The 56,535-nt window shown below is 61.2% G+C and carries 51 protein-coding genes and 1 pseudogene (1 of these 52 only partly in view); 20 read left to right on the top strand and 32 right to left on the bottom strand.

Going from position 1 to position 56,535, the window contains the following annotated elements:
• Positions 1-938: 938 nt before the first annotated feature.
• Complete coding sequence (locus ACP7D9_RS22630; protein ID WP_426159657.1) at positions 939-1,634, bottom strand: B3/B4 domain-containing protein; 696 nt, start codon at positions 1,632-1,634, stop codon at positions 939-941.
• 46 nt (positions 1,635-1,680) lie between these two features.
• Here ACP7D9_RS22630 and ACP7D9_RS22635 point away from each other — a divergent pair, with 46 nt between their 5' ends.
• Positions 1,681-2,307: an XRE family transcriptional regulator gene (locus ACP7D9_RS22635; protein ID WP_426159658.1), complete on the top strand. Its 627-nt coding sequence runs from the start codon at positions 1,681-1,683 to the stop codon at positions 2,305-2,307.
• 62 nt (positions 2,308-2,369) lie between these two features.
• Here ACP7D9_RS22635 and ACP7D9_RS22640 read toward each other — a convergent pair whose 3' ends face one another.
• The 13 genes from ACP7D9_RS22640 to ACP7D9_RS22700 all read right to left on the bottom strand — a co-directional run bounded on the left by ACP7D9_RS22640 (position 2,370) and on the right by ACP7D9_RS22700 (position 18,004).
• On the bottom strand, positions 2,370-4,016 hold the full coding sequence (locus ACP7D9_RS22640; protein ID WP_426159659.1) for an arylsulfatase: 1,647 nt from the start codon (positions 4,014-4,016) through the stop codon (positions 2,370-2,372).
• Between the two features lie 20 nt (positions 4,017-4,036).
• Positions 4,037-4,831, bottom strand: a complete 795-nt coding sequence (locus ACP7D9_RS22645) for a cyclase family protein (protein ID WP_397478899.1) — start codon at positions 4,829-4,831, stop codon at positions 4,037-4,039.
• Positions 4,809-5,810, bottom strand: a complete 1,002-nt coding sequence (locus ACP7D9_RS22650) for an NAD-dependent epimerase/dehydratase family protein (protein WP_313006130.1) — start codon at positions 5,808-5,810, stop codon at positions 4,809-4,811. Before ACP7D9_RS22650 ends, ACP7D9_RS22645 begins: the two co-directional genes overlap by 23 nt.
• Before the next feature lie 9 nt (positions 5,811-5,819).
• Positions 5,820-6,803 (bottom strand): fumarylacetoacetate hydrolase family protein, encoded by a 984-nt coding sequence (locus ACP7D9_RS22655; RefSeq protein WP_426159660.1) that lies wholly within the window; start codon positions 6,801-6,803, stop codon positions 5,820-5,822.
• Positions 6,800-7,381, bottom strand: a complete 582-nt coding sequence (locus ACP7D9_RS22660; protein ID WP_426159661.1) for a cupin domain-containing protein — start codon at positions 7,379-7,381, stop codon at positions 6,800-6,802. Before ACP7D9_RS22660 ends, ACP7D9_RS22655 begins: the two co-directional genes overlap by 4 nt.
• 13 nt (positions 7,382-7,394) lie before the next feature.
• A complete protein-coding gene (locus ACP7D9_RS22665; RefSeq protein ID WP_313006126.1) occupies positions 7,395-8,642 on the bottom strand; it encodes an MFS transporter in 1,248 nt (415 codons plus the stop codon).
• A complete protein-coding gene (locus ACP7D9_RS22670; RefSeq protein WP_426159662.1) occupies positions 8,632-11,106 on the bottom strand; it encodes an efflux RND transporter permease subunit in 2,475 nt (824 codons plus the stop codon). The genes ACP7D9_RS22665 and ACP7D9_RS22670 overlap by 11 nt, the downstream gene beginning before the upstream one ends.
• A 4-nt stretch (positions 11,107-11,110) precedes the next feature.
• Positions 11,111-12,208: a WD40/YVTN/BNR-like repeat-containing protein gene (locus ACP7D9_RS22675; protein ID WP_426159663.1), complete on the bottom strand. Its 1,098-nt coding sequence runs from the start codon at positions 12,206-12,208 to the stop codon at positions 11,111-11,113.
• A 59-nt stretch (positions 12,209-12,267) separates the two neighbouring features.
• On the bottom strand, positions 12,268-13,656 hold the full coding sequence (locus ACP7D9_RS22680) for a DUF1329 domain-containing protein (RefSeq protein WP_313006122.1): 1,389 nt from the start codon (positions 13,654-13,656) through the stop codon (positions 12,268-12,270).
• Between the two features lie 12 nt (positions 13,657-13,668).
• Positions 13,669-15,366, bottom strand: coding sequence for a DUF1302 domain-containing protein (locus tag ACP7D9_RS22685; protein ID WP_426159664.1), 1,698 nt, complete (start codon positions 15,364-15,366; stop codon positions 13,669-13,671).
• 56 nt (positions 15,367-15,422) lie between these two features.
• The gene (locus ACP7D9_RS22690; RefSeq protein ID WP_313006117.1) at positions 15,423-16,556 is read right to left on the bottom strand and encodes an FAD-dependent oxidoreductase; all 1,134 of its coding nucleotides are present in this window, start codon (positions 16,554-16,556) and stop codon (positions 15,423-15,425) included.
• Positions 16,557-16,690: 134 nt separating this feature from the next.
• Positions 16,691-17,053 carry a Rieske (2Fe-2S) protein gene (locus ACP7D9_RS22695; RefSeq protein WP_313006115.1) on the bottom strand — a complete coding sequence of 121 codons (363 nt, stop codon included), beginning with the start codon at positions 17,051-17,053 and terminating at the stop codon, positions 16,691-16,693.
• Between the two features lie 9 nt (positions 17,054-17,062).
• On the bottom strand, positions 17,063-18,004 hold the full coding sequence (locus tag ACP7D9_RS22700) for a VOC family protein (RefSeq protein WP_397478906.1): 942 nt from the start codon (positions 18,002-18,004) through the stop codon (positions 17,063-17,065).
• A gap of 258 nt (positions 18,005-18,262) precedes the next feature.
• On the opposite strand from ACP7D9_RS22700, the gene ACP7D9_RS22705 reads away from it, so the two are divergent.
• From ACP7D9_RS22705 to ACP7D9_RS22720, 4 genes are all read left to right on the top strand, one after another.
• Positions 18,263-19,225 (top strand): LysR family transcriptional regulator, encoded by a 963-nt coding sequence (locus ACP7D9_RS22705; protein ID WP_101155367.1) that lies wholly within the window; start codon positions 18,263-18,265, stop codon positions 19,223-19,225.
• A gap of 59 nt (positions 19,226-19,284) precedes the next feature.
• Positions 19,285-20,442 (top strand): alpha/beta hydrolase family protein, encoded by a 1,158-nt coding sequence (locus ACP7D9_RS22710; RefSeq protein WP_101155369.1) that lies wholly within the window; start codon positions 19,285-19,287, stop codon positions 20,440-20,442.
• Positions 20,443-20,693: 251 nt separating this feature from the next.
• The gene (locus ACP7D9_RS22715) at positions 20,694-22,043 is read left to right on the top strand and encodes an amidohydrolase family protein (protein ID WP_426159665.1); all 1,350 of its coding nucleotides are present in this window, start codon (positions 20,694-20,696) and stop codon (positions 22,041-22,043) included.
• 11 nt (positions 22,044-22,054) lie between these two features.
• Complete coding sequence (locus ACP7D9_RS22720; protein ID WP_426159666.1) at positions 22,055-22,501, top strand: GlcG/HbpS family heme-binding protein; 447 nt, start codon at positions 22,055-22,057, stop codon at positions 22,499-22,501.
• On the opposite strand, the gene ACP7D9_RS22725 is transcribed toward ACP7D9_RS22720, so the two are convergent.
• Positions 22,456-23,421, bottom strand: a complete 966-nt coding sequence (locus ACP7D9_RS22725; protein ID WP_426159667.1) for a LysR family transcriptional regulator — start codon at positions 23,419-23,421, stop codon at positions 22,456-22,458. The genes ACP7D9_RS22720 and ACP7D9_RS22725 overlap by 46 nt on opposite strands.
• 115 nt (positions 23,422-23,536) lie before the next feature.
• Entirely contained in the window at positions 23,537-23,737 is a 201-nt protein-coding gene (locus ACP7D9_RS22730; protein ID WP_426159668.1) for a hypothetical protein, read from the bottom strand.
• A 167-nt stretch (positions 23,738-23,904) separates the two neighbouring features.
• Between ACP7D9_RS22730 and ACP7D9_RS22735 the strand changes: the two genes are divergently transcribed.
• On the top strand, positions 23,905-25,206 hold the full coding sequence (locus ACP7D9_RS22735; RefSeq protein ID WP_426159669.1) for an erythromycin esterase family protein: 1,302 nt from the start codon (positions 23,905-23,907) through the stop codon (positions 25,204-25,206).
• A gap of 62 nt (positions 25,207-25,268) precedes the next feature.
• Here ACP7D9_RS22735 and ycaC read toward each other — a convergent pair whose 3' ends face one another.
• A complete protein-coding gene (gene ycaC, locus ACP7D9_RS22740; protein ID WP_016774235.1) occupies positions 25,269-25,898 on the bottom strand; it encodes an isochorismate family cysteine hydrolase YcaC in 630 nt (209 codons plus the stop codon).
• A gap of 128 nt (positions 25,899-26,026) precedes the next feature.
• Positions 26,027-26,953, bottom strand: a complete 927-nt coding sequence (locus ACP7D9_RS22745) for a Gfo/Idh/MocA family protein (RefSeq protein WP_426159670.1) — start codon at positions 26,951-26,953, stop codon at positions 26,027-26,029.
• A 255-nt stretch (positions 26,954-27,208) separates the two neighbouring features.
• On the opposite strand from ACP7D9_RS22745, the gene ACP7D9_RS22750 reads away from it, so the two are divergent.
• Both ACP7D9_RS22750 and ACP7D9_RS22755 read left to right on the top strand, forming a co-directional pair.
• Complete coding sequence (locus ACP7D9_RS22750; protein ID WP_101159034.1) at positions 27,209-27,814, top strand: SCO family protein; 606 nt, start codon at positions 27,209-27,211, stop codon at positions 27,812-27,814.
• Positions 27,814-28,293: a copper chaperone PCu(A)C gene (locus ACP7D9_RS22755; RefSeq protein ID WP_426159671.1), complete on the top strand. Its 480-nt coding sequence runs from the start codon at positions 27,814-27,816 to the stop codon at positions 28,291-28,293. Before ACP7D9_RS22750 ends, ACP7D9_RS22755 begins: the two co-directional genes overlap by 1 nt.
• 88 nt (positions 28,294-28,381) lie before the next feature.
• Here the strand turns inward: ACP7D9_RS22755 and ACP7D9_RS22760 are convergent, their stop codons facing one another.
• Positions 28,382-28,873 carry a hypothetical protein gene (locus tag ACP7D9_RS22760; protein ID WP_426159672.1) on the bottom strand — a complete coding sequence of 164 codons (492 nt, stop codon included), beginning with the start codon at positions 28,871-28,873 and terminating at the stop codon, positions 28,382-28,384.
• Between the two features lie 219 nt (positions 28,874-29,092).
• Between ACP7D9_RS22760 and ACP7D9_RS22765 the strand changes: the two genes are divergently transcribed.
• Positions 29,093-29,467, top strand: coding sequence for a hypothetical protein (locus tag ACP7D9_RS22765; protein ID WP_426159673.1), 375 nt, complete (start codon positions 29,093-29,095; stop codon positions 29,465-29,467).
• Entirely contained in the window at positions 29,464-29,661 is a 198-nt protein-coding gene (locus ACP7D9_RS22770) for a helix-turn-helix transcriptional regulator (RefSeq protein ID WP_101159038.1), read from the top strand. The genes ACP7D9_RS22765 and ACP7D9_RS22770 overlap by 4 nt, the downstream gene beginning before the upstream one ends.
• Positions 29,662-29,697: 36 nt before the next feature.
• Here ACP7D9_RS22770 and ACP7D9_RS22775 read toward each other — a convergent pair whose 3' ends face one another.
• Entirely contained in the window at positions 29,698-30,714 is a 1,017-nt protein-coding gene (locus ACP7D9_RS22775; protein ID WP_101159039.1) for an ABC transporter substrate-binding protein, read from the bottom strand.
• Between the two features lie 328 nt (positions 30,715-31,042).
• Between ACP7D9_RS22775 and ACP7D9_RS22780 the strand changes: the two genes are divergently transcribed.
• Positions 31,043-33,253 carry an LTA synthase family protein gene (locus ACP7D9_RS22780; RefSeq protein WP_426159674.1) on the top strand — a complete coding sequence of 737 codons (2,211 nt, stop codon included), beginning with the start codon at positions 31,043-31,045 and terminating at the stop codon, positions 33,251-33,253.
• 223 nt (positions 33,254-33,476) lie between these two features.
• Positions 33,477-35,750 (top strand): catalase/peroxidase HPI, encoded by a 2,274-nt coding sequence (gene katG, locus ACP7D9_RS22785; protein WP_426159675.1) that lies wholly within the window; start codon positions 33,477-33,479, stop codon positions 35,748-35,750.
• A gap of 111 nt (positions 35,751-35,861) precedes the next feature.
• On the opposite strand, the gene pepN is transcribed toward katG, so the two are convergent.
• Genes pepN through ACP7D9_RS22815 form a run of 6 tightly spaced genes read right to left on the bottom strand, consistent with a single transcriptional unit; the run spans position 35,862 to position 42,379 of the window.
• The gene (gene pepN, locus ACP7D9_RS22790) at positions 35,862-38,519 is read right to left on the bottom strand and encodes an aminopeptidase N (protein ID WP_426159676.1); all 2,658 of its coding nucleotides are present in this window, start codon (positions 38,517-38,519) and stop codon (positions 35,862-35,864) included.
• Between the two features lie 10 nt (positions 38,520-38,529).
• A complete protein-coding gene (locus tag ACP7D9_RS22795; RefSeq protein ID WP_426159677.1) occupies positions 38,530-39,360 on the bottom strand; it encodes a DUF2797 domain-containing protein in 831 nt (276 codons plus the stop codon).
• Positions 39,357-39,617: a YeaC family protein gene (locus ACP7D9_RS22800; RefSeq protein WP_426159678.1), complete on the bottom strand. Its 261-nt coding sequence runs from the start codon at positions 39,615-39,617 to the stop codon at positions 39,357-39,359. The genes ACP7D9_RS22795 and ACP7D9_RS22800 overlap by 4 nt, the downstream gene beginning before the upstream one ends.
• A 34-nt stretch (positions 39,618-39,651) precedes the next feature.
• The gene (locus ACP7D9_RS22805; protein ID WP_101159043.1) at positions 39,652-40,521 is read right to left on the bottom strand and encodes a rhomboid family intramembrane serine protease; all 870 of its coding nucleotides are present in this window, start codon (positions 40,519-40,521) and stop codon (positions 39,652-39,654) included.
• Positions 40,518-41,489 carry a metallophosphoesterase gene (locus tag ACP7D9_RS22810; protein ID WP_101159044.1) on the bottom strand — a complete coding sequence of 324 codons (972 nt, stop codon included), beginning with the start codon at positions 41,487-41,489 and terminating at the stop codon, positions 40,518-40,520. Before ACP7D9_RS22810 ends, ACP7D9_RS22805 begins: the two co-directional genes overlap by 4 nt.
• Positions 41,489-42,379: an NAD(+) kinase gene (locus tag ACP7D9_RS22815; RefSeq protein ID WP_016774212.1), complete on the bottom strand. Its 891-nt coding sequence runs from the start codon at positions 42,377-42,379 to the stop codon at positions 41,489-41,491. Before ACP7D9_RS22815 ends, ACP7D9_RS22810 begins: the two co-directional genes overlap by 1 nt.
• A 114-nt stretch (positions 42,380-42,493) precedes the next feature.
• Between ACP7D9_RS22815 and ACP7D9_RS22820 the strand changes: the two are divergent.
• Positions 42,494-43,443: pseudogene (locus ACP7D9_RS22820) on the top strand (DUF1853 family protein).
• An 86-nt stretch (positions 43,444-43,529) separates the two neighbouring features.
• On the opposite strand, the gene ACP7D9_RS22825 reads toward ACP7D9_RS22820, so the two are convergent.
• Both ACP7D9_RS22825 and ACP7D9_RS22830 read right to left on the bottom strand, forming a co-directional pair.
• Positions 43,530-44,813 (bottom strand): arsenic transporter, encoded by a 1,284-nt coding sequence (locus ACP7D9_RS22825; RefSeq protein ID WP_426159679.1) that lies wholly within the window; start codon positions 44,811-44,813, stop codon positions 43,530-43,532.
• A gap of 149 nt (positions 44,814-44,962) precedes the next feature.
• A complete protein-coding gene (locus ACP7D9_RS22830) occupies positions 44,963-45,520 on the bottom strand; it encodes an NADPH-dependent FMN reductase (RefSeq protein ID WP_101159047.1) in 558 nt (185 codons plus the stop codon).
• Between the two features lie 183 nt (positions 45,521-45,703).
• Between ACP7D9_RS22830 and ACP7D9_RS22835 the strand changes: the two genes are divergently transcribed.
• Positions 45,704-45,940 carry a hypothetical protein gene (locus ACP7D9_RS22835; protein WP_101159048.1) on the top strand — a complete coding sequence of 79 codons (237 nt, stop codon included), beginning with the start codon at positions 45,704-45,706 and terminating at the stop codon, positions 45,938-45,940.
• Between the two features lie 84 nt (positions 45,941-46,024).
• Positions 46,025-46,918: a LysR family transcriptional regulator gene (locus ACP7D9_RS22840; RefSeq protein WP_426159680.1), complete on the top strand. Its 894-nt coding sequence runs from the start codon at positions 46,025-46,027 to the stop codon at positions 46,916-46,918.
• Here ACP7D9_RS22840 and ACP7D9_RS22845 read toward each other — a convergent pair.
• The 4 genes from ACP7D9_RS22845 to ACP7D9_RS22860 all read right to left on the bottom strand — a co-directional run bounded on the left by ACP7D9_RS22845 (position 46,884) and on the right by ACP7D9_RS22860 (position 50,063).
• Positions 46,884-47,498 carry a GNAT family N-acetyltransferase gene (locus tag ACP7D9_RS22845; protein ID WP_101159050.1) on the bottom strand — a complete coding sequence of 205 codons (615 nt, stop codon included), beginning with the start codon at positions 47,496-47,498 and terminating at the stop codon, positions 46,884-46,886. The genes ACP7D9_RS22840 and ACP7D9_RS22845 overlap by 35 nt on opposite strands.
• A gap of 293 nt (positions 47,499-47,791) precedes the next feature.
• Positions 47,792-48,550 (bottom strand): DNA polymerase III subunit epsilon, encoded by a 759-nt coding sequence (dnaQ, locus tag ACP7D9_RS22850; RefSeq protein ID WP_313002714.1) that lies wholly within the window; start codon positions 48,548-48,550, stop codon positions 47,792-47,794.
• Positions 48,551-48,742: 192 nt separating this feature from the next.
• The gene (gene rnhA, locus ACP7D9_RS22855) at positions 48,743-49,213 is read right to left on the bottom strand and encodes a ribonuclease HI (protein WP_007910572.1); all 471 of its coding nucleotides are present in this window, start codon (positions 49,211-49,213) and stop codon (positions 48,743-48,745) included.
• Between the two features lie 91 nt (positions 49,214-49,304).
• Positions 49,305-50,063, bottom strand: a complete 759-nt coding sequence (locus ACP7D9_RS22860; RefSeq protein WP_101159053.1) for a class I SAM-dependent methyltransferase — start codon at positions 50,061-50,063, stop codon at positions 49,305-49,307.
• Between the two features lie 66 nt (positions 50,064-50,129).
• Between ACP7D9_RS22860 and gloB the strand changes: the two genes are divergently transcribed.
• The 5 genes from gloB to ACP7D9_RS22885 all read left to right on the top strand — a co-directional run.
• Positions 50,130-50,897, top strand: a complete 768-nt coding sequence (gene gloB, locus ACP7D9_RS22865; RefSeq protein WP_426159681.1) for a hydroxyacylglutathione hydrolase — start codon at positions 50,130-50,132, stop codon at positions 50,895-50,897.
• 99 nt (positions 50,898-50,996) lie between these two features.
• Complete coding sequence (locus ACP7D9_RS22870) at positions 50,997-52,460, top strand: transglycosylase SLT domain-containing protein (protein WP_101159054.1); 1,464 nt, start codon at positions 50,997-50,999, stop codon at positions 52,458-52,460.
• 174 nt (positions 52,461-52,634) lie between these two features.
• Positions 52,635-54,467: an extracellular solute-binding protein gene (locus ACP7D9_RS22875; protein WP_426159682.1), complete on the top strand. Its 1,833-nt coding sequence runs from the start codon at positions 52,635-52,637 to the stop codon at positions 54,465-54,467.
• On the top strand, positions 54,464-56,305 hold the full coding sequence (locus ACP7D9_RS22880) for an extracellular solute-binding protein (protein WP_426159683.1): 1,842 nt from the start codon (positions 54,464-54,466) through the stop codon (positions 56,303-56,305). The genes ACP7D9_RS22875 and ACP7D9_RS22880 overlap by 4 nt, the downstream gene beginning before the upstream one ends.
• Before the next feature lie 4 nt (positions 56,306-56,309).
• On the top strand, positions 56,310-56,535 hold the 5' end (the start) of the coding sequence (locus ACP7D9_RS22885; RefSeq protein ID WP_426159684.1) for a microcin C ABC transporter permease YejB. Its footprint extends 848 nt past the window's final position; only the first 226 of its 1,074 coding nucleotides appear in the window; the start codon lies at positions 56,310-56,312; the stop codon falls past the right edge of the window.

Genomic DNA, 56,535 nt, shown 5'->3' on the forward strand with positions numbered 1-56,535 from the left:
GGGCTTGCTCGCGAAAGCGGTGTGTCAGGCAATGATGATCTTGAACGTGCCGCCGCCTTCGCGGGCAAGCCCGCTCCCACAGAGATTCGGGTGGCGCTGAAGATGGTCGATTGGCCGCCGAATCATTGTGGGAGCGGGCTTGCTCGCGAAAGCGGAGTGTCAGGCAAAGATGATGCTGAATCTGCCGTCGCCTTCGCGGGCAAGCCCGCTCCCACAGGGATTCGGGTGGCGCTGAAGATGGTCGATTTGCCGCTGAATCATTGTGGGAGCGGGCTTGCTCGCGAAAGCGCCGGGTCAGGCAAATATGATCTTGAACCTGCCGCCGCCTTCGCGGGCAAGCCCGCTCACACAGAGATTCGGGTGGCGCTGAAGATGGTCGAATTGCCTCCGGATCATTGTGGGAGCGGGCTTGCTCGCGAAAGCGGTGTGTCAGGCAATGATGATCTTGAACGTGCCGCCGCCTTCGCGGGCAAGCCCGCTCCCACAGAGATTCGGGTGGCGCTGAAGATGGTCGATTGGCCGCCAAATCATTGTGGAAGCGGGCTTGCTCGCGAAAGCGGTGTGTCAGGCAATGATGATCTTGAACCTGCCGCCGCCTTCGCGGGCAAGCCCCCTCCCACAGGGATTCGGGTGGCGCTGAAGATGGTCGATTGGCCGCCAAATCATTGTGGGAGCGGGCTTGCTCGCGAAAGCGGAGTGTCAGGCAAAGATGATGCTGAACCTGCCGCCGCCTTCGCGGGCAAGCCCGCTCCCACAGGGAATCGGGTAGCGCTGAAGATGGTCGATTTGCCGCTGAATCATTGTGGGAGCGGGCTTGCTCGCGAAAGCGCCGGGTCAGGCAATGATGATCTTGAACCTGCCGCCGCCTTCGCGGGCAAGCCCGCTCCCACAGGGATTCGCGGTGTTGCTGACCAAGCGGGTTCGCCTTCTCATCCAACCTACCGCGCGCCCGGCCCGATCAACATGCTTTCAATCTCGGCGCCGGGCATCATCTGTTGCAAACCTTCGATGAGCTTGTCGCCCGCCTCGGTCAGCGCTTCCAGCGGCATCGCCGGCAGGCTTTCGAGGATGAACCACATATGCCGGGCCTGCGCATCGAGGCGGGTTCGCACGCCCTGGCGCCAGTTCCAGCGCCGGCAGGTCACGCCTTGGTCATCGCGCCAGACCACTTCACCAGCGTCCGCAAATTCATGCGCGGACACGCCCTCTTTCATCGTGTCGAACGGTTCGCTGCCATCGGCGACGACCAGACGTGGCGAACCAACATAGGCTTCGGCATTTTCGCCACCGACGGGGATTGCGTATTCAAGGCTGATGGCGTTGTACAGGTCGACCACCGGATCGATGCTCGGCAAGTCGCCGTCGCGCAACACACGTTTGCGCAGAGCCTCGGCGGAACAAGGCGTGCGCTGCGGTTTGGCGCCGAACAAACGAAAGACATCGGCCCAGGCCTGCAAATGCGCAGGCGCCCACGCCGGACCACCGGCAGCGACGATTTGACAGGCTTTGGCCAGTGCTTCACCGGCCACGTAAGCCTGAGTAATCGGCGCCGCTCGCACGACAATACTCAGCGCTCTGAAGCCCGGCGCCAGTTGCGCAACAGCCGGATCGATTGACGGCACGACAGACAGCATCCCAGAATCCCCCTCACACCCGAATTTCAGACGATGCTAGCGATCAATGACCAATAAAGTCAATATATCGACCGAGGCCGGGGCCGACGTCCAGACTGTCAGCGCAGCGGTTTCCCGCACGCTCAAACAAGCGCGCAAACAACAGAGCATCACCCTGGACGAACTGTCCCGGCGCTCCGGCGTGAGCAAAGGCATGGTAGTGGAAATCGAGAAAGGCTCGGCCAACCCGAGCATCGCGACCCTGTGCAAGATCGCTGCCGCGCTGGGCTTGTCAGTGGCGGACTTCGTCAACGTCGCAGACACACCAGCGGCGCACCTGATCGACAGCCAGGACATCCCAACGCTGTGGACCGGTGAGCTGGGCGGATCGGCGCGATTGCTGGCCGGCACCAGCGGCCCGAACATGCTCGAATTGTGGCGCTGGGAGTTGTTTCCCGGCGAGTCGTTTTCTTCCGCCGGGCACCCGAACGGCACCACAGAACTTTTTCACGTCGAGAAAGGCACGTTGCATCTGACGGTTGGCAATGTCGAACTGGTCGTCGGGCCTGGGTGTTCGGCGGTAGCGCGTACGGACGTGGCGCATGGGTACGCCAACCATGGGCGGTCGAAACTGGTTTTCACCATGTCGGTGACTGAGCTGCATCAGGGTGCCCGCGAAACTGCCTCGCCCTAGCCTCGGTAAGGCGGGCCAGGGAGGGCACGTTCGCGGCACCATTCAACCCCGCGAAACGTCCATCAATTGCGCGCCGGAAACACCACCCCGACCCGCCGCGCATACGCCATCCACGCGGCCTTCAACCGCTCAACTGTCTGCGGCTGCGCCCCCGCCAGATCAGTCGTCTCCCCGCGATCCCGTGCCAGATCAAACAACTGCCACTGCACCGGTTGCGCAGTGTCGCCCATTCCCACTTGCGGGCGCATCCCCAGCAACTTCAGATCACCCTCACGGTAATAGGCATTGCCAAACAGCTCACCCGCCAGCGCTCCTTCGTCATGCGGGCTGCCCTCGCCCGCCAGCATCGGCATCAATGACCGTCCGGTAATCGGCTGCTTGCCAGCATCATTCGGCACGGCAATGCCGGCGATCTCGAGAAAGGTCGGCGCCAGGTCGTCAACCCGTGCCACGCCGCGCTCGATCCCTTGGCGGCGCAACGCCTTGGGCAGCTGAATGATCGCCGGCACGCTGATGCCGCCCTCGGCCGTGGTGCCTTTGAACAGATGGAACGGCGCGGCGCTGACCTCGGCCCAACGCAAGCCATAGTCGGCTTGTGATCCCACACGTCCCAGGTTGGCCAGGCTGTTATCGGTACGCGGCCCCGGTGGATAGAACTGCGCGTGGTTCTCGCCCGCCGCGCCGTTGTCGGACATGAACACGATCAAGGTGTTGTCGTATTGGCCGCTTTTGCGCAGGTAGTCAAGCAAGCGGCCGATGTTGTCATCAAGGTTGTCGACCATGGCCGCATAGATCTCCATTTTGCGCGCGGCGATCTTGCGCTGTTCCGGACTCAATTGTTCCCAACCGGGCAGTTTCGAGTTGACCGGCAGCGGTTGTGCCGGCTGCGCATCCGCAGCGAGCAGGCCGAGCTTTTTCATGCGCTCGAGCCGTGACAGGCGCACGCTGTCGTAACCGTCGTCGAACCGCCCATGGTATTTGTCCAGATACGCTTGCGGTGCCTGCAACGGCCAATGCGGCGCGGTGTAGGCGGCGTAGGCAAAGAACGGCTTGCCGTCCTGTCTGACGTTCTGCAGATAGCCGATCAGCTTGTCGGTGTAGAAATCCGTGGAGTAAAAATTCTCCGGCACCTGCACGGCCCGACCGTTCTCGCGGTAATGCACCTGCTCGATCTTCGCCGGGTCGTCAGTCGCCGGCTTGAAGTGCGGCGCGCCGCCTTCAAGCAAGCTGAACGACTGGGCGAAACCGCGCTGATCCGGGCCCTGGTTCGCGTCCAGGCCCAAATGCCATTTGCCGGCCATCAGCGTGTGGTAACCGCCACGCTGCAACAGCTCGGCGACCGACCAGGCGCGCTCATTCAGATAACCCTCATATCCTGGTTTGCCGCGCTGGAACGGCTGTAATGCTTCGGCCATGGTACCGAGGCCGACCAGATGATTGTCGGTACCGGACAACAACATGGAGCGGGTGATCGAACAGGTCGGCGTCGCATACAGGCTGGTGAACTGCAAGCCTTCGCGGGCCAGTTGATCGAGGCTTGGCGTCTGGATCTCGCCGCCGTAACTGCCGAGGTCGGAGTACCCCAGATCGTCGGCAACGATCAGCAGAATATTCGGCTTGGCCGCAGCACCGGCAGCGGCCAGCGCCGCACCGCTGCCGAGGGTCAGCGCCGCGCAGAGCACGGGCCACAACGTTCGCAAAACAGGCATAGGGACTCTCTTGTTATTGGTCAGTCTTCGAAGATCGCCACCGCGCGGACAAACCCTGCCGAAGCATGTTTGATCTTGTACGGGAAGCACGACACGGTAAAACCGCTGGCCGGCAGCTGCTCGAGGTTGGCCAGTTTCTCCATCTGCCCGTAACCAATGTCGCGCCCGGCCTTATGCCCTTCCCAAATGATCGAGGCGTCGCCGCTGGCGGCGAACCGTTCGCGGGTGTATTTGAACGGTGCGTCCCAGCTCCAGGCATCGGTGCCAACCACCCGCACCCCACGTTCGAGCAGATACAGCGTCGCCTCGCGGCCAATGCCGACGCCGGCATCCAGATAACCCGGCTGGCCGAACAGCGCGCCGGCGCGGGTGTTGATCAGCACGATATCCAGCGCTTGCAGGTCATGCCCGATGCGCGCCAGCTCGGCTTCCACCTCGGCGGCAGTGACCACATGGCCGTCAGGCAGGTCGCGAAAATCCAGTTTCACCCCCGGCTGCAGGCACCACTCCAGCGGCAGTTCGTCGATGCCGAAGGCTGGCGCACCGCCGTCGGTGGTCGAGGCGTAATGCCACGGCGCGTCCATGTGCGTGCCGCTGTGAGTGGTAATGCTCAGGCGCTCGGCAGCCCAGGATTCGTTGCCGGGCATCTGCTCCAGTTGCAGGCCAGGGAACATCGCGGCCATTTCCGGCCAGCCTTGCTGGTGATCCATGTAATCGATCTTCGGCAGCAGCGGCGGCGGGTCCGTGTAAGGGTTGTTGTCGAGCGTCACCGAAAGATCGACAAGACGACGTTTACGCGCGATGGGCTGTGACATGGGAAGTCTCTCCGGGCAGGGGCAAATGCCGATAAGGGGCGGGATTCAAAGCGTTGCGCAGCAGTGCGGCGACATTGCCGTCATGGCTGAAGCCCGCCGCGCGGGCCTGGGGGGTTTTCAATGGCGGCAGACGTCCGAACAGCGCTTGCAGGTCAGCGTCGGGCGCAAAATTGATCAACGAGCGGCGTTGCTCGCCATAGGCCGCCGCCAGCGCATCGATCACTTGCGCAATCGACAACTGCAGCACCGGCAGTTGCCAGACTCGCTGTTGCGCGGCATGGCTCTGCAGTTCGGCGGCGTGGATCAGGTTGTTCACGCAGCAACGCGCCGACATCCACCACGCGGTTGCTTCCGGTGACACCGGGCAGCAGTAGTCGACGCCTTCGGCAAAGGCGCGCAGCAGGTCGCTCATGAAGGCCGAGCGCAAACCGTTGGGCTCACGCGGCCGCGCGACGATTCCCGGCAGGCGCACCGCGCGGCCATCCACTTCGCCGCGCCGGGCCAGATCGATCAACGCCTGCTCGACCATGGCCTTATGCGTGCCATAAGACAGTTGCGGGCGCAGCTCGGCCTGCTCGTTCATCCTCGCCGGAAGGTCGGCGCCGTACACCGCGACGCTGCTGGCGTACACCAGCACCGGTGGCCGCGCCTTGTTGCGCAATTGGTCGAGAAGTTCCAGGCTCGCCAGCAGGTTGACCTGATAGCCCGCCTCATAATCGTGTTCAGCCGCGCCGCCGGGAATGCTCACCAGATGAAACACCACATCGATGCCATCGGCGAGCACCCGACGCATCAATGCCGCGTCGGTCACGCTGCCGGTGTGCCGACGCAGGCGCGGATCGTCCGGCAAGCCCTGCACTTCGGTGTCCAGCACCAGTAACGAACGAATGACTTGCCCACGCAAACTGCCCCGCGAGAGCAAACAGCGCAGCAGTTCACGGCCGACGAAACCATTGGCGCCGGTGATCAATACACGCATGGGCGTTCCTCAGCCATGGGCTTTGACGACGCGCTGGTCGATGGCACCGAACAGCGAGCGACCAGTGCTGCCCGTAACGTCCATGCGCACCCGATCACCGAAGCGCATGAAGCCGGTTTGCGCAGCGCCCTGCTCGATCATTTCAATGGCGCGCCGCTCGGCGATGCATGCCGAGCCGGCGCTGCGCTCAGCGTTAGAGACGGTCCCTGACCCGATCAGCGTGCCGGCGCGCAGACGCCGTGTCAGTGCGGCGTGAGCGATCAGTTCACCGAAGTGAAAATTCATCTGCCCGCCGTGGGGCTGGCCGAAGCGTTCGCCGTTCCACTCGACATGCAGCGGCAAATGCACCCGGCCGTCGCGCCACGCCTCACCAAGTTCGTCCGGGGTGATCGCCAGCGGCGCAAAACTCGACGATGGCTTGGCCTGCAGGAAGCCGAAACCGGTGCGCATTTCCCGTGGCGCCAGGGCCCGCAAGCTGATGTCATTGATTTGCAGAATCAGTTTGATATGCGCCAAAGCGTCTTCAGCCGAGCAGCCCATCGGCACGTCGTCAACCAGCACGACAAACTCACCTTCGAAATCGATGCCCTGGCTTTCACTGGGCAACTCGATGTCATCGCGCGGGCCGATGAAATCATCGCCGGCGCCCTGATACATCAGCGGCGTGCGATCGGCGCCTTCAATGGGCTCAAGGTTGAACGCCTTCTGCATCAGCGCGCCGTGGCTGAGAAACGCCGAACCGTCGCACCACTGATAGGCACGCGGTAACGGCGCCATGGCCTGGGCGGGATCGAAGTCCGTCGCGTGGCGGGCGTCGCCCGCTTCCAGCTGCCGTGCCAGGGCCTGCAAGCGCGGCTCGACAAGCGGCCAGTTTTCAATGGCGTATTGCAGGGTCGGCGCGACAGCGCTGGCGTCCAGCGCGTGAATCATATCGGGCGAAACGACGACCAGCCGACCGTCGCGGGTGTTGTTTTTTACTGTGGCGAGTTTCATGCCCAGGCTCCCTGGCGCTGTTGCAGTTGGGCGGCAAAGCGCCCGTCGAGAAGAATGAAAACCATGCGAGCCATGGCCTCGGTGCGGTTGCTCCACGCGTGGTTGGTGCCGCGCTGGACCACCACGTCGCCGCGTTTGAGCTGGACTTCCTGATCGTCGAGCACCAGCCACACTTCGCCCTCGGTAACGATGCCGTAATCGAGGGTTTCAGTGCGATGCATCAACCTGTGCCGGGCGCTGGCATCGCCAGTGCCGGCCTCGGACTGACCCATCTCGGCGAACACTGCCGCTGCATCCACGGCGCTGATCTGGTTCTGCATGCTGTCCGGCGGAATGTCGACCACGCGGATCACGCTGCCGTGCGGGTCGGGGCTCAGTTGCAACGGTTTGTCCGTCGGGTCGCCGCCGTTGTCGAGGACAGCCGGGCTGGCGCTGCTGTTCCACAGTTCATGAAACACCGTGCCGGGCACCGCTTGCAGGGCGAATACGCTGGCGGTCGGGCCGCAACTGGCGATCACTGCGCGGCCATCGGCATCATGCCCGGTGACCACGCGTTTGAAGGGGGGAAGCGCTTGCATGGACATTCCTCGTTCAATGGCCGTTGCCAATGGAGTCTTGACTGCTGACAGCCGCACCCGGCAACAAACCGCCGAGCCTCGGTACGGACAGACAAAACAGCGCCACCACCAATTGCAGCCAACCGATGACGGCCAAGGCTTGTGGCAGGACAGAAACAGCGCCGGCGGTGATGGCGAGCACCATCAACGGGCTGACGAATTCACCGGCGAAAATCGCTGCAGTAAACCAACCGGCAGCGCGCCCGCGCTGCTCGAAACCGACTTGCGCCATGATCCAGGTGATCAGCGTTGGCAACATCAAACCGATGCCCAAACCGTTTACCAGCACCGCAACCACCACTTGCACATGGCTGTTCGCGCCGGCCATCAGCAAGCCGCCAACACCGGCCAGCCCAAAGGCAATCAGCAGCAAATGCTGACTGCGCAAGCCGCTGAGCAGGCGAAAACTCAAGGCCCCGACAAGCACGCCGAGCTGGTTGGCGCCCATGGTCATGCCGATCTGCTGCGGCGCATCGACGTGCAGCAGATTGAGCAGGTAACCGGCCTGCACCGGCACGATGAACAGGCTCAGCCCGGCCAGCAGGGCCAGCGCATACATCGGCGTCAGCGCGCGCCAGGGGAAAGCACGTTTCACCGGCTGCGCCAGGGTTGCCGCCATGGGCACACGCGGTTGCGGCTCCCAGAGTTGCCAGGCCATCAGCGGCAGAAAGATCAGCCCCACCGCGTACAGCGCGAACGGCGTGCGCCAATCGTTCTGGCCGAGAAAACCGCCGAGGGCGATGAACACCGCTGCTGACAACGAGGTCGCGACCATTTGCAAAGCGAACAGGCGTTCACGTCGCGCGCCGCTGTAGTAATCACCCATCAATGTCGTGCAGCAAGTCATGATTCCCGCCTCGGCCAGACCGATGCCGGCGCGGCTGGCGACGATCGCCGGCAACGACTCGAGCCACAATGGCAAGACGCCGCACAGCACATAGAGCGCCATGCTGGCCAGCAACAGCGGCTTGCGCCCGAGGCGATCAGCGATCATCCCGGCAAACGGCGCGAGCACGGCAATCATCAACGCGGGCAGGGTCAGCACGATCGGCACCAGCACCGCACTCCCCGATACCTCGGCGAAATGCGCCTGCATGCGCGGCAATACCGGCGCGAGCAACACCGCGCCAAGCACCGGCAGACAGCTGCCGAGCAGCAACAGCAGCGATTGCATCAGGCCGGCTTCACGGCGGTGGTCTGGCACTGCAGATTCAACGGCCATGACAGATCTCCCGTTGTCGCGATGGATGAACGTTGGCGACCACAGCACTGGGCGGTTGCGCCACGCTGATCACCTCGACCGAAGCTTCGGCGCCGCGTTGAGTGCGCTGAGCCGGTAGCAGGAAATACGCCAGCGCTGGCAGCAGCACCAATGCGCCGACCATGTTCCAGACGAACATGAATGCCAGCAGCACGCCCATGTCGGCCTGAAACTTGATCGGTGAAAAAATCCACGTCGCCACACCAATCGCGAGGGTAATTCCGGTGAGCATCACCACTTTGCCAGTCGACACAAGCGCTCGGTAATAGGCCTCGGACAGGCTCGCACCCTGGCGCAAATGGCCGAGCAGAATGCTCATCACGTACAGCGCGTAATCGACGCCGATACCCACGCCGAGGGCAATCACCGGCAAAGTCGCCACCTTGACCCCGATGTTCAGCCAGACCATCAGCGCCTCGCAGAGGATCGAGGTAACCATCAGCGGAATCACCGCGCACAGCGTCGCGCGCCAGGAACGGAAGGTAATCAGGCACAGGATGATCACCGCGCCATAGACCCAGAACAGCATCTCGCGGTTGGCCTGTTTGACGACGATGTTGGTCGCCGCTTCGATGCCGGCATTGCCGGCGGCGAGGAGAAACTGCACATCCTGATTGTTGTTCGCAGCGGCGAATTGCTCGACGTGCTCGACCAGCCGCGTGAGAGTTTCGGCCTTGTGGTCGGTCAGGTAGGCGTACAACGTCAGCAGGCTGCAATCCTCGTTGTACAAACCGCGCGGGGCACTGGCGGTGATCATGTTGAGCATCGCCTGATTGTTCTGCAGTTCGTACCACTTGGCGCTGCCTTCGCTCAGGCCGACCAGCATGCGTCGGTTGAGCAACGCCAGCGAGTTGGTCGAATCCACCCCCGGCAGCGCACGCAGTTGCCAGTCCAGTGCATCGACCTTGGCCAGAATGTCGTAGCGCGCACATTGCCCGGGCGGCGTCTTGACCATCACTGCGAACAGGTCGCTGCTGGCACCGTAGTGCCGGGTCAGAAAAGCGTCGTCCTGGTTGTAGCGCGAGTCGGCGCGCAGCTCCGGGGCACCGGCATTGAGGTCGCCGATTTTCAGTTGCAGGCTGACGATAAATCCAAGCGCCGCCAGCGCCAGGCTAACCGCGATGCACAGGCTGGCCCAGCGCCGCCGAGTGAACAGATCGAGAAAACGCCAGAAGCCATGGCGGCGCTGGCCGGCCTGTTCGCCCTGCTCGCTTTTCAGGCTCAGTTGCGCGGCGCGTGGCGTGACGCCGACATAGGACAGCAACACCGGCAGCAGGATCAGGTTGGTGAAAATCAGCACCGCCACGCCAATACTGGCGATCACTGCCAGATCCTGAATCACCTGGATCTTGATCAGCATCAGCACCGCAAACCCCACAGCATCACACAGCAGCGCGGTCAGCCCGGCCAGGAACAACCGGCGAAAGGTGAAACGCGCGGCGACCACGCGGTGCATGCCACGGCCGATGTCCTGCATGATGCCGTTCATTTTCTGCGCGCCGTGGCTCATGCCGATGGCGAACACCAGAAACGGCACCAGCACCGAATAGGGATCGAGCTGATAGTCGAGCAGCGGCAACAGGCCGAGCTGCCAGACCACCGCCACCAGCGAGCAGAACACCACCAGCACGGTGCTGCGCAGGCAGCGGGTGTACCAGAACAGCACAGCGGTGGTGATCAGAATCGCCACGGCGAAAAACAACAGAATCTGCTTGAGCCCTTCAATCAGGTCGCCGACTTTCTTGGCGAAACCGGTGATGTGGATACCAATTTTGTCGCTCTGGTATTCGCTGCGCAGCGCTTCGAGTTGCTCAGACAACAGCGAATAATTCAGCGCCTGGCCATCGCTGGTGGTTGCCAGCAGCGGCACGTAAATGATGCTTGAGGTCTGGTCGAACGCTACCAGTTGCCCGAGTTCATTGGAGCGTTGCACGTTGCGGCGCAAGGCATCGAGATTCGCCTGAGTGCCAGCGTAATCGTCGGGGATCACCGGGCCGCCATCCAGCCCGTCTTCGGTCACCGCGACCCAGCGGGTCGCGGGTGTCCACAACGACTTCATATAGGCGCGATCGACACCAGGCAGCAGGTACAGCTTGTCGCTCAGGGCCTGCAGGGCTTTCAGGTAGTCGGCGTCATAGATATCGCCCTGACGATTGGCGACGACGATGCGCAGCGAATTGCCCAGACCGCTGAGCTGTTTCTGGTGCTCAAGGTAATTAGCAATGTACGGCTGTTGCGTCGGAATCATCTTTTCGAAACTGGCATTCAGTTCGATGCGCATGGCCTGATAACCCAGCAGCAGCGTAGTGACCAGACACACCAGCAAGACCCACAGCCGATGGTTGAACAGCGTGCGTTCCACCAGCGAACCGGAGCGCGGATCGAAACTCGCCAGGCTGGCCGTGGCGTTGTCGAATGACTTCATAACCTCACTCCGAAGCAATAACGGTGGGCGCTGCCAAGCGCGTCAACCCGGTGAACCCGGCCAGCACCAGACTGCCGTCGGCGGCCTGCACAACGCTGGCGACCGGTTTGCCCAACGGCGCGCCGTAAGGCTTTAGCTGTGCCTGCGCATCAGCTTGAGTGCGGAAAAGTGCGCCGCCCTGATTGACCAACAGCAACTGGCCGTCGACGGTGCGGATCGCGTCACTGAAGGACACTGGCATCGGCACTGGCGCCGGAACAAAACTGCTGCCGTTGTCGCGGGACACGAAGGCGTTGCCCTTCAAACCCGCCGCGAGCAAGGTGCCGTCGTCGCGCACCTGAACAGCAAAGAAACTGCCGCTGTAAGGACTGTCCAGAGCAGCGAAAGAATGTCCGCCATCATTGGAGCGCGCCAGATAACCCTGTTCGCCGGCGATGAACCACTGCGCACCGTGCGCGGCGAGCGCATACAAATGCGCGCCTGCCGGGTTGTCGATCTGGCCGATCAGCGACTGCCAGCTCGCCCCGCCGTCCTCGGTTCTGAACGCAAGGCCATAGGCGCCAACGATCAAGCCGTGGCGGGCATCGGTGAATGTCAGCGCCAGAAACGGTTTGTCCGCACCTTCCGCGATCAGGCGTTCAGCGTTTTGCACCCGCACGGCAGCGGCATCGGTGTCGCTGGCATTGGCCATTTCTGTGCGGGCGGCGTCCAGTTCGAGCTGCGCGGCGCGACGGCCGTCCAGTTGGAGCGACCAGGTTTCACCGCCGTCAGCGGACATCAGCACTGCTGCGCCATGGCCGACCGCCCAGCCATGATCGGCATCGACGAATTGCACCGCCGTCAGGCTCACCGACACTGGCACTGATGCCTGGCGCCAGGTGGCGCCATTGTCATCAGAAAGCAAGACAATGCCGCGTTCGCCGACCGCCACCAGCCGCGCGCCGGCACGCGCCAGGTCGAGCAACACCGCGCGTTCAGCCTGCGGCGAATGCATTGCCGGCGTGCTCAACACATCGCCGACCGCCGCCTCGGCGGCGCTCAAGGGCAACGCCCAAGGCAACGCCAACGTCAGCAAGCCCATCAGCTGACAGATTCTGTTCATACCCACCTCGAAAACCTGTGTGAAACCGGACCGCGACCTGCGCCGCGATCTGGCCCGATTCAGCGAACGCCCGCACCCGCCATCGCCGCCGGCGAGAACTCCGAAGGCTTGTAGCGATCGACCACGCCGTACTGCTCGGGCAGGCCGGTGTAGACGTTCTGGATAAACCAGGCGCCGGATGTCAGGTCATAGAACCCCGAAGACAGTTGCGCCTGCGCCGGCAGATCCGGCAATACTGCCGGCAGCGACCACAGGGTCTTGGCCAGTTGGCCGTTGGCGTCCCAGCGATCACCGAGCATCGCTTGCCAGGTGTCTTCGTCGAGGTAGTAGCGGCCCTTCGGCAACTGATGACGCTTGCCCGGTGCCAGTTCGGCATCAATCACCCACACGCGATGCAGCTCCCAGCGCACGTAATCAGGATTCATGTGATGCGCCGAAAACAGGTCTTCGGGCTTGTTGGCGGTGAGAACCTTGTTGGTGTTGTAAGGGATGTACATTTCCTGCTTGCCGACCAGTTTCCAGTCGAAGCGATCCATGCGCCCCTGAAACACGCTCAACTCATCGAACGACATCACGCCAGCGGTAGCCGGGGTCGGCGTGTCGCAGCAGGCGTTGGGCAACTTGCGCACTCGGCGCTGGCCAGTCAGGTAAACGTGAGCCTGTGACTTGTCGCCGTTGATGTTGGTGCGGCCCATGATCTGCTCACCGGCACGCAGCGGCGGACCGACGTTGAGCAGACGGAACAGCCAGTAATCACCAGCGAATGTCTCGGGTGAGCCGTCCTGGTAGTAATACGGCATGTCCTGAATCGCCTGGCCATCGGTGGTCATTACCGACTTGCCGTCAGCGGTCATCAGATAATGGCGAAAATGCATGGCCAGCGAGGTGCCGCGCCAGTTCAGCACATGGTTCCACATGGCCTCGGCGCCGTTGCGCGGGATCGGGAACGGAATGCCGCCAAATGCGCCTTCCGGCACTGGCCCGGCGCTGCTTTCGACCAGTCTGGCGCGGGTCGCGTTTTTCAGCGTGTTGTCATACACCCACTGCGGTGCGGCGGCCGAGCGCCGGGTCGGATAGATGTCGATGCGATAGGTTTCAGGGTAACGCTTGAACATTTCCTTGCTGCCATCGCTGAGTTTGCTGGCGTACTGCGCGAGGTTTTTCGAGGTGATGCTGAACAGCGGTTTGTCCGCCGCGAAGGGGTCACTGCGCTTGCCGCCCGGTTTGTACGACGGATCGACCTTGGTGTAACCGCCCTGCCATGCCGGAATGCTGCCGTCAGCGTTGCCGGCACGCTCGGCGCCCATCGGCGTCAGGGTCGTCGACAGTTTCGCCGCTTCCTCGGCAGTGGCGGCGGTTGCGCATTGGCTCAGAACAACGAGCGAACCCAGCAGTGCAAAGCACACAGCCTTGAGTCGAAAGGCGCGGTGATGGTGATGAACAGTCATGCGCAAGTCCTCTTAAAACGTGGTCTTGACGGAAAAGGCCAGGTAATCCCGATCCTTCAGCGATTGTTTGTAATTGAACTGGCTGAGGCCGTTGAGGTTGGTGTCCTCGGCCCCGTAGTAATGGGTGTAGGTCAGGCCGGCGGTGACGCGGTCAAGGTAAGTGGCGGTGATGCCGATGTTGATGTCGCCGCCGTTGTCCGGGCCGAACGAGCTGACCACCGCCGATTTGCCCAAGGGGAAGTAGCTGACGCCCACCGGGATGCTGATATCGATGCCGGAGAAGAACTGCCGGTAGGTCGGCGTGTACACCACTTTGAAACCAAGGCCATCGTCGGTAGCGTTGGGGTCGAGTGCGGCGCGGTTTTTGGTCACGCTGAGCAGGCGGTTCCACGCCACTTCGCCGACCAGTCCGGATTCGCGCGCAAGAAAGTTCGGGCCGAACGAGGCGATCACGTTGAGATTGACGTGGGCCGTGCGACCCACCGCGTAGAGCGCGTCGTCATCGTTGTCGGCGACGACGCCTGGCAACACGGTCTGGCCGTTGGAGATCAGCGGCATGTTCCAGCGCATCGACGCCTCACCAGCGAAGCTGTACTCGTCCATGGTCGTGGCAAAACTGGCGCCGAGGGCGCGAATGTCTTCCGGGTAGACCCAGTAATACTCGCCAATCTGACCGCTGCTGAAGTTGGGCGCGCCGGCCGAGGGCTTCAGGTACAGCTTGGGCGTCTTGTCGTGATACTGGATCGCGTAGAGGCCGTATTCGACACTTTCGGCGCTGTATTTGAGCTGCAGACCGCCCTGCCCCGAACTGCGTGCTTCCTTGTCATTGCCATGGAAAAACGCCGCCGGGCTGGCTGGATTGCCGCCGAGAAACGCCGGAAACGGTGCGCCGACAATCAGCCGCTCGGTACCCTCGCCGATGGTGTCGCTGGTGGAGAAATAGCTTCCCGCCGCCGGCAGGCGTGTCTCTTCCCATTCGAGCTGATAGTAGCCACCGAGCGAGACGTCGTCGGTCAGCTGGAACGTGCCCGACAGTTGATTGACCGGTCGGGTGATTTCCTTGAACTGTGTGTTCGGCACCGACTGCGCCTTGACCACGTCGACCGGGGCCATGCCGCCGGCAATGCCGTTGGCGCCGAAAAACAGGCTCTCGCCCCAGATCAGGCCGTGACGCCCGGCGCGCACCGAGGTCGCGCGGTCGGCCAGTTCGCCGTTCCAGTACACAAAGGCATCGAGAATTTCCGCGTCGCCACCGTGCAGGTGACGGGTGTCATCGGTGAACTCGTCGTAATCCACCGAGCGCGCGTTGGCACGAGACGGATCGTTGTTGTCGTTGCTGCCTTGATACTCAGTGTCGTACCACCCCGCGCCACTCAAGCGTGCGCCGAAATCCCGATACGACAGATCGAGTTCGGACAGGATGTCGGTACGGTTGGAGATCAGGCCTTTCTTGAATGCGCGATCGCCGTCGTCCTGATTCAGCGCAACCTGACCTTCGGACAATTTGCTGCTCGGGTTTTGCGTGCGCCACGCGGCGCTGTACTTCACCGTGTTGTCCCAGCGCAATTTGAAATCCGGGTTGCCGGTATCGATGTCGAACGCCTGCGCCGCCTGGCTGCACAGCACCAGCACGGCAGCGATACTCAAACCGAAGGGTGCAGACGAGCAGACCCGGCGACGCGCAAGCGCCGCAGTCGTAGAACTAACCATCGCGTTAACCTCTTGTTTTTATAGTGGTAACTGCTGTGGGTGGGGCGTTTGAACGGCTAGATGGGCTCCGCCGTACGCGCGAGCATCTGCTTGACCAGACCGATGCGATCGAAGCTGCGGTCGTGCTGCATCTCCTTGTCGCCGGCCAGCACCGAGCTGTCGCTGATGTATTTGCAACGTTCGAATCGCCGCGCCATGAAGCGCTGCAACTGCGCCTCGACACTCATGGCGGACGAATCGCGGGTGAGTTCTTCGCTGAGCACGATTGCATCTTCGATGGCCATGCCAGCACCCTGGCCCAGGTGCGGAGTCGTGGCGTGAGCCGCATCGCCAATCAGTAGCACCCGCCCGCGATGCCACGGCTCATCGACGAACACCACTTCCATCGGCTTGTAAACGACTTGGCCGCTGTCGGTGATTTGCTCGCGCAGTTCGCCAATCAGGCCGGTAAAGCCTTGCAGGCGTTGGCGCATCTGCGGGGCGAGATCGGCCGGGTCCATCCATGGGTTGGACGGCTCGTGCGAAGTCAGAAACAGGTACATCAGATCACCGGCCAGCGGCACCAGCCCGGCATTGCCTTCGGCGCTCTGGTAGTTGGCCAGGTGATCGATCTGTGGTGCGCGGGGGAAGTTGTAGCGCCATACCGATTGGCCGGTGAAACGCGGGGTGTAGGTGTCGCCGAAGACCAGGCTGCGCACTTTCGAGAACAGACCGTCGGCCCCGACAACCAGGTCGTAGACACCGCGACTGCCGTCGGTGAACAGCACGTCGACCTGCTGGCCGTTGTCGTCCAGCGTTTCGACGCTCAGGCCCAGACGCACTTTCGCGCCAAGCCCAAGGGCAGTTTCGCTGAGCACCTTGTGCAGTGCCAGTCGCGAAATACCGACGTTGGCCGGGTACTGCGGGCCGGCTAGACGCTGCCCCGCAATACGCGCCAGTTGCTGCCCGCCCGGGCCGTAGATGGCCACATCTTCAAAGGCGTAAGCCGCATCGAGATAACCGTCGAGCACGCCCAGTTTGGCCATCTCGCGTACCACGTTGCTCTGCTGAATAATCCCGACGCCGTAGACCGTCCACTCGGACTTGAGCTCGATCAGGTCGACCTCGATGCCTTTGCGCCGCAACGCGATGGCCGCGCACAAGCCGCCAATACCACCGCCCACGATCAGAACGTTGTTCACTGCACTCATGGCTCACTCTCTTTTTATTCTTGTGATCGAAGCAGCGTCGGGCACTGCGTCGTTGGGTGAAGCTTCCCGGCAAAGCAGGGATTTGACTAATCGCGAGTGGGGATGCGATGTATCGCCGTACGCGATACCTCGATTTACCCCGACACTGGCCTCGGCTCGGGCAGCAACACCCGCAACCAACCGTCCTCTTCGCGCGAGGCCAATGCCTCCAGCGACTGCCCCAGACACGGGCCGTAGACGCATTCGCCGGTACTCGGCAGGAACTGCGCGCCGTGGGCATAGCAGACGATCAACTGGCCATCGGCCGACAGAAAACGGTCCTTGCGGTACTCCATGCGCACGTCCAGATGTGGGCAACGGTTGCGATAGATCCGCACCTGACCGTCATGGCGCAGAGCAAACAGACTGTCGCGGCCCTGCTGCAACGGATCGAAGCCACGCGCCTGCCCTTCCAGCAATTCATCCAGGCGACACAACGGCCACTCGCGCTCACTCATGGCACGGCCTCAACCAAGCTTCGGTGGCGGGCCGCCGGGTGCCCACTTTTCCTTGCTGCCGAACAGGAACAGCTGCGAATTGTCCGCCGACAGCGGCGCACGCCGGGCCTCCCAGGCGTCATCGTGCTTGTCCATATCGGCGTCGTATTCGATATGACAGCCCAGCGGGCTGTTGAAGTACCAGAACCAGTTCGAACCAAACAGGTGACGCCCCGGGCCCCAGAAACTGGTCCAGCCCTTCTGCTCGAAGCGCGTGCCGGCCAACAGCACTTCGGTGCCACTGCCCATGTGAAAGGTGAAGTGCTCGCAGCCTTTCATGTGCGGCGGTGTCTGGATCATGAACAGGCAGTGGTGATCATCAGAGCCGGCCGGACGCATGAACGGTCCGGCGCCGATGAAGGTGTCGGTGGTGCGAAAGCCCAGACGCTGGGCGTAGAACGCCTCGGCCTTGGCCGCGTCAGGGACGAAATACACCACATGCGACAGGGTGCGCGGGATGGCGCTCATCTCTGGACTGATGCCGGGCTGATTGAGCGGACGCTGTGGCGCATGGCCGGCAGCGTTGGTCAGATCAGCCGGGGCGCTGTAGGCCTTGCGCACACTGACTTGAAAGGCAATCGCAAAGCCCATGTCATCGACGCTGTGCAGCACGCCCTGGGCGTCGCGGCTGACGGGGCGGTCGCGGGCCAGTTCGTCTTCGATGGCGTCCAGGTCGCTGAGCGCGCCGACGCCATAAACGGTTTCGCGAATCGACGGCGCCGGGCCGATAGCCGCCGGCAGATCCGGGTCGTCGGCGCGGCGCAGGATCACGGCGGTGCCGTCGAGTGCTTCGAAACGCCCGCCGCGACTGTCGACGCCGACCGGCGCCAGGCCGTAATCACGTAAACAATCGGTGCAGGCTTGGATGTCATCGACGCCAAAGATCAGGGCATCAAGGCCAATGATGTTCATGGCTTACCACTCCATTGAAATTATGATCCGGTCACCGCCGCCGCAGACGCCAAAGTGCGTCGGGCCAGGCTGCAACCCGGTGGTGGTGTCGGCGACTGGGGGCCGACTGCGGCGGAGATTGGCGCAAGGCTCGGCAGCTGACTAATCGCGAGTCGGGATGCGACCTATCGACAAACGCGATACCTGCATCGGTGGTTGACGCGTCGATGGAATCGTTCGAAGGTATTGGCAAAATAAATACAACAAGCGGACCTGCCCATGCGTTTCAACCACCTGGACCTGAACCTGCTGGTGGCGCTCGATGTGCTGCTCGAAGAACAGAACATCACCCGCGCCGCCGAACGCCTGCACATGACCCAGTCCGCCACCAGCGGCGTGCTTGGGCGTTTGCGCACTTACTTCGAAGACGAGTTGCTGGTTCAGGTCGGGCGCAAGATGCAGCCCACGCCCTACGCGACCGAGCTGGCGAAACCGGTACGCGAAGTGTTGCTGACAATTCAGTCCTCGATCACTGCCAAACCGGTGTTCGACCCCACCACCAGCAAACGCCACTTTCGCCTCGTGACCTCGGATTACCTGATCAGCGTGTTGTTCGCCCAAGTGATCCAGAAGATCCATCAGGAGGCGCCGAACATCACTTTCGAAATGCTCGGCCCCAGCGACAACTCTGGCGAATTGCTGGTGCGCGGCGAGGTTGATCTGATGATCGTGCCCGAGCGCTACATCATCGAAGGCCACCCTTCCCAACTGCTGTTCGAAGAGGAACACGTTTGCGTGGTGTGCCAGAGCAACAGCGCGGTCGGCGCCAGCCTGACCCTCGAGCAGTACATGCAGATGGGCCACGTGTCGGTGGGTTTCGGCCGCACTCGGCACATGAGTATCGAAGAGTGGTTCATGAACCAGTACGGCTTCAATCGGCGCATCGAGGTGATCACCAGCGACTTCAACACTCTGCCGCAACTGGTGGTTGGCACCCAGCGCATCGCCACAATGCACCAGCGTCTGGCTAACCTGTATGCGCGCTATCTGCCGCTGCGCATCCTGCCCCCGCCGGTGAAAATCCCGCTGATGCGCGAGTACATGCTGTGGCACCGCAGCGTCGACGGCGACCCCATGCACCGCTGGCTGCGCGAACGCATCAGCGAGTTCATCCAGCATCTGGAGCAGCCGCCTATCGAGTCTCGCGATACCTCGTATCCGCCGTCACGATTGGCCAATTAGCCGGTTGATCCTTAACGTGCCTTGCGAATGCCAAGGCAACCACAAGGACAACAAAAATCATGTTCCGCTACTTCCCGACCAACTACGTGTGGAATCTTTCGGTCGACCTGGCCATTGAAATGGGCGCCCGCATGGGCGAAATCGAGGCCATGTGCGCACCGCTGCAAGAGGCCGCCAAGCAACCGGACGCGGCCGGCACCAAGGCGTTTCGCGAGACCTGGGCCAAAATGGCCGACAAGCTCTGCGGTCTGGCCGAAGAAGACGAAGGTCATGGCCGCCTGCTCTCGGCCGGCGAAAAATACAACCGCGCCGCGACTTACTATCTGACCTGCGAACGCCTGCAAGCCCATGGCGCGCCAGGGCGTACCGAGCTGTATCAGCGCTTTGTGCAAACCTTCAAACGCGGCATCGAACTGTCGCAGGAAAACTGTCAGCGGGTGGAAATTCCCTATGAGGGCAAGCATCTGTCCGGCTTGCTGGTGCGCGCCGAAGGCGTCGACGGGCCAGCGCCGATTCTGGTGCAGGTCAATGGTCTGGATTCGACCAAGGAAATGAAATACCGCGTCGGCCTCCCGGCCTGGCTGGCCAAGCGTGGCGTATCGTCATTGATCATCGACCAGCCCGGCACCGGCGAAGCGCTGCGCCTGCACGGTTTGACTGCACGCTACGACAGCGAGCACTGGGCCAGTCGCGTGGTCGACTGGCTGGAGACCCGGGATGACGTCGACGCCAAACGTATCGGTCTTGAAGGCGTTTCCCTTGGCGGTTATTACTGCCCCCGTGCGGTGGCGTTCGAACCGCGTTTCGCCTGCGGCGTAGTGTGGGGCGCTAACCACGACTGGCGCGACGTGCAGAAGCGCCGTCTGGAAAAGGAAGGCAGTTTCCCGGTGCCGCATTATTGGGCGCACGTCTGCTGGGTGTGGGGCGCCAAGGATGTCGAGGAATTCATGAGCATCGCCGAAAACGTCCACCTCGACGGCGTGCTTGACCGCATCAAAGTGCCGTTCCTGGTTACCCACGGCGAGCAGGACTCGCAGATCCCTCTGAAGTGGGCGCATCGCACCTATGAACAATTGGTCAACAGCCCGAAATGCGAACTGAAAATTTTCACCGAGCGCGAAGGCGGCGTGCAGCATTCCAGCTTCGACAACAGCATCAACGCCGGCCACTACATCGCCGACTGGGTTGCCGAAACGCTGGGCGGACGCACCGCCTGATTGCATCCGGTCAGCAGTAACGCAGTCCGCTAAAGGAATGAGCCTGCTCGCGAAGGAGCCGTCAGCCGCAAATGCATGCTGACTGACACACCGCCTCCGCGAGCAGGCTCACGCTTACGATTGAACGCGTTCCGTCAGCACACCGAGGTCCATCGACGCCATCAATACCCGCCCATCGATGCAATCTGCTGTTCCCCTTGCCCGCCGCGCCCTAACCTCGTTTCGCATAACCACAACACAGCGAAACCACCATGACCGCCCTGCATCTGCAATGCCAGACCCTGTTCACCGCCACCGACCTGGACACACGCCCGCAGCAGACCCTGGTGATCGAAAACGGAGTTTTCAGCTATGTCGGCCCCACCGCTTGCGCGCCGCAACCCGCAGCCGGTGACAAGGTCATCGACACTGGCGATCATTTCGTCATGCCCGGTCTGATCGATGTGCACACGCATCTGGCCTTCGGCAACGCGCAAAGCGAAGAAGACATCGACATCTGGACCAGCGACGAATTTCGCGCCTTGCGCGGTATGTTCTTCGCTCAGCATGTGCTGGCGGCGGGCGTCACCAGCATGGTCTGCCCGGGCGACAGTGGTCAGCTCAGCATCGCCGTGCGTAATGCAATCGGCGCCGGGTTGTTTGACGGGCCGCGCATCGCTGCCAGCAGCCGAGTCATCACCAATCGGCAAAGCCTCAATGACTGGTTCCCGAGCCGCATGGGCGCGCCGGAGTTTTTTACCGCGCGGCTGGTCACCAGTCGCAGCGAAGCAGTGGCGGAGATTCGCAAGCAGGCCAAGGACGGTGTCGACCTGATCAAGATCGCCATGGACGGCACGCACCGCCGGCCCAACGGCGAAATCATCGCTGCGTTCACCGCCGATGAAACCCTTGAAATGGTCGATGAAGCCCACCGCCTGGGCTGCAAGGTCGCCACTCACGCCTATGGGCGCGAAGCGGTGATGTACGCCGCGCGCGCCGGCGTCGATCTGGTGTTTCACGCGTTCTACATGGACGACGCCTGCATCGAAGCCTTGCTCGACGCCGGCAGCATTGTTGCGCCGACCATGACCTTCCCGCAAAACACCGTGGACTTCTGCCAGCCCCACGACCCGGCCATCACCAGCGGTTACGCCGGCTACTGCGCGCGGACACTGGAGGTTGGCTCAACAGTGCTCAAACGCGCCAAAGCTGCTGGCGTGCCGTTTGCCTGCGGCAGTGACAGCGGCTTTGCCGTGACGCCTTATGGCGAATGGCACGCGCGGGAGCTGGAGCTGTTGGTCACGCGCCTGGGATTTACCCCCGCCGAAGCCTTGCACGCAGCAACGGCCGTAGGCGCACGCTGCATGCCACGCGGCGAAACCCTCGGCACTTTGCGAGTCGGCCAGCAGGCCGATTTCCTCGTGCTCGACGGCTCACCTCTGCGAGATATCCGCCTGCTGCAGGACCGCTCGCGTATCAAAGCCGTGTACAAGGGCGGGCAACCGGTGCGCCTCGAACGCAGCCCCTATAACCCCAAACAGGTGTCGGATTTCAACTCACTGAAATGGACCGACCTCTATACCCGTGATCGCGTTGCGCAACTGGGCAAATGGACCTCGTGAGGACACTCGACATGCAAGCACTCGATCTCGGCACCGCCACACTCATTGCCAGCCAGGCCATCGCTATCGCCCGCGCCGCCGACCTCAAACCGATGGCCGCCGCTGTCCTCGATGCGGCCGGCCATCCACTCGTTGTATTGCGCGACGAGCACGCCAGTTTCTTGCGTCCGCAGATCGCCACAGGCAAGGCACGCGGTTGTCTGGGCATGGGTTTCGGCGGCCGCGAACTAGCGCGGCGTGCGCAGGCCATGCCGGCATTCTTCGATGCGATCAACAGCCTCAGCGGCGGCGAAGTCATTCCCGTGGCCGGTGGTGTGCTTATTCGCACTGCCGAAGGAACGCTACTTGGCGCCCTCGGCATCAGTGGCGACACCTCAGACAATGACGAGCGCTGCGCCGTGCAGGCGATCCTTCACGCCGGGCTGCGCGCTGATACCGGCGATGCGCTGACAGACTGATCCAGCAACCCGGCCTGCTGCAACAGCAGGTCGCGAAACCACACCATCGCCGGGTCGAGATCCTGATAGGGATGCCATTGCAGCACCTGCACCGCTTCGGGGAAATCTACGGGTGCGGGGAGAATGCGCAACGGATAACCCTCGGCAAATCGCTCGGCCTGGCGACGGAATACCGTGGCAATTCTCCCTGTGCCAATCACGAATTGCGGAATCAGGGCGAAGCTCTCCACCGCCACGGCGACCCGCCGTTCAATGCCGATGTCCTGCAAGTGCGCCGCGTCCAGCGCCAGATGTCGCCCGTCGGCAAAGGCGCGCACGACATGCTCGGCGGCCACGTATTGCGCGAGATCCAGGCCAGCGGCGAATGGCGATTGCTGCGCGCAGACGATGCAGCACAGCGAATCGCTCATCAGCGGCACATGCGGGTAGTCGGGGTTGAGACGACGCTCGGGCACGATCACGCAATCGCTGCGCCGATAATCCAGCGCTTCACTGACTACATCAGCATCGCGCGGCGCTGGCAGATCGCGCAGGCTCAAGCGCACGCCGGGCGCAACACGCGCCAGTTTCCGACTGAGCGCCGGCAACAGGACGCCGATCACATAATCGGAAGCCACCAGAGTGAATTGCCGAGTACAACTGGCCGGGTCGAAGGAGACTGGCGCATCGACGATCTGCCGCGTCAGCGCCAGCGCTTCGCGCACCTTGGGCAGCAGCTGCAAACCGAGCGCAGTCGGCTCCAGCCGGCGGCCGACTTGCACCAGCAGCGGGTCATTGAAATGCTCGCGCAACCGCCCGAGCGCCGAGCTGGTCGCCGACTGGCCCAAGTGCAAACGCTCCGCCGCGCGACTGACGCTGCACTCGCTCAACAAGGCGTCGAGTGCCACCAGCAGGTTCAAGTCGAGTCGGCGATAGCGCATGGATTTCTTCCTCAAAGAACGCCGGCTCACTGTCGGTGAAAAGTCCTGACAGCGCAAATTTCGCGCAAAAAAAACCTGCCATGCAGAGGCAGGTTTTTCCGTTGGCAGCGCTCAATCAGCGTGACGGCGGATGCTCGGTCGAAACCGAGTTCGCCGCGTCCACGTCCGACATGTCTTCGTCCACTGGCGCCTCATCGTCCGGCGGCAAAGGCACCTCGGGATTTTCGCGCTTCGGATCGTGCCCGGTCTCGTTGTCGGTGGTGCGCGTCACGGCTTGTTGCGAGTGGTTGCCCGGTGCCTTTTCATCAATGTCCATGTCGGTCTCCGATGTGATTCAGCGATGTGTACCTGAGCGTGTGAAATGCCCAAGGGTGACAAGTGCCCGACAATGGACGAACGGTGAACGCTACCCTTCAGCCAACTCGACGGAACCTGAATTTTTTTGCAGTCTCTACAGCAGAACCCACAGTGGAGGATCCGATAATGGACAGCCTGACCACGCTTCTGCAGCGTTTTGCCGAAACGTTGCCGAACATCGACAGCGAGGGCTTTGCCCAGTTGTTCGACCGCTACGCCGATGCCGATGTGGTGCTGATCGGCGAAGCCAGCCACGGCACCCACGAGTTTTACGCCGCCCGCGCAGCGATCACCCGACATCTGATCGCGCATCACGGTTTTACCGTCGTTGCGGTCGAAGCAGACTGGCCGGATGCCGATCAGATCGATCGTTGCGTGCGCGACCGGCGCAAAGCGAGCTGGCAAGGTGCCGCGTTCTCGCGCTTCCCGACCTGGATGTGGCGCAACACCTGCGTGCAGACGTTCACCCGCTGGCTGCATGAATACAACCGCACCCAAGCAGCGGCGCAACGTGTCGAATTTCGCGGACTCGATGTGTACAGCCTGCGCAGTTCGATCCGCGAAGTGCTTGGTTATCTGCAGGAGGCCGACCCGGCGATGGCTCGCGAAGCGCAACAGCGTTACGCCTGCCTGATCCCCTGGCACGACGATCCCGCGCTGTACGGCCACTTCACCGAGGTCGGCGGCATGGCCACCTGCGAAGGCGCCGTGCTCGAACAGCTGCAAGCGCTGTTGAGCCAACGTCTGAGCCTGATTGCAAACGACGGCGAAGCATTGTTCAACGCCACTCGAAATGCCCGGGTCGTGCACGCGGCCGAGCAATATTATCGAGCGATGTATCGCGGCAATCGCGAGTCGTGGAACCTGCGCGACCGACATATGTTCGAGACGCTGGAGGCTTTGCGCTTGCGCCAGACACCCAACGCTAAAGTCGTGGTCTGGGCGCACAACTCGCATATCGGTGATGCCCGTGCGACGCAGATGGGCGACGGCGGCCAGGTAACCCTCGGCCAACTGTGTCGCGAAGCATATGGCACACAGGCCGTGCTGATCGGCATGGGTACCGACAGCGGCACCGTCGCCGCTGCGGACGACTGGGACGCACCCATGCGCATCAAAAATGTCGTGCCGGCCATGCCGCGCAGCTGGGAACGCGCCTTCGCCGCGGCAGGCTGCCCACGAGCCCTATACGACTGGCGCGACGCCGACAGCAGCGCGCTGCGCGAAGCGTTATCGGGCCGGCAACTGGAACGCGCCATCGGGGTGATTTACCGCCCACAGACCGAACGGCAGAGCCATTACTTCGACGCGACACTCAGCGAGCAGTTCGATGCCTGGCTGTGGTTCGCCGAGACCACGGCCATTACCCCGCTCTCTACCGAACAATCCTCGAGCCACGAGGAAGACACCTTCCCTTTCGGGCTGTGATGCGGCGTCATCGCAACGCAAAAAGCCTGCTGTTGAAAGCAGGCTTTTTCGTGGGCGGTGTCTTACTTCTGCTGCGTCAACGCCGAGTAGCTGTTCATCAGGTTGCGGTAGTTGGGGATCCGCTGCGACAGCAGGTTGCCCAGGCCTTCGATGTCGTTGCGCCAGTCGCGGTGCAGCTCACAGGCCACCGAGAACCAGTTCATCATCTGCGCGCCGGCCTGAGTCATGCGGCTCCACGCGGCTTGCTGCACGGTGGTGTTGAAGGTGCCGGAAGCATCAGTCACCACAAACACGTCAAACCCTTCTGCCAGTGCCGACAAGGTCGGGAACGCGACACACACATCCGTCACCACACCGGCAATGATGATCTGCTTGCGGCCGGTAGCCTTGATCGCCTTGACGAAATCTTCGTTGTCCCAGGCGTTGATCTGGCCAGGGCGAGCGATGTACGGCGCGTCCGGGAACATCTCTTTCAGCTCCGGTACCAGCGGGCCGTTCGGGCCTTGTTCGAAGCTGGTGGTGAGGATGGTCGGCAGGTCGAAAAACTTGGCCAGATCCGCCAGTGCCAGCACGTTGTTCTTGAACTCGTTCGGCGAGAAGTCCTGCACCAGCGAGATCAGACCGGTCTGGTGGTCAACCAGCAGCACGATAGCGTCGTCTTTGTTCAGGCGGTTGTAGGTTGGAGTGGTCATGGTGTACGTCCCTTTTCAAGTTTGAAGTTTTGTTGTTGCGTTCAAGTTGGGTACAGATTACTGACGCACAGCAAAGGGATAAATCGGCTGAAAAGCGTTTCACCGTCCACTCAAACCGGACAATCACCTCAGTCGTAAAACGGCTCAACCAACGTCCGACTACCGACAAAGAAACTGTCCGCCACCAGGCGCAACGGCTGCAGGTCAAGATCATTGGCCTTGTCGCCGATCAATTGCTGGAAGTGGCGATAGACTGCTGCGTACTCGCCCTCCTCCGACACGCTTTGACGAACGCCGTCGATGCTCAGCACCGCGCCACCGTTGTCCAGGCGCAGGACGCCCTCGGCGCAGCGGATTTCGATGCTCCACAATTCGTCGTGGCCATGGTCGAAATCGAACTCGGCGCGAACATCCAGCCGATGTGCATCGGACATCTTGATCGAGGCAGCAATCGGCGACTGGCAGTTGTTTGGCACCCGCAGCTCGGCGGCTTCGACAAACAGCGGCAGCGCCAGCAGGTGGGTGATGATCGACAGGGCGTTGATGCCCGGATCGAACACACCGAGGCCGCCCGGTTGCCAGATCCACGCTTGGCCCGGATGCCATTTGCGCACGTCTTCTTTCCAGTCGATCTGCACGCTTTGCAGGGTGCGGCTGGCCAGCCAGTCGCGGGCGGCGGCGATGCCGGGCGCATAGCGTGAATGCCAGGCGAACAACCCACTGACGCCTTGTTCGGCCACCTGATCAACCAAGGCCATGGCCTCACCCAATGTCGCACAGGGCGGTTTTTCCACCAGCACGTGCTTGCCGGCCGCCAAGGCCTGTTGCACCAGGGCAAAGCGCCCTTGCGGCGGCGTGCAGAAGGCAATCGCATCAACGGCCGGGCCGCTTTCGAGCAGCTCGCTCAGCGACTGGAAGTTTTCCACCCCGGCGCAAGGTTTGCCCTGAGTGGCAACCGCCACCAACTGGAACGCCGGATTGGCGAGGATGGCGGGAACGTGTTGATCCTGGGCGATCTTGCCGTAGCCCACCAGGCCGAGACGAATCGGTTGCATTACAGACTCCTGTTGTTGTTTTGGTCTTTTTGCAGCACAGCGACAAGGGTACGTGTTTCTGCGCCCGCCTCCAATCGTCATACTATTTAAATCCTGGACCTATCGGTCATTTCTTCTTACACCTTTTGTCGCCCGATCCGACACCACACGGCGATCCAGAGCCGGCCCACGGCCTCAGTTTGCTATCATGCGGCGCTTTTACGGTTAACCCCCCGCCAGTCCTGCCGACTTGCGGGCTGCAAAAGGCGGTATTAGATGACGGCTTTGTTGACTCGCCGCAAGGTACTTGCGGGAATGGGCGTGCTCGGGCTCGGCCTGCTCGCCGGCTGCGATACCCGTGGCCAACTGTCGTACAAGTACGGCAAGGATCTGAGCGACAAGATCCTCGGACGCACCTTCAAGCTGAAGAACCCCGAAGGCGAAACCATGTCGCTGTCGAGCTTTCGCGGAATGATGCCGATGATATTCTTCGGCTTCACCCAATGCCCGGCCGTTTGCCCCACCACGCTGGCCCGCGCCGCGCAGATCAAGAAACTCATGGGCCGTGACGGCGACCGCCTGCAAGTGGTGTTCATCACTCTGGACCCCGAACGCGACACGCCCCAGATCCTCGACGCTTACGTCAAAGCCTTCGACCCGAGCTTCGTCGCGCTGTACGGCACGCTTGAGGAAACCAAGGCCACCGCCAAGGAATTCGACGTGTTCTACGAGAAAGTCCCGGCCGGCGACACCTATACCCTCTCCCATACGTCCACCAGCTACGTCTACGACTCGCGTGGTGAGTTGCGCCTGGGCCTGTCTACCTCGTTGACGGCCCAAGAGTGCACGGAAGATTTGCTTACTGTTATGGAGGTCTGCTGATGCATCCCGTTCTGAATCAACTCAAACGCACTGTGTGTGCACTGTCCCTGCTCGGCCTGGCCTTTCAGGCGTCGGCGCAGACCAAGGTCGACGACGCCTGGGTCCGTGCGACTGTGCCGACCCAGTCCGCCAGCGGCGCGTTCATGACCGTCACTTCCGACACCGACAGCAAGCTGCTCAGCGTCGCCTCGCCAGTGGCCAAGGACGTGCAGATTCATGAGATGAGCATGAAGAACGACGTCATGACCATGGGCCCGGTGAAATCGGTTGACCTGCCTGCCGGCAAAGCCGTGAGCTTCGACCCGAACGGCTACCACGTCATGCTGATGGGCCTGACCGGTCAGTTGAAGGAAGGCGACAGCGTGCCACTGACCCTGACCGTGGAAAACGCCAAGGGCGAGAAAGAAACCATCGAAGTCAAAGCGCAGGTTCGCGCGCTGACCAACATGGGCGGCCACGATCACAGCAAAATGCATTGATCGCTGACTGAAAGACTGTTCGCCTGACAGAAAAACGGGGCGGCCTGATCGATCATCAGGCCGCCCCGTTTTTTTGATGTGTGCAGAATTAACGCTTGCGGGCCAATGCGTTGCGCACGCTTTCCGGTGACATCCCTGAGCTGGAACGGGTCATGGGTTCAACGACGGTCGCCTTGACCAACTGTTCCTTGCGCTTCGTTACCTGACACCAGTGGTAAGCGAAATATCCGACTGCTACCACGATCCCCAACCAACCGAACACCGAACTCACGAAGAACCACAGCGCCAGTGTGACCCATACGGTTTTCGAGTTGAACAACTTCAAACTGTCGTCGGCAGGCACCGGTTCGAGCGGCGTCTGTGGCGCCTCCGGTACTTTTTGCATCCCCTGCAGACCAAAGCGCAGCGCGAAGTCCGCCCCGGGCACAGGCACCTCGATCTGATTGCCTTGAGCACGATGCACACGAATTTCGCCATCGACGAGCGAGACGGAGCTGAAACTGATCTGGGTGTTACAGCGAATCTCGCCGTCGACCAGGGTCACGACCGTTCGTTGTGAGTCAGCGGGAGTGTCGCGCATGTCGATTCCTTGAGCGTTCCACGTCGGACGACGTGCGAAGGGAAAATCCGTTGGAGGCAAATGCTACTGAGTGGCTACTACGCTGTCCAGAAGCGTGAACCCGGCTGCAAGTTATCCGGCTCGAGCGTGTTCGAAGTAACCAGCCTGATGGAAAGCGTGCTTTACATCCGAAACAACATCAGCAACCATGTAAAGGGTCTTTTACATAGGAAGTGAAGAATGAACCGGTACCACCTCGAATTGGGCGCAGCATTAATCCTCTACATGCTGGTGCTGACAGCATCATTGATTGCCTCGCAATACCTGATGGATGCGCACCTCGTGCTGCGCTCGGCCGTCGCACTGACGCCTATCATTCCGGCGGCCCTGATGTGCTGGGCCATCGTGCGGAACATGCAGCGCATGGACGAAATGCATCTGCGCATCCAGTTCGAAGCCTTGGGGTTCGCCTTTGCCGCCTCGGCATTGGTGACCTTCAGCTACGGTTTTCTGGAAAACGTCGGCGCCCCGCATATCCCGTGGACGTGTGTGTGGCCGGTAATGGGGCTGATGTGGATTGTCGGCCTGCACATTGCGCGACGCCGCTACCAATGAAAAACCGTCTCAAGGAATTGCGCGCCGAGCGCAAGTGGTCGCAGGTCGATCTGGCCGAACGCCTGAACGTGTCGCGCCAGACGATCAACGCCATCGAAAACGAACGCTACGATCCGAGCCTGCCATTGGCGTTTCAGATTGCCCGGGCGTTTGAGCTACCGATTGAGAGCATTTTTGATGATGGCGAATCTTGAATGGCAAAAGGGGCAACACACGTTGCCCCTGTTCGATCAACTCCCCGCACCACCATGCGCTTCTTCAAAGAAGTAATCCGTCCAGCTCGCCGCCTTGTTTTTCAGCACACCGAGTTCCTGCAATTTCTCGGCATAGATGAACGTGCGTTGCGGCACGACGGTGAAGTCGATTTCCGGGTCTTTGACGATTTGTTCGACCAGTGCCAGCGGCAGTTTCGATTGCTCTACACGGATGTAGGCTTGGGCGGCGGCGGGTTTGTCGGCTTTGATGATGTTCTCCGCTTCCGCCAGTGCGTCATAGAAAGCTTTGTAGGTTTTCGGGTTTTCGTCGTGGAATTTTTCTGTGGTGTAGAGCACGTTGAACGTCGCCGGGCCGCCGAGGATGTCGTAGGAACTCAGCACTTTATGCACGTTCGGGTTTTGCAGAGCCTGGTACTGAAACGGCGGGCTGGAGAAATGCGAGTTGATCTCCGAGCCGCCGGCGATCAGGGCGGCGGTGGCGTCCGGGTGTGGCAGGCTGACCGAAATGTTGTCGAATTTCTTGAACTGCTCGTCGCCGAACAATCTGGCGGTTTCAATCTGCAGGGTGCGCGACTGGAAACCCACGCCAGCGGCTGGCACCGCGATGCGATCCTTGTCGCTGAAGTCCTTGAGGGTTTTGATGTTCGGGTTGTTGGTCAACAGGTAATTGGGCATCGAGCCCAGCGCGGCGATGGCTTTGACGTTCTGCTTGCCCTTGGTGCGGTCCCACACGGTGAGCATCGGCGGCACGCCGGCCGAGACCACGTCCAGCGCGCCGGTAAGCAGCGCCTCGTTCATCGCCGTGGCGCCTGAAATGCTGTTCCAGTCGACCTTGATCTCCAGGCCTTGGGCCTTGCCGTGTTTTTCGATCAGTTGTTGATCGCGCACGACGTCGAGAATCAGGTAACCAATGCCGAATTGCTGGGCGATGCTGATTTTGCCCTCGGCCTGGGCGCCGCTGCTGAACAGCGCACCCGCTGCCAGAGCTGCGGCCAATAAAGTCAGCGCAGAACGTTTGAACGGTGTGACCATGACAACCTCGCAGCAGGAGAATGGGCTGAAAGATCCGACTTTAAAGCTATAAAAAACATAAATTAAATATCTTTATCGCATATCAATAGCACCGCGCGCTTTTATGTCTGCCGGGGCCATCTCGCGAGCAGCGGACGGACCTACAACAGTCTGAAACAAAAAACTCCCTCCACCCAAAAGCGCCACTTCGTCCACACCCCCCGCCGCATGTGGGCGCACGACATTCCAGGGGTTACCAGGCACGGGTTTAAAATGCCGATCAGGCTGCCTGTCCTTGGTATCATCACCCACACTTTTTTGACCCTTTTATGACATGCAGGCCTTTTTTGTGAGCGCTCTTTTCAACTGGCTGCGGCGGCCGAATGCCCGCCTCCTTTCCCTGATCATCTTGGTATTGATGGTGCCGGTGTGCCTGCGAGTGGCTCTGGGCTGGTCGACACCGCTGGGCTTTCTGTCGGATCTGGCCGTGGGTAGTCTGCTGGTGGTAGCGCTGCATCGCCGTACGTGGTGGCTGGCCTTGCCGGTGCTGGTGTTCTGGGCGCTGCTGGCGATTGCCACGGCAGAACTGGTCAGCGCCGTCGGCCGCCTGCCGACGCCTTCGGATGTTCACTATCTGATCGACCCGCAGTTCGTCGAGAATTCCACTGGCGGCGGACTTGCGCACCCTACCCTGGCCATGGCTTTGCTGGGTGCCCTGGCTTTCTGGCTGCTGACTCAGTTTGTTGGTCGCGGCTTGTCTCGCCCTGCTCTGCCTCGCTCGGTCTGGGCAGCGCCTATTGTGTTGTTCGCCGCCCATTGGGCCGCGCAAAACCTGTGGCCGAATGACGGCGACGCCTGGCGCCTGTACAACCTGCCGCATCAACTGCTCGCCAGCGAAGTCGCTGACCTGCAGATCCAGGCCGAGGAATGGCTGGACGGCGACGTCGACGAACCAACACCGGCGATGGCTGGGCTCACAGACGTAGACCTCAATGGCCAGAAACTGCTGACCGCACCAGGTCAGGCACGCAATGTGTTGATCATTGCCTTGGAAGGCATTCCAGGCGCGTACATCCGCGCCAACCGCGAAGCGCTCGGCAGTCATTATCAGGAAGAGCTGATGCCCAACCTCAGCCGCTGGGCCGAGCGTGGCATGAACACCCCGGATTACGTGCTGCACACCCATCAAACCATTCGCGGTCTTTACGCCATGCTTTGCGGCGATTACGACAAGCTCAACAATGGCACGCCCAAAGGCGTGGAAATGCTCACGCTGAACGAGCGCAACCAGGCCTGCCTGCCGGCGCAGCTGCGCGAACACGGTTTCAACACCCATTATCTACAGGGTGCTGGCCTGCGCTTCATGGCCAAAGACAAGATCATGCCGCACATCGGTTTCGATGCGACCCACGGCCTGGAATGGTTCAGCAACAGCAACTATCTGGAATTCCCGTGGGGCAAGGATGACAAGGCGTTTTTCGAAGGGGCGCTTGATTACGTCGGCCAATTGAAAAAGCAAAAACAGCCATGGATGCTCACGCTGCTGACGGTCGGCACCCACCAGCCCTACTCCGCACCGGATGATTATCTGCAGCGTTATGAAACGCCCAAGCAGGCCGCCGTCGGTTATCTCGACGATGCACTGGACCAGTTTCTGTCAGGACTGGAACGCCAAGGCGTTCTCAAGGACACGCTGGTGGTGATCACCTCGGATGAATCCCACGGCATCGACGGCGTGCGGCTGGCCTCGTCGTGGGGTTTCAATCTGACGCTGGCGCCGGAACAGGCGCAACTGCCGCGTCTGAATGCCGGGGTTTATGGTCACGTCGATCTGAGTACGTCGATTCTCGACTATTTCGACCTGCCGGTGCCGACTGCACTGAGCGGCCGGTCGCTGTTTCGCGACTACGATTCCGGGCGCGAAATCATGTCGTTCACCAACGGCAAACTGCGCTATCACGACGGTCAGGGCATCTTCTCCGAGTGCGACCTGCCGCGCCGCTGCCGCTACTACCAAAGCGCCGGTTTCATCGCTGAAAGCGCGATCTACAAAGGCACCTACAGCGGCCTTCCGGCCCGGCAGATCGCGGCGCGCGCCGATGCGCTGGACCTGTCATTGCTGCGCACGCCGCTCAATCATCGCTACCAGTTCGGCAGCAACAACATCATCCCGCTGCAAGCGCAGATCAAGGATGACTGGGCCGACAACCTGATCGGCGCGCAATACCTGGAAATGCCCAAAGGCTCGCACACCCGCGTACGCCTGACCGTCCGCTCGGTCGATCCGCAACAGGCGGCGTACATCCAGCTCAAGGCCAAGGAATTCGAACAGGACGTGCAACTGGGCCTGCCGGCAGAAATGGTCGCCACGGCGGATCAGCCCCTGGAGATGGATTTCAGTTTTGAAAACCCGCAGCCGCGCAAGGCCTTCTCGTTTCATTTGCTGGGGTATGGGAATGGCGCGGTTGAGGTCTCGGATTTCAGCGTGATCACCGAATTGCCTGGCCAGGAAGACATCCTCGACGACGTCCCCGAGGACGAAACCGCGCAATCGAGCTGACGCCCTGTAGGAGCTGCCGAAGGCTGCGATCTTTCGCCTTTGATTTTTTTCAATTGAACAGCAAGATCAAAAGATCGCAGCCTTCGCCAGCTCCCGTGTACGACGAAAGAGTTTGCCTATCGGAGCCCAACAGTCGGGCTATTAGCCGACTTGCCAACTCGGGTCTAGCCTTACCAGTCCGAAGTCGGCACGAGCCGGCCGCAGACCTGATAGGGATCCGAACATGGCAAACGAATCGAAATGCCCGTTCAACCACGCCGCCGGCGGCGGTACGACGAACCGTGACTGGTGGCCGAATCAACTTAATCTGAAAATTCTCAGCCAGCACTCACCCAAGTCCGATCCGCTGGGCCAGGACTTCGACTACGCCAAAGCCTTCAAAAGCCTCGACTTCCAGGCCCTGAAACAAGACATCAAAGCACTCATGACTGATTCCCAGGACTGGTGGCCAGCCGACTTCGGCCATTACGGTCCGCTGTTCGTGCGCATGGCCTGGCACAGTGCCGGAACCTATCGCACCGCCGACGGCCGTGGCGGCGCCGGCTCCGGTCAGCAACGCTTTGCGCCGCTCAACAGTTGGCCCGACAACGTCAGCCTCGACAAGGCTCGCCGCCTGCTGTGGCCGATCAAACAGAAATACGGGCGCAACATTTCCTGGGCCGACCTGATCGTGCTCACCGGCAACGTCGCGCTGGAGTCGATGGGCTTCAAGACCTTCGGCTTCTCTGGAGGCCGCGCCGATGTCTGGGAACCGGATGAAGATGTGTATTGGGGTTCGGAAACCGAGTGGCTCGGCGGCGACAACCGTTACGGCAAAAGCAACGGCCCGGTGCAAGAGCCCGGCGACGGCACGCTGGTGGCTGAGCCCGACTTGCATGGGCGCGAAGAAAGCCGTACCGATCAGGGCGAACGCAATCTGGAAAATCCCCTCGCGGCCGTACAGATGGGCCTGATCTACGTGAACCCGGAAGGCCCTGAAGGCAACCCGGACCCGGTGGCCTCGGCCAGGGATATCCGCGAAACCTTTGGTCGCATGGCCATGAACGACGAAGAAACCGTCGCGCTGATCGCCGGCGGCCACGCCTTCGGCAAGACCCACGGCGCCGGCCCGGCCGATAATGTCGGTCCGGAGCCAGAAGCCGCCGGCCTGGAGCAGCAGGGACTGGGCTGGAAAAACGCCTTCGGCACCGGCAAAGGCGCCGACACCATTACCAGCGGTCTGGAAGTGACCTGGACCACCACGCCAACGCAGTGGAGCAACAACTATCTGGAAAACCTGTTCGGCTTCGAGTGGGAGCTGACCAAAAGCCCGGCGGGTGCCAATCAGTGGCAACCAAAAAACGGCGCAGGTGCTGGCACCGTTCCCCACGCGCACGATCCGGACAAGAAGCTCTCGCCGACCATGCTCACCTCCGACCTGGCGCTGCGCTTCGATCCTGCTTATGAGCAGATCTCGCGGCGTTTCCTGGCCAATCCCGATCAGCTCGCCGACGCGTTCGCCCGCGCCTGGTACAAGCTGATCCATCGTGACATGGGCCCGCTCTCTCGCTACCTCGGCCCGGAGCTGCCGCAAGAGGAGTTGCTCTGGCAAGACCCGCTGCCCGCCGTGACGCACCCATTGATTGATGACAGCGACGCCACGGCGCTGAAAAACAAGGTGCTGGATTCAGGGTTGTCGGTGTCGCAACTGGTCTCGACGGCGTGGGCGGCGGCGTCCACCTTCCGCGGTTCGGACAAGCGCGGCGGCGCCAACGGCGGGCGCTTGCGTCTGGCGCCGCAGAAGTTCTGGCAGGCCAACCAGCCCGAGCAACTGGACAAGGTGCTGAGCAGACTGGAAGGCATTCAAAACGAGTTCAACAATGGCGCCGCCGGCGGCAAGAAGATTTCGCTGGCGGACCTGATCGTCCTGGCCGGCAATGCCGGGGTGGAAAAAGCTGCGCAGAACGCCGGGCATTCAGTGTCGGTGCCGTTCTCACCGGGGCGCGTCGATGCTTCGCAGGAGCAGACCGATGTCGAATCGTTCGGCTTCCTCGAACCGATCGCAGACGGCTTTCGCAATTACAGCAAAGGCAAATACACGGTTGCGGCGGAAACGCTGTTGATCGACAAGGCGCAATTGCTGACGCTCACGGCACCGGAAATGACGGTATTGTTGGGTGGTCTGCGCGTGTTGAACACCAACGTCGGGCAGACAAAGCATGGCGTGTTCACCGACAAACCCGAAGCACTGAGCAATGACTTTTTCACCCACCTGCTGGACATGGGCGTGGAATGGACGCCGACTTCGCGGGATGCAGATGAGTTCGAAGGCCGTGACCGCAAAACCGGGGCGCCAAAGTGGACGGCGACGCGAGTGGATCTGGTGTTCGGCTCCAATGCGCAATTGCGCGCATTGGCCGAGGTGTATGCCAGCGCTGATGCCAAGACGCAGCTCGTCAATGATTTCGTCAAGGCATGGACGAAGGTGATGAATCTGGATCGGTTTGATCTGCGATAACCGAGCAAACGCAACGCCTTATGTAGGAGCTGCCGAAGGCTGCGATCTTCTGATCTTCAAAATCAAAAGATCGCAGCCTCGTTCCACTCGACAGCTCCTACAGGAACGGCGTCAAGCCAGGCTTTTGCTCACCACTTCATACACATCACTGGACAGCGACCCAGATGCCAGAATCCGCTCCAGCTCGGCCTTCATCAGCGCCTGACGCGCGCTGTCGTATTTGCGCCAGCGGGTCAGCGGGGCCAGTTGGCGCGAGGCGATCTGTGGGTTGAAGCCGTTCAGTTCGATCACCAGATCGGCGAGGAAGCGATAACCGGAACCGTCCGCCGCGTGGAAGTTGATCAGGTTCTGCCCGGCGAACGCACCGATCAGTGCCCGCACCTTGTTCGGGTTCTTGATGTTGAACGCCGGGTGCTGCATCAACGCCTTCACGCGCTCCAGCCCGCCCGGCAAGGTGCTGCCGGCCTGCACGCTGAACCATTGATCCATGACCAACGGGTTGTCCTTGAAATGCTCGGCGAAGCTGGCCAACGCCAGGGCCTTCTGCTCTTCGAACGGCGAGTTGACCAGCACCGCCAGCGCGGTCAGGCGCTCGGTCATGTTGTCGGCGGTTTCAAATTGCTCCAGCGCTGCCGCGAGCACTTCCGGCTTGCCGCTGAGCATCAGGTACGACAGAGCAATGTTCTGCAATGCGCGACGGGCGAAGTGCTCGGCCTCGGCCACATACGGCGTTTGCCTGGACAGGTCGCGGTTGGCCTGATAACGCAGCCACAGCGCTTCGAACAAGCCTTCGGCCAGTTGCTTGCGGGCAAATTCGCGCGCGACATGGATCGCCTCGACGTCGGCCACTTCGCTGATTTCGGTGAGATAAGCCTCACCCGGCAGCGAGAGCATTTCGGCAACCATCGCCTGATCCAGCGACTCGTCGGACAACACCGTGCGCAGCGCCGACACCAGCCGCGGATCGAGCTTCAGGCTCTCGCCCTTCTGATGCTGAGCAATCAGTTCCTGCAACACTTGCACCGACAGTTGCTGCCCGGCGTCCCAGCGATTGAAGCCGTCGCTGTCGTGCTGCATGAGGAACATCAGTTGATCACGGTTGTACGGGAAGCTCAGTTTCACTGGCGCCGAGAAGCCGCGCAGCAGCGATGGCAGCGGCTGTTCGTTGATGTCGACGAAGGTGAAGGTCTGCTCGGCTTCGGTGACCGAGATCACCCGAGTGGTGCCTTGCGCCGAAGCTTCGCCCGCCAGACGCAAGGCGATTTCGTTGCCCTGGCTATCGAGCAGGCCCAGTTCGACCGGAATCACGAACGGCAGTTTTTCTACCTTGTCCGGGGTCGGCGGACAGCTCTGGCGGAAGGTCAGGCTGTAGGTTTTCGCGCCAGCATCGTAGGACTCGCTGACGGCCAGGCGCGGCGTACCGGCCTGGCTGTACCAGCGCTTGAACTGGCTGAGGTCGACGCCATTCGCATCTTCCATCGCCTTGACGAAGTCGTCGCAGGTCACGGCCTGGCCGTCGTGGCGTTCGAAATACAGATCGCTGCCCTTACGGAAGCCTTCAGCGCCCAGCAAGGTGTGGATCATGCCGACCACTTCCGAGCCCTTTTCATACACGGTCAGGGTGTAGAAGTTGGAAATCTCGATAAAGCTGTCCGGGCGCACGGCGTGGGCCATGGGGCCGGCATCTTCGGCAAACTGGTGAGTACGCAGATAGGCGACGTCCTGAATGCGCTTGACCGTAGCCGAGTTCATGTCCGATGAGAAACCGGCGTCGCGGAACACGGTGAAGCCTTCCTTGAGCGACAGCTGGAACCAGTCGCGGCAGGTCACACGGTTGCCAGACCAGTTGTGGAAGTATTCGTGGGCGACGATCGCCTCGACCCGCTGGTGCGCGGCGTCGGTGGCGGTTTCGGCGCGAGCCAGCACGGCGCTGGAGTTGAAGATGTTAAGACCCTTGTTCTCCATCGCGCCCATGTTGAAATCGTTGACCGCGACGATCATGAAGATGTCCAGATCGTACTCGCGACCGTAGACCTCTTCGTCCCAGCGCATCGACTTCTTCAAGCTGTTCATCGCGTGCTGGCACTTGTCGATGTTTTCCGGCTCGACATAAATGCGCAGCGCAACGTTGCGCTGGCTCATGGTGGTGAAGGTGTCTTCGACGCACCAGAGATCACCGGCGACCAGCGCAAACAGGTACGCCGGTTTCTTGAACGGGTCTTCCCATGTCGCCCAGTGGCGGCCATCTTCGCCGGGGCCGGATGCAATCGGGTTACCGTTGGAGAGCAGCACCGGATAGCTGTGCTGCTCGGCGACCACGGTGGTGGTGAACTTGCTCATCACGTCCGGGCGGTCGAGGTAATAGGTGATCTTGCGGAAGCCTTCGGCCTCGCACTGGGTGCAGAACATCGTGCCGGACTTGTACAGGCCTTCCAGCGCGGTATTGGTTTCCGGGTGAATGCGCACGCTGGTGTCGAGGGTGAAGGTTTCGCTGGTGGGCTGCAGGGTCAGGTGGCTGTCGGAGACTTGATAATCTGCGGCGCTCAGTTCCTTGTCGGCCAGCGTCACCGAGAGCAGCTCCAGTTGCTGGCCGTCAAGCACCAGCGGCGGCAGGCCGGCGCCACGTTCAGGATTGCGGCGCATCACCAGTTGCGCGTGAACCAGGCTGTGGTCCTCGAACAACTCGAAGGTCAGGTGCGTTTCGTCGATCAAGTACTCGGGGGCCTGATAGTCCTTGAGGTAAATCATCTTCGGTTGTTCGGTGCGCATGCTGGAATCCTTATTGATGCACGGCGAGCTGGTAAGCCGTGTATTTACGAATGTTGATCACGCCGGTGTCGAAGATCAGGTACTGACCCTTGATCCCCAGCAGCGTGCCTTCGGCAATCGGGTTCTTGTCCAGGTTGAAGCTGACGATTTTCGTCGGGTATTGCTCGACGGGATAGCGGATCTCCAGCGGTTCGACATCGGCAATCGTCTGAATCGCCTGCAGGCCGAACCGCTCTTGCAAGCCTCGCAGGCCTTCGGCGCAGCTTTCGAACAATTGATCGCGCACCTGCGCCAGATCCACCGCCGCTGCGTCGCCCTTGAGCAGTGCGCGCCAATTGGTCTTGTCCGCCACCTGACTGCGGAACAGGTCTTCGACAAACCCCGATTGCTGGCGGGTGGACACGCGCATGATCGGCAAGGCCTGACTCGCGCCCTGATCGAGCCAGCGCGTCGGCAACTGCGTGGCACGGGTGATGCCGACCTTGATCCCCGACGAGTTGGCCAGGTAGACCACGTGGTCGGTCATGCAGAACTGCTGGCCCCACACCGGATCGCGGCAAGTGCCGGCGTCGAAGTGGCAGCGCTCCGGGCTCATGATGCACAGGTCGCACTGCGCCAGTTTGGTCATGCACGGGTAGCAATAACCCTGACTGAAACTGGTTTTGGTCTTGCGCCCGCAATGGGTGCAGTGGATCGCCCCCAAGTATTCCAGACGCAGCGTGCTGCCGATCAACGGATTGACTGGCACCTCGACGTCATCCAGACGAAACGCGTACTGCACGTTCGGCCCGTCCAGGCGCGCCGACATTTTGCTGATTGCACCGCGGCCAATCTCGATCAATGGATGGCATCCGACTTGAACAGGAGGTTCGGCACTTCGATCGACTTCGACGCACACTCTTGCGGGCCCATGTAGCCAGTGCGCTGGTCTTCCGGCAGGTTCTGGATTTCCCAGGCGATCATCGCCTGCAACGACAGCTCGCGCTGCTCGGCAGTGAGCTTGTTGCCGTCGGACCATTTGCCGATTTCCACGGCCAGTTTCAGGCTCTCGTAGATGTCCGGGGTGATGTTGTTGATCATGTCGTTGAAAGAGGACATCAGGGTCTCCGCGCTCTTTACTGAAACAAAAATGTTAGACGGCCAGTTTACGGCGGTTATACAAACCGCCCAACAAACCGGTGAAGCATCCGATGAGTAACCCGCTGACATGCGCAGCATTGGCGATCTGGCCGAAACCGATCAGCGAGATCAACCCGGACATGCACACCACCAGCCAGATCAGCATCATCGCCAGCACGCCGCGCGGCAAACGATAAGCCGGGCTCGGCGCCAGCAGCTGGAAGATCCAGCAATGCCCAAGCAAGCCGTAAAGCACGCCCGACAGACCGCCGAACAGGGTCGGGCCGCTCCAGACGAACTGCGCGTAGTTGGACACCAGACTGAACAGAAGCGTCAGGCCGATCAGGTTGATGCTGCCCTGGCGCGACTCGATGCGCCGCCCCAGCTCCCAGTACCACATGCCGTTCATCGCCAGATGGAGGATGCCGAAGTGGATCAGCATCGGTGTGACCAGCCGCCACCACTGGCCTGCCGCCAGACTGTCGGCCAGCGGCGTGAAGTGGATGTACTCGCCGATCACGCGGAAATCGAGGAAAGTCAGCCAGCGCAGCGTTTCGAGGTTCTCACCGAGAAAGGTCAGGCCGCCGACGATCAGGCTCAACAGCAGGATGAACCCGGTGGCTTTGGCGTGTTTCAGTTGTTCGGCGAAGCTCGGGCGCTTGAAGGTCTGGCCCACAGGAATATCCAGTTGCTGATCCGGGTCGCCAGCCGGGAAGCGCTCGTACAGCGAACGCACGTCCTCGCTGATTTCCTCCGGCGCCCACAGCACCTGCTCGCCCGCCTCTTCACTGACCCGATGGGGCACCTGCATGCGTTGCAGCAATTTGACGAAACCGCTCAAGTCCACCGCCAGTGGCAGACGCAATACCGCTACCGCACTCATTGCAGCACCTCCGGCCGCTCGACATCGACCCAGACGAATTTATGCGGATCCAGGCGGGTTTCCTGATCCAGACGATAGGCCACCAGTTTGCCGTAGAGCACGGCGCTGTAATCCAGGCAGGCAAGGTTCGGGCGGATCGGCGCGGGTTTGCCGCTGCGCCAGTAGTGGCCGACGAACAGCAAGGGCTCGTCGACGCCGTAGCGCAGCAAAGAATTCTTTTCGGTTGAAGTCAGCGGCGTCTGCGCAACAGGTTCTGGCAACGCGTCGGGTTGAAACACGATGTCACCGTAGGTTTTCGGGTCGTCTTCCCAGAATTTGGTGCGAAAGAACGAACGCACCAGACCGTCGCCGCTGGTCATGGTCAAGCCGCCCGGCAGGCGCATGTCGGTGCCGCGCAGCAAGCGGTCGAATACGGTGCAGGCGAAGCTGCCGGGAACGGCCGAGGCCTGAAGGAAGTGCTCGTCGACGCAGCCATTGGGGAACAGCGCGCGCAGCGGCTCGATCAGCCCAACATCCCAGCAGGCGTGGACGACGCGGAAACGACCGGCATCGACGAACAGCGGCAGTTCATAGAACCATTGCTGGAAGTCATGCCAGTCGCCGGGATGGTTTTCGAATTGAGTCAGGGTCTCCTGCAGCAGCCGTGCATGGCGCTTGGTGTGTTCGCGCACGAACTGCTTGCCGCTGCCCGGTGGCGCCGGGGTAACCCAGCCGAGTGCGTTGAATTCGTGGTTGCCCATGATGCACAGGGCCTGCCCCGCCTCGACCATGTCGTGGACGATGTGCAGCGCCTCGCGAATACGCGGGCCACGGTCGATGATGTCGCCGACGAACACCGCCATGCGTGACGGATGACGCCAGACCCCGCCCTGCTTGTGATAACCGAGACGGTCCAGCAAGTGTTCGAGGGTCAAGGCGCATCCGTGCACGTCACCGATCAGGTCGTAACTGCGCGCGGGATCGAGCATCAGTCGCCTCCGCCCCCCAACTTGCTGCCCCAGCCAAGCTTGGTGCGGCACACCTCGTAGTAATTGTGATCGAGCGGATGAATCAGGCGCAGTTTCTGCGCCTTCTTGCTCACGGTGATGGTGTCGCCCGGTGCGCAGGTGAAATGGTTCTGGCCGTCGCAGGAGACCTGCGGGTAGATCTGCATATCTTTGGACACGACGATTTTCAGCTCACTGTTGCCATCGACCACGATCGGCCTTCCCGACAAGGTATGGGGGTACATCGGCACAATCACAATAGCGTCAAGCTTGGGATGCATGATCGGCCCGCCGGCAGATAAAGCGTAGGCAGTGGAGCCGGTCGGTGTGGCGACGATCAGGCCGTCGGCCTTCTGGCTGCAGACGAACTGGCCGTCGATGTACAACTCGAACTCGATCATCCGCGTCGATTTGCCCGGGTGCAGCACCACATCGTTGAGCGCATCGCCCTGCCCTATGGCCTCGCCATGGCGGCGCACCTCGGCTTGCAGGAGGAAGCGGTTTTCCACCAGATAGTGGCCGTCGAGCACCTCGGCGACCTTGATTTCCAGCTCGTCCGGGCGGATATCGGTGAGGAAGCCGAGGCTGCCACGGTTGATGCCCAGCACCGGAATATTGTGCTTGGCCAGCGCCCGTGCGGCGCCGAGCAGGCTGCCGTCACCGCCAACGACGATGACCATGTCGCAGACTTCGCCGAGCATCTTGCGCGACGAGGTTTGCAGGCCATGGCCCGGCAGGACTTCAGCGATGGTGTCTTCGAGGATCACATGCAGGTGACGGTCGAGCAGAAAGCGTTTCAGTCGGCGGACGGTATCCAGCACCTGGGAACTGCCCAGGCGACCGATGATGCCGATATTACGAAATTGCTCCATGGGACCTCTGCGGACAATCGAAAACGCGAAAACCCGATTATGGGCGAAAGCGCCAGATAGACAAAATCCTTTCAGCCTCAAGGGTGGGCTCAGGTTTAAGGCTATGCTCGCAAGATGATCCTCTTTCCAGACCTGTTGCAATTGCCCCATCAATTACGCCATCCCGAAGTGCGGGACCTGGCGTGGGTGATCCTCGCGCCGCCGATGCTCGCCGACACGCCGTGGCCACAGCGCCATCCGCTGGCCGGCAGCGACTGGGTGCACGACCCGCAGCGTCTCGAACACTGGCTGCGCGGACTCGACCGCGACAGTTACGGCCTGCTGCAATGGCTGTCACAGGCGCGGACCCGGCGCCTGGGCCTGTATTACGAACGCTTGTGGCAGTTCGCCGTGGAGCAGGCGCCGGGCATCGAACTGATCGCCGCCAACCTGCCGATTCGCCGCGCCGGGCACACCCTCGGCGAACTCGACATGTTGCTGCGTGACCGCGACGGCGTGCATCACCTGGAACTGGCGATCAAGCTCTACCTTGGCCCGCAAGATGGCGATGGCCGCGATCCGGCGCAGTGGTTGGGCCCGGGTTGCCATGACCGGCTGGATCGCAAACTGGCGCACCTGGCCGAGCATCAACTACCGATCTCGGCGCGCGCGGAAAGCCGCGAAATACTCGCGGCGCTGGATATCGAAACGTTCAGCGCGCAGCTGTGGCTGGGCGGTTATCTGCTGTATCCGTGGCCGGGGCAGGCCGACTCGCCCAACGGCGCCCATCCGCAACATCTGCGTGGCAGTTGGCTGCATCAGAAGGACTGGCCGGCGTTTGTCGCGCAACGTCCGCCCGGGCGCTGGCAACCCCTGCCCCGCCACGCCTGGCTGGCCCCGGCGCATTATCCGGCGGATCAGGTCTGGGCGGATGAGCATCTGCGTGTGTGGCTGGAGGATTTGCCGGCGCTGGCACCGGCGCAGTTGATGGTGCGCCTGACCGAAAATACCGAGGGCGAATGGAAGAGGCAGAGCGGTTGTTTCTGGTGGCGGATCTTTGGCCGAATGTGCCGGGCCTGGTTTGAAAGATCGCAGCCTTCGGCAGCTCCTGGATTTGGGATGCGTACACCCTGTAGGAGCTGCCGAAGGCTGCGATCTTTTGATCTTGCTTTTAAAAAGACAATCGCACCGCCAAAGCCGCCAACGTCACCAACAACACCGGCACCGTCAGCACAATCCCCACCCTGAAGTAATAGCCCCAGCCAATGTGAATGCCCTTGCGCTCCAGCACGTGCAGCCACAACAAGGTCGCCAGACTGCCGATCGGAGTGATCTTCGGCCCCAGGTCGCTGCCAATCACGTTGGCGTAGATCATCGCTTCCTTGATCACCCCGCTGGCCTGACTGGCGTCAATCGACAGCAGACCGATCAGCACGGTCGGCAAGTTGTTCATGATCGACGACAGCAACGCCGTCAGCACTCCCGTGCCCAGCGCCGCCCCCCACACGCCATGACTGGCGAAAATGTCCAGCCAACCGGCGAGATAACTGGTGAGCCCGGCGTTGCGCAGGCCGTACACCACCAGGTACATGCCCAGCGAGAAAATCACGATCTGCCACGGTGCTTCTTTGATCACTTTGCGCGTGGAAATCTTGTGGCCACGGGCGGCGATACCCAGCAGCAGCGCGGCGCACACCGCCGAAATCGCGCTGATCGGAATGCCCAGCGGTTCGAGGGCGAAGCAGCCGATCAACAGGATCACCAGCACCGCCCAGCCGGCATAGAACGTCGCCTTGTCGTGGATTGCGGTGTGCGGGTTTTCCAGTTGTTCTGGATCGTACGCAGCCGGGATGTCGTGCCGGAAAAACCACAGCAACATGCCCAACGTTGCCGCAACGCTGACAAAGTTGACCGGCACCATTACCGCGGCGTAGCGATTGAAGCCGATGTGAAAGAAATCTGCGGACACGATGTTGACCAGGTTCGACACCACCAGCGGCAAGCTCGCCGTGTCGGCAATAAACCCCGCGCCCATGACAAAGGCCAGCGTCGCCGCCGGGGTAAAGCGCAGCGCCAGCAGCATTGAAATCACGATGGGCGTGAGAATCAGCGCCGCGCCGTCGTTGGCGAACAGCGCCGACACCAGCGCACCGAGCAGCACCATGAAAGCAAACAATTTGCGTCCACTGCCCCGCCCCCACCGCGCCACATGCAGCGCCGCCCAATTGAAGAAGCCAGCCTCGTCGAGCAACAGGCTGATGATGATCAGCGCGACGAAGGTGCCGGTCGCGTTCCAGATGATCTGCCAGACCAGCGGGATATCCGTGAGATGGACGACCCCGAAGATCAACGCCAGCACGGCGCCCAACGTAGCACTCCAGCCGACGCCGAGCCCCTTGGGTTGCCAGATGACGAGGGTGATGGTCAGCAGGAAAATCAGTGACGCAGCGAGCATTCGCAGAAGCCTTCAAAGATCAAAAATGGAATGAACAACAAATGTGGGAGCGGGCTTGCTCGCGAATGCGCCGTGTCAAACAAAGAATTGGTGTCTGACACGGCGCATTCGCGAGCAAGCCCGCTCCCACAGTTGTTTTGTGTACGCGGTTATTTCTTGTGTTGCTCGACGAACTGGCCGTACGCATTGATGAATTTCTGCAGAAAAGGTTTCACCGTTTCGCTCAGCTTGCCCGCTTCGTCAAACGCGTTGCCCGCGCCGCCCAGATAGGCTTCCGGCTGTTGCAGGCAGTGAATATCGAGAAAAACAAAAGTCTGACGCAGGTGCTGGTTAGCGCCGAAGCCACCGATGGCGCCTGGCGATACGCTGATCACTGCACCAGGTTTGCCGCTCCAAGCGCTCTGGCCATACGGCCGCGAACCGACGTCGATGGCGTTCTTCAACGGTGCGGGGATCGAGCGGTTGTACTCGGGGGTGACAAACAGCACCGCGTCGGATGACGCCACTTTCTGACGGAAAGTGCTGTAGGCTGCGGGCGGTGTATCACCATCGATGTCTTCGTTGTAGAGAGGCAGATCGCCGATTTCGACAATCTCCAGTTTCAGGTTCGCCGGGGCCAGTTCAGCCAGTGCCAGTGCGATCTTGCGATTGATCGATGCTTTGCGCAGGCTACCGACCACTACAGCGACGTTGTAGACATTGCTCATGGAAGACTCTCGATGGTCTGTGGGAAGAGTCGCTAGTTATAGATGATCTGTTGGCGATTTCACCAGCGATCATTGGTTTTTCCTGCGCGAATAATATTTTTTGATTGTAGGAAAACTTACCGAGCTTGGTGGCGGTCTACAAAGCCGCAAATCAAGCGTTTTATCTCCAGAGGTTCTAAGCAGATGGCAGCAGTACTCGTCGGTCAGTTTCATGCAAGAGATGCGGAAGGCCGCGTTTATTCCGTGCATGAATTCCAGGAATCGAACCCGTCTGCAGACGGCTTCACCGGCTCGGAGCCCGTCACCACCTACAAATTGGCCATTGGTGACCGCATCAATAAGGTCAGCGAAAACGAATACCTGCTGGTGCAGTCGGGTATTACGTTGATTCGCGAGCCTGAGCCGATCGCTGCGCAATAACCCGGCGTGATGAGCAGCAGTCATGTACGCAGAGTTGGGGTAGGATTCAGCACCGCCCTCACCTGCTGAACATGGACTTCACGCATGCGTTTACGCCACATCGAAGTGATTCAGGCGCTCTTGCAGACCGGTCACCTGGGCACCGCCGCCGAATGGCTGCAGTTGCCGGTGACCGAGGTCGAGGAGCGTTTGCGCGAAGCCGAAAGCCAGTTGGGGTTCATGCTCTTTGCCAGCGTCCGCGGACGCCTGCAATCGACACCCGAAGCGCGCGCCTTGCAGGTAGAAATCGCGCACATCTATGAGGCGCTGGAGCCACTGCAGCGTCTGGCCAGCAGCCTGAAACAATACCTCGCCCCGCCCTTGCGCATCATCGCTACCCCGCCGCTGGCCCAGCATCTGTTGCCCCAGAGCCTGGCGGCCCTGCGCCGACGCTTGCCGGATGCACCGTGCAGCCTGCTCAGCGCATCGACTCGCGACATCATCCGCAGCCTGTTGCTGCGCGAAAGCGATCTGGGCCTGAGCCTGCACGATCCCGAACACCCCGACATCCACTGTCAGCCGCTCGCCCAAGGCAAGCTGCAATTGCTTGCGCCGCACGGCTGGCTGCAGCCGAAACAGAAATACATTTCCCTACAGGATCTCGCCGGTCAGGCAATGGTGGGTCTCGAAGGTCAGGATCCGCTGAGTCCGGCACTGGAAAACAAACTCCAGGCCTTGCGCCCGGCGCCGAGCATTCAGACCCGCGTGCAGACCCATCAGATGATGCGCAGTATGGTCGAGGCGGGTGAAGGCCTGGCCATCGTCGACCCCTTCACCGCGTTGGGCGCCCGCGCCGGTGGGCTGGATGTCTGCCCGCTATCCCCCGCGGTGCCGATCAGCCTCTACGCCCTGACCTTCAAACATGCTGCGCCAGCGGCGGCGATTCAGGCACTGCTGGCCATCGTCACGGAACAAGCCGAGGCGATGTTGTCGAACTGAGTGGTTTTTCCAGCGGATTGTCAAACAGGCGATACCAGAACAAGGCGACTTCGGCGGTGTGCGCATCAATGCCGCGATAGCGCAACTGGTCGATGCCGCCAACCACATAACCGCAACGTTCATATAGCCGACAGGCGCCAAGGTTGTTGTTCTGGGTTTCGAGCATGATGCCCGGCAGCTTTTTCTTGCGGCTCCAGAATTGCGCTACATCAAGCAATGCCTTGGCCACCCCGTGGCGGCGGGCCGGCGCATGTACCGCCAGTTCATCGATGTGGGCAAAGCCGTTCCAGTTGGTGCTGATCACCAAATGGCCAACCGGCTCGTCGTCAAGGTACGCCATGAAAATCGCGCTGTCGGGCGCGTTATGAAAGGCGCTGAACTCCTCTGGATCAATGCCATAGCACTTGCGGTACGGCACGATCGGCGTCACCGGCCATTGCTCGACCGGTTTGCCGATCACGGCAGCGCCGTAGGCGGTGACCTCGAAACTGAAATCGCTGCCCCAGATATACGGCGCAAAACCTTCGTCGGCGACGCGCACCGACAACCCGGGGTATTTCGGATTCATGACCGGTTGCATACTGGGAAAAGTCCTCATTCCTTGACGCAATCGACGCTGGCAGCGGCGTCGACCTTGATGTCGCGATGGGTGATCACCAGCGTAAATTTCAACTCGTTATACATGAGGCTCAGTATCCTGAGGCGGCAGGTTTGCACCTGACCAGTGCACTCAGGGTAGTGGGTTGCGGCGCATGTGGCGAGGGTGGCAACTTGGCTTCATGTCGCCAAACGCAAAAAATCGCAGCGTCCCGCGACCCTTACTTTGCAATGCAATACCCGTAGGAGCTGCCGAAGGCTGCGATCTTTTGATCTTCAGGCCTGCGCATCAGCCTCGGCAATCTGCGTCCACAATGCCGGTGCTCCCGCCGACTTGGCGATGATTTCCAGCCGCACCAGATGCGCCGCCAGTTCTTCTTCGGTCGCACGGATTATGCGTGCTGGCTGGCGATCGACCGGCAGACGACGAATTTCCGTGGCTGAGTTATCCGCACCCTCGCCCGTGCCATTGCCGTCGGAGGCATTGCCGGCCAGCGACAGGCTGGTCTGGCCGCCAGTCATGGTCAGGTAAACGTCGGCGAGGATTTCCGAGTCGAGCAAGGCGCCGTGCAATTCACGGCCGGAGTTGTCGACGCCGTAACGTTTGCACAACGCATCGAGGCTGTTGCGCTGACCCGGGTGACGTTCCCGGGCCATCATCAGGGTATCGAGGATCGAGCAATGCTGGGTGATGTCAGCGCGATCGTGCTGACCCATCAAGGCAAATTCGTTGTTGATGAAACCAACGTCGAACGCCGCGTTGTGGATGATCAGCTGCGCGCCTTTGATGAACTCGAAGAACTCGTCGGCGACTTCAGCGAAGCGCGGCTTGCCGACGAGGAATTCGTTGGTGATGCCGTGCACACCGATCGCCCCCTCATCGCTCTCGCGATCCGGTTGCAGATAAACGTGAAAGTGGCGGCCCGTCAGGCGCCGACCGATCAGTTCGACACAACCGATTTCAATGATCCGGTGACCATCGGTCACCGGCATGCCGGTGGTTTCGGTATCGAGTACAACGGATCTGGTGGCCATCAGTGCTCAGCTCTCAACGGGTCAATCGTGCAAAAGCGCGGATGTTAACACGCTCGGCGGGGTGTTTCAGTCGGACCGTGGTGCCCCCTTCGCGAGCAAGCCCGCTCCCACACTGGATCGTGTTCACAATACACATCCAATGTGGGAGCGGGCTCGCTCGCGAAGGGCGCGCCTCGGTACCGCAGAAGGAATTCAGGACTGTTTGTACCCTCGAACCTCATCCACCCCACGGTTAGCCAACTGGTCGGCCCGCTCGTTACCGTGATGGCCAATATGCCCGCGCACCCATTTCCAGGTGACTTTGTGGCGATTGACCTGCTCGTCCAGCTCTTTCCACAGATCGGCGTTTTTCACCGGTTCTTTCGCGGCAGTCTTCCAGCCGCGCTTTTTCCAGTTGGCCATCCACTCGTTGATGCCTTTCATCACGTATTGCGAGTCGGTCACCAGCAGCACTTCGCAGGGGCGCTTGAGTGCTTCAAGGCCGCGGATCGCGCCGAGCAGTTCCATACGATTATTGGTGGTATTGGCTTCGCCGCCCCACAGTTCCTTTTCGACGCCTTTGCACACCAGCAGCGCGCCCCAGCCGCCGGGGCCTGGGTTGCCCTTGCAGGCGCCGTCGGTGAACAGTTCTACGGTGTCGACGCTTTCCACGCTTTCGCTCATGCCAGTCTTTCCAGAAAAATGCCTGTCCTGCCAATCACGGATCGACAATGACCGCGGCCGGGACAGGCCCGGCCACTGATAAAAGAGGGTTTTACGGTTCGATGCGGCGGCGATTGACCTTGGCCATCGGCAGCGGAATCAGCTTGCCCATCGGCTCACGGCGCTCCTGGCGCAACGGCCTGAGGCCCACCACAATCTTGCGCGCCACCAATAGATAGAAGCCACCGCCGGACAATTGCCAGTCACCGGCCTTGCGTTCCCAGCCGGCCAGGCGGTTCTGCCACTTGGGCGACGCGAGCGGCGGACGATAGCACCCGAAGCGGCGTTTCTCCAGCGCGAAGCCCAGCAGATTGAGCCAGTCGGCGACCCGCGACGGCGAGATGCAGCGCGCCTTGCGCAAGGCATCATTGGCGAAAAAATGCCGCAGCCCCCAAGTGCTCCAGGGATTGATGCCGATGATCAGCAGATGCCCGCCGGGGCGCACGCTGCTCGCCGCTTCACGCAGCAAACCGTGGGGAGACAGGCAGAAATCCAGACCGTGTTGCATCACCACTACATCGGCGGCGTGCTCGCTCAACGGCCAGGCCTGCTCTTCGCAAACGATCTCAACCCCGGGCAACGGCGCACCGAGGCGCACGTTACGCTGCACCTGCGGCGCAGACGGCGGCGTTTCGGCGGACGGGCCGTAATGCACCAGGTAACCGCCGAAGAAGCGCCCGAGCTCGTCGTCGAGCATGCGCCGCTCTTCATCCAGCAGAAATTGCCCGAGCGGCCCCGACAGCCATTCGCGGGCAGCGCTGATCAATGCCAGCCAGTCGGGATCGGCCTGAGCGAACGCTTTATCGGTCATGTCATTCTCCAACGCGCCAGGAACTACTAAGATGCGCCAATGTTTTCCGCTTGGCGAATTCCGACGATGATACAGATCAGTGCCCTGCCCGCGTTCACCGACAACTACATCTGGTTGTTACAGGACCACCAGACCCAGCGCTGCGCGGTGGTCGACCCGGGCGACGCCGCCCCGGTACAGGCGTGGCTTGACGCCCATCCGGGGTGGGTGCTCAGCGATATTCTGATCACCCACCATCATCATGACCACGTCGGCGGCGTCGAGCGCCTGAAAGCGGCGACCGGCGCCAAAGTCTACGGCCCGGCCAGCGAAAACATCCCGGCGCGCGACGTAGCTTTGAAGGACAACGACAGCGTCAGCGTGCTCGGCTGGGACTTCGCGGTCTACGCGCTACCCGGTCACACGTTGGGGCACATTGCTTATTACCACCATGGCCTGCTGTTTTGCGGCGACACGCTGTTTGCGGCCGGTTGCGGCCGGCTGTTCGAAGGCACGCCCGAACAGATGTATCACTCGCTCAGCCGTCTCGCGGCCCTGCCGGAAGATACGCTTATCTACTGCACCCACGAATACACCTTGAGCAATCTGAAGTTTGCCGCCGCGGTCGAGCCGGGTAATCCGCACGTTGCCGCCCGTCTGGAAAAGGTCAACCAACAACGGCAGAACGGCGTGATGACCCTGCCGTCGACTCTGGCACTGGAAAAGCTGACCAATCCGTTTTTACGCACTTCTGAAACATTGGTTACACAAAAAGTGGACGAACGGGAAGGCGCTCAAAACCGGGCGCCGAGTGAGGTTTTTGCGGCTCTGCGGACATGGAAAGACACGTTCTGACTAACCTGTTGAGCGGCGCGAAAATTCTCAATGGTTGACCGCAGGGGGTGCGCTTTCTAGAATCGCCCGACATTTTTGCCCGGAACTTACTTCCAGCCAATGTCGTCATCCATACGTAAGTCCGTCAACTCAGATGCTTTGACCCGCCTGGCGCAAGCCATTGCGGTGGCTGTGTCCGCCACGCTGGCGGGCTGTTCCAGCCATGCTCCGCAGACTGAAGCGACGCACACGCCGAACATTGCTGCGCGAGCCAAGCAGAAGCCGATCTGGCTGACCGAGAAGCCCACGCCCGTGGCGCCCCAGGACATCTGGGAGCGCATGCGCCAGGGCTTCCAGCTGCAGGAAGGCCTTGGCGTCAATCCGCGCATCGAGCAACAACGCCTGTGGTTCGCCAGTAACCCCTCTTTTCTGGAGAATGCCGGCGAACGCGGCAGCCTCTACATTCATTACATCGTCGAACGCCTCGAAGAACGCAACATGCCGCTGGAGCTGGCCCTGCTGCCGGTGATCGAGAGCGCCTACAACCCGATGGCCTATTCGCGCGCCGATGCCGTGGGCCTGTGGCAATTCATTCCGTCTACCGGGCGTTACTTCAACCTGCGCCAGACGCGTTTCTACGATGGCCGTCGCGACATCACCGCCTCGACCACGGCAGCGATGGATTACCTCACGCGTTTGCACGACATGTTCAACGGCGACTGGCTGCTGGCTCTGGCGGCCTACAATGCCGGTGAAGGCACGGTCAGCCGGGCAATCGAGCGCAACGAAAAGCTTGGCCTGCCCACCGACTACTGGAACCTGCCGCTGCCGGCGGAAACCCAGGCGTACGTGCCGAAACTGCTGGCGCTGTCGCAAGTGGTGCTGGCGCCGGAAGCGTACGGGGTCAACCTCAACCCGATCGCCAATGAACCGTACTTCCAGGTCGTCGAAATCAACCAGCGCATGGACCTGTCCAAGGTCGCTGCAGTGGCCAACATTGACGAAGACGAACTGTTCCAGCTCAACCCGGCCTTCAAACAGCGCACCACCATCGACGGCCCGCAGCATTTGCTGGTGCCAACGTCCAAGGCGCAACTGCTCACCGCCAGTCTGCAGACCATGCGCCCGGACGAACTGATCAGCCCCCGCTCGCTGAAACCGGTGTTCGAAGGCGCCGATCCGTCGGAAGTGGCGCAGCTCAAACGTGCTTATCGGGTCAAGCGTGGCGACAACCTCGGCTCCATCGCCAAGGCCAACAAGGTCGAAGTCAAGGATCTGCAGCGCTGGAACAAGCTGACCGGCAAGAACCTCAAGGTCGGCCAGACTCTGGTCATGCAGGACAACACCAAGCGTGCCCCGGCGCGCAAGTCCGGCCGGGTCAACACCGTGGTCGCGGCGAATACCAAGACCAAAGGCAAGAACGAAAGCAAGCAGCAGACCCAGTACAAGGTCAAGCGTGGCGACACACTGTACGTGGTGGCCAAGCGTTTCAACGTCGAGATGCAACATCTCAAGCGCTGGAACCCGGGTGCGGGCAAGGCATTGAAACCGGGGCAAATGCTCACGGTTTATCAGCCGCATTGATTTGAAATCAAAAGATCGCAGCCTTCGGCAGCACCTACATCGATCCCTGTAGGAGCTGCCGAAGGCTGCGATCTTTTTTTTGCATTAACCTGGCATTAACCCGCATCTTTTTCCTGTCCAGACAAGCTGTTACTGTACGGCCCACAAAGCCCAAGCCGCTGGATCGGATCTGACTTGAAGCGTGCCCTCCTCCTGCTCCTGATCAGCCTGGCCTTGAGCTCTACCGCAAGCGCGACGATTACCGAAAGTCATGGTTATGCGCAGTTCGGCACGCTCAAGTACCCGGCCAGATTTACCCACTTCGACTGGGTCAACCCGCAAGCGCCCAAGGGCGGTACGTTGCGGGTGATGGCGTTCGGCACCTTCGATACGGTCAATCCGTACACTTTCAAGGGCACCAGCCCGGTCACCACAGCGAACTTCCTCCAGTACGGCATCAACGAACTGAACGAGCCGCTCATGGTTGGCACCGGGCAGTACTCGCCGTCCGGCGACGAGCCGGCCTCAAGTTACGGTTTGATCGCACAATCGGTGGAATACAGCGAGGATCGCAGCTGGGTGGTGTTCAATCTGCGGCCTGAAGCGCGGTTTCACGATGGCGCGCCGATCACCGCGTATGACGTCGCGTTCTCCTATCGCCTGCTGCTCAAGGAAGGTCATCCGCTGTATCGCACGGCCCTGCAGGAAGTGCTGCGAGTCGACATCCTCAGCAAGCAGCGCATCCGGTTCGTGCTCAAGCGCTCGGGCAACCCGCTGCTGATCCTGCGCCTCGGTGAACTGCCAGTGTTGCCGCAGCATTACTGGAAGGACCGCGACTTCAAAGCCACCACCTTCGAGCCGCCGCTGGGCAGCGGGCCGTACCGTATCACGTCAGTCACGCCGGGACGGCAGTTGATCTTCGAACGGGTCAAGGATTACTGGGGCAAAGACCTGGCGGTCAATCGCGGCAAGTACAATTTCGATCGCATGGAAGTCGAGTTCTACCGCGACAGCGATGTGGCCTTCGAAGCGTTCAAGGCCGGTGAGTTCGACATCTACATCGAGCATCAGGCGAAGAACTGGGTCAACGGTTACAACTTCCCTGCCGTACGTCGTGGCGAGGTGATCAAGGCGCAGATCCCGCATCAGATCCCGACCCAGAGTCAGGGCCTGTTCATGAACACCCGGCGCGCGACGTTTGCCGATGTGAAGACCCGTGAAGCGCTGGGCCTGATGTTCGACTTCGAGTGGACCAATCGCACGCTGTTCAGCGATGCCTACCAGCGCACCAACAGTTACTACCCCAACAGCGAATTCACCGCCAGCGGCCTGCCGGTCGGGCATGAATGGCTGATGCTCAAGCCGTACAAGGAACAGTTGCCGGCCAGGCTGTTTACCGAACCGTTCACCCTGCCAACCACCGACGGTCGCGGCATTCCGCGAGAAACCATGCGCAAAGCCCTGGCGCTGCTCGCCGAGGCTGGCTGGAAACTCCACGGTCAGCGTCTGCAAAACGCCGATGGGCAACCGCTGCGGTTCGAACTGCTGCTGGTCAATCCGAATCTTGAGCGTCTTTACCAGCCGTACATCGTCAATCTCAACAGCATCGGCATCGACGCACACTTGCGCACAGTCGATCGCGCCCAGTACAAACAGCGCCTCGATCAGTTCGATTTCGACATGATCTCGATGACACTTGGCCAGACCTTGAGCCCGGGCCTTGAGCAGTGGCAGTACTTCCACTCCAGCCAGGTGAACGTCAAGGGCAGCAAGAATTACGCGGGCATCGCCAACCCGGTGGTCGATCACCTGCTCGAACAATTGCTCGCGGCGCGAACCCGCGACGAGCAGGTCGCCGCTGGCAAGGCACTCGACCGCGTGCTGCTCTGGCAGCACTACAGCGTTCCCAACTGGTACCTCAATTATCACCGTCTGGCCTACCGCAACCGGTTGGCCTTTGTCACCACGCCGCCTTACACCTTGGGCCTGAGCGCGTGGTGGCTGAAGTCTTCGGAGAAAGATCGATGAACCCTGTTCGCATCCTGCTCGTGCAGGCCAGCGGCTTGCTGTTCGCCGGGCTGGCGTGGGCCGCCCCGCAACACGCCGTGACCCTATACAACGAGCCGCCGAAATACCCGGCCGATTTCAAGCATTTCGACTACGTGAACCCCGATGCGCCCAAGGGCGGCGTGTTCCGTCAGGCCGGTTTCGGCGGCTTTGACAGCCTCAACCCGTTCATCAACAAAGGCGTACCCGCCGATGACATCGGGCAGATCTACGACACCCTGACCAAACACAGCCTCGACGAGCCGTTCACCGAATACGGCCTGGTCGCCAGCAAGATCGAGAAAGCCGACGACAACAGCTGGGTACGCTTCTACCTGCGCCCCGAAGCGCTGTTCCATGACGGCCACCCCGTGCGCGCCGAAGACGTGGTGTTCAGCTTCGAGACGCTGACCAAGGAAGGCTCGCCGATGTTTCGCGGCTATTACAACGATGTCGCCGAAGCCATCGCCGAAGACCCGCTGAAAGTGCTGTTCAAGTTCAAGCACAGCAACAACCGCGAGCTGCCGCTGATCCTCGGCCAGTTGCCGGTCTTGCCGAAACACTGGTGGGCCAGTCGTGACTTCAATAAAGGCAATCTGGAAATCCCGCTGGGTAGCGGCCCGTACAAGGTTACCCAAGTGAAGGCCGGGCGCTCGGTGCGCTACGAGCGGGTCAAGGATTACTGGGGCAAGGATTTGCCGGTCAACCGTGGCTTTTACAACTTCGACACGATGACCACCGATTACTACCGCGACAACACCGTCGCCCTCGAAGCGCTGAAGGCCGGGCAGTTCGATTACTGGCTGGAGATGACCGCCAAAAACTGGGCCAGCGCTTATAACGTTCCGGCGGTCACCGAGGGCCGCTTGGTCAAGGAACTGATCGCCAACAGCAACCCGACCGGCATGCAGGGTTTCGTCTTCAACCTGCGCCGCCCGGTGTTTCAGGACGTGCGCGTGCGTCAGGCGCTCGGGCTGCTGTTCGATTTCGAATGGACCAACAAGCAACTGTTCAACGGCGCCTACGTGCGCACCCGCAGTTATCTCGAAAACTCGGAAATGGCCGCCACCGGCCTGCCCGATGCCGATCAGCGGACCATTCTCGAGCCGTTCCGCAGCAAACTGCCGGCTCAGGTATTCAGCGAAGCCTTTGAAAATCCGAAGACCGACGCCAGCGGCATGATCCGCACCCAGCAGCGCGAGGCGTATCAACTGCTGCAAGAAGCCGGCTGGAAGATTGTCGATGACAAAATGGTCGATGCCACGGGCAAACCGGTGGTGATCGAGTTCTTGCTCGCGCAGACCGAATTCGAACGGGTGCTGCTACCGTTCAAGCGCAACCTCAGCGATCTGGGCATCGACCTGGTGATCCGCCGCGTCGACGTCTCTCAGTACATCAACCGCGTGCGTTCGCGGGACTTCGACATGATGGTCGGCAGCTTTCCGCAGTCCAATTCGCCTGGCAACGAGCAGCGCGAATACTGGATGAGCGCCGCCGCCGACAAACCGAGCAGCCGCAACAGCATGGGCCTGAAGGATCCGACCGTTGATCAACTGGTGGAAAGCCTGATCAACGCCGACTCGCGCAAAAGCCTGGTGGCCCACGCTCGCGCCTTGGACCGCGTGCTGCAATGGGGCTACTACGTGGTGCCGAACTGGCACATCAAGAGCTGGCGCGTGGCCTACTGGAACCACATCGGTCACCCGAAAACTTCGCCCAAGTACGACATCGGCATCAATACCTGGTGGGTCAAGCCTGACGCCAAACCTGCTGCAGAAGTCGAAACCCAACTGCTAGCCGACCCTGCGGGCACGGAGTAATCAGATGCTGGCGTATATCTTTCGGCGACTGCTGCTGATCATCCCGACCCTGTTCGGCATTCTGCTGATCAACTTCGTGATCATCCAGGCCGCGCCCGGCGGGCCGGTGGAACAGATGATCGCCAAGCTCGAAGGCTTCGAAGGCGCCACCAGCCGGATTGCCGGCGGCGGCGCCGAAGTGGCCGTGGCCGGCTCGTCGTATCGCGGCGCGCAGGGGCTGGACCCAGCGC

This window comes from Pseudomonas sp. TSRC2-2 (assembly GCF_049897785.1).
In the GTDB taxonomy this organism is placed as follows: Bacteria; Pseudomonadota; Gammaproteobacteria; order Pseudomonadales; family Pseudomonadaceae; genus Aquipseudomonas.

What these genes read in the sequence shown, in the direction of transcription:
- ACP7D9_RS22630 (WP_426159657.1), bottom strand. Translation starts at nt 1,634, where the DNA reads ATGCTGTCTGTCGTGCCGTCAATCGATCCGGCTGTTGCGCAACTGGCG.
- ACP7D9_RS22635 (WP_426159658.1), top strand. Translation starts at nt 1,681, where the DNA reads ATGACCAATAAAGTCAATATATCGACCGAGGCCGGGGCCGACGTCCAG.
- ACP7D9_RS22640 (WP_426159659.1), bottom strand. Translation starts at nt 4,016, where the DNA reads ATGCCTGTTTTGCGAACGTTGTGGCCCGTGCTCTGCGCGGCGCTGACC.
- ACP7D9_RS22645 (WP_397478899.1), bottom strand. Translation starts at nt 4,831, where the DNA reads ATGTCACAGCCCATCGCGCGTAAACGTCGTCTTGTCGATCTTTCGGTG.
- ACP7D9_RS22650 (WP_313006130.1), bottom strand. Translation starts at nt 5,810, where the DNA reads ATGCGTGTATTGATCACCGGCGCCAATGGTTTCGTCGGCCGTGAACTG.
- ACP7D9_RS22655 (WP_426159660.1), bottom strand. Translation starts at nt 6,803, where the DNA reads ATGAAACTCGCCACAGTAAAAAACAACACCCGCGACGGTCGGCTGGTC.
- ACP7D9_RS22660 (WP_426159661.1), bottom strand. Translation starts at nt 7,381, where the DNA reads ATGCAAGCGCTTCCCCCCTTCAAACGCGTGGTCACCGGGCATGATGCC.
- ACP7D9_RS22665 (WP_313006126.1), bottom strand. Translation starts at nt 8,642, where the DNA reads ATGGCCGTTGAATCTGCAGTGCCAGACCACCGCCGTGAAGCCGGCCTG.
- ACP7D9_RS22670 (WP_426159662.1), bottom strand. Translation starts at nt 11,106, where the DNA reads ATGAAGTCATTCGACAACGCCACGGCCAGCCTGGCGAGTTTCGATCCG.
- ACP7D9_RS22675 (WP_426159663.1), bottom strand. Translation starts at nt 12,208, where the DNA reads ATGAACAGAATCTGTCAGCTGATGGGCTTGCTGACGTTGGCGTTGCCT.
- ACP7D9_RS22680 (WP_313006122.1), bottom strand. Translation starts at nt 13,656, where the DNA reads ATGACTGTTCATCACCATCACCGCGCCTTTCGACTCAAGGCTGTGTGC.
- ACP7D9_RS22685 (WP_426159664.1), bottom strand. Translation starts at nt 15,366, where the DNA reads ATGGTTAGTTCTACGACTGCGGCGCTTGCGCGTCGCCGGGTCTGCTCG.
- ACP7D9_RS22690 (WP_313006117.1), bottom strand. Translation starts at nt 16,556, where the DNA reads ATGAGTGCAGTGAACAACGTTCTGATCGTGGGCGGTGGTATTGGCGGC.
- ACP7D9_RS22695 (WP_313006115.1), bottom strand. Translation starts at nt 17,053, where the DNA reads ATGAGTGAGCGCGAGTGGCCGTTGTGTCGCCTGGATGAATTGCTGGAA.
- ACP7D9_RS22700 (WP_397478906.1), bottom strand. Translation starts at nt 18,004, where the DNA reads ATGAACATCATTGGCCTTGATGCCCTGATCTTTGGCGTCGATGACATC.
- ACP7D9_RS22705 (WP_101155367.1), top strand. Translation starts at nt 18,263, where the DNA reads ATGCGTTTCAACCACCTGGACCTGAACCTGCTGGTGGCGCTCGATGTG.
- ACP7D9_RS22710 (WP_101155369.1), top strand. Translation starts at nt 19,285, where the DNA reads ATGTTCCGCTACTTCCCGACCAACTACGTGTGGAATCTTTCGGTCGAC.
- ACP7D9_RS22715 (WP_426159665.1), top strand. Translation starts at nt 20,694, where the DNA reads ATGACCGCCCTGCATCTGCAATGCCAGACCCTGTTCACCGCCACCGAC.
- ACP7D9_RS22720 (WP_426159666.1), top strand. Translation starts at nt 22,055, where the DNA reads ATGCAAGCACTCGATCTCGGCACCGCCACACTCATTGCCAGCCAGGCC.
- ACP7D9_RS22725 (WP_426159667.1), bottom strand. Translation starts at nt 23,421, where the DNA reads ATGCGCTATCGCCGACTCGACTTGAACCTGCTGGTGGCACTCGACGCC.
- ACP7D9_RS22730 (WP_426159668.1), bottom strand. Translation starts at nt 23,737, where the DNA reads ATGGACATTGATGAAAAGGCACCGGGCAACCACTCGCAACAAGCCGTG.
- ACP7D9_RS22735 (WP_426159669.1), top strand. Translation starts at nt 23,905, where the DNA reads ATGGACAGCCTGACCACGCTTCTGCAGCGTTTTGCCGAAACGTTGCCG.
- ycaC (WP_016774235.1), bottom strand. Translation starts at nt 25,898, where the DNA reads ATGACCACTCCAACCTACAACCGCCTGAACAAAGACGACGCTATCGTG.
- ACP7D9_RS22745 (WP_426159670.1), bottom strand. Translation starts at nt 26,953, where the DNA reads ATGCAACCGATTCGTCTCGGCCTGGTGGGCTACGGCAAGATCGCCCAG.
- ACP7D9_RS22750 (WP_101159034.1), top strand. Translation starts at nt 27,209, where the DNA reads ATGACGGCTTTGTTGACTCGCCGCAAGGTACTTGCGGGAATGGGCGTG.
- ACP7D9_RS22755 (WP_426159671.1), top strand. Translation starts at nt 27,814, where the DNA reads ATGCATCCCGTTCTGAATCAACTCAAACGCACTGTGTGTGCACTGTCC.
- ACP7D9_RS22760 (WP_426159672.1), bottom strand. Translation starts at nt 28,873, where the DNA reads ATGCGCGACACTCCCGCTGACTCACAACGAACGGTCGTGACCCTGGTC.
- ACP7D9_RS22765 (WP_426159673.1), top strand. Translation starts at nt 29,093, where the DNA reads ATGAACCGGTACCACCTCGAATTGGGCGCAGCATTAATCCTCTACATG.
- ACP7D9_RS22770 (WP_101159038.1), top strand. Translation starts at nt 29,464, where the DNA reads ATGAAAAACCGTCTCAAGGAATTGCGCGCCGAGCGCAAGTGGTCGCAG.
- ACP7D9_RS22775 (WP_101159039.1), bottom strand. Translation starts at nt 30,714, where the DNA reads ATGGTCACACCGTTCAAACGTTCTGCGCTGACTTTATTGGCCGCAGCT.
- katG (WP_426159675.1), top strand. Translation starts at nt 33,477, where the DNA reads ATGGCAAACGAATCGAAATGCCCGTTCAACCACGCCGCCGGCGGCGGT.
- pepN (WP_426159676.1), bottom strand. Translation starts at nt 38,519, where the DNA reads ATGCGCACCGAACAACCGAAGATGATTTACCTCAAGGACTATCAGGCC.
- ACP7D9_RS22800 (WP_426159678.1), bottom strand. Translation starts at nt 39,617, where the DNA reads ATGTCCTCTTTCAACGACATGATCAACAACATCACCCCGGACATCTAC.
- ACP7D9_RS22805 (WP_101159043.1), bottom strand. Translation starts at nt 40,521, where the DNA reads ATGAGTGCGGTAGCGGTATTGCGTCTGCCACTGGCGGTGGACTTGAGC.
- ACP7D9_RS22810 (WP_101159044.1), bottom strand. Translation starts at nt 41,489, where the DNA reads ATGCTCGATCCCGCGCGCAGTTACGACCTGATCGGTGACGTGCACGGA.
- ACP7D9_RS22815 (WP_016774212.1), bottom strand. Translation starts at nt 42,379, where the DNA reads ATGGAGCAATTTCGTAATATCGGCATCATCGGTCGCCTGGGCAGTTCC.
- ACP7D9_RS22825 (WP_426159679.1), bottom strand. Translation starts at nt 44,813, where the DNA reads ATGCTCGCTGCGTCACTGATTTTCCTGCTGACCATCACCCTCGTCATC.
- ACP7D9_RS22830 (WP_101159047.1), bottom strand. Translation starts at nt 45,520, where the DNA reads ATGAGCAATGTCTACAACGTCGCTGTAGTGGTCGGTAGCCTGCGCAAA.
- ACP7D9_RS22835 (WP_101159048.1), top strand. Translation starts at nt 45,704, where the DNA reads ATGGCAGCAGTACTCGTCGGTCAGTTTCATGCAAGAGATGCGGAAGGC.
- ACP7D9_RS22840 (WP_426159680.1), top strand. Translation starts at nt 46,025, where the DNA reads ATGCGTTTACGCCACATCGAAGTGATTCAGGCGCTCTTGCAGACCGGT.
- ACP7D9_RS22845 (WP_101159050.1), bottom strand. Translation starts at nt 47,498, where the DNA reads ATGCAACCGGTCATGAATCCGAAATACCCCGGGTTGTCGGTGCGCGTC.
- dnaQ (WP_313002714.1), bottom strand. Translation starts at nt 48,550, where the DNA reads ATGGCCACCAGATCCGTTGTACTCGATACCGAAACCACCGGCATGCCG.
- rnhA (WP_007910572.1), bottom strand. Translation starts at nt 49,213, where the DNA reads ATGAGCGAAAGCGTGGAAAGCGTCGACACCGTAGAACTGTTCACCGAC.
- ACP7D9_RS22860 (WP_101159053.1), bottom strand. Translation starts at nt 50,063, where the DNA reads ATGACCGATAAAGCGTTCGCTCAGGCCGATCCCGACTGGCTGGCATTG.
- gloB (WP_426159681.1), top strand. Translation starts at nt 50,130, where the DNA reads ATGATACAGATCAGTGCCCTGCCCGCGTTCACCGACAACTACATCTGG.
- ACP7D9_RS22870 (WP_101159054.1), top strand. Translation starts at nt 50,997, where the DNA reads ATGTCGTCATCCATACGTAAGTCCGTCAACTCAGATGCTTTGACCCGC.
- ACP7D9_RS22880 (WP_426159683.1), top strand. Translation starts at nt 54,464, where the DNA reads ATGAACCCTGTTCGCATCCTGCTCGTGCAGGCCAGCGGCTTGCTGTTC.